The organism is Actinokineospora bangkokensis, from assembly GCF_001940455.1.
Classification (GTDB): domain Bacteria; phylum Actinomycetota; class Actinomycetes; order Mycobacteriales; family Pseudonocardiaceae; genus Actinokineospora; species Actinokineospora bangkokensis.
Map to the genome: position 1 here is coordinate 330,344 of NZ_MKQR01000028.1, position 57,671 is coordinate 388,014.

Consider the following 57,671-nt stretch of genomic DNA (forward strand, 5'->3'; position numbering starts at 1 on the left):
CTCGCGGAGGCGATGCGACCGGTGCCTGCGGCGGTGACGACCGCACCCTGGGCCAGTGACGGAGTGTAGTTTTCATGGTACATACCGTTGCGGAGGAACGTGTGCGCCACGCCGGAGGCGCGCAGGGCCTCCTCGGTGGCCTTGTGGTCGGCGGCCAGGTTCACCGGGGACGAGTCGGCGTCGGTGACGCTGGTGTAGGCGATGTGCCGCACGCCCGCCCGCACCGCCGCGTCGATGGCGGCGCGGTGGTCGGCCACCCGGTTCGGGCCGTCGGAGGACACCAGCAGCAGCTTGTCGACGCCGGAGAAGTCCAGCGAGGCGGGGTCGGTGAAGTCGCCCCGGCGGACCTCGACGCCCTGCGCGGCGAGGTCGGCGGCCTTGCGCGGGTCGCGGACCGAGACGACGACGTCGGCCGCGGGCACCCGGGTCAGCAGGTGGCGGACGGCGAGGGCGCCGAAGTGGCCGGTGGCGCCGGTGACCAGGTACTTCATGGTGGAGGACTCCCTTTCGACTGGTGTTCCCTCACCGTAGGAGTGTTACTCTCCTTGAGTAAGTACCTACCTCAAGCTCCCATACTTACCCGGAGGGAAGAAATGAGGTCAGCGCCCGCCGCTGTGGCCGAGGTCACCCCCGAGCGGTTCAACCTGTTCGACCCCAACTGCCCCGGGCGGGCGGTGATGGAGCACATCGTGAGCCGGTGGGGCGTGCTCGTCCTCGGGGTGCTGCTGCGCGGCACGCACCGGTTCGGGGAGATCCGGGCGGCCGTGGGCGGGGTGAGCGAGAAGATGCTCGCCCAGACCCTGCAAGCCCTCGAACGCGACGGGATGGTGCTGCGCGAGGTGCGCCCGGTGATCCCGCCGCACGTCGACTACTCGCTCACCGACCTGGGCAGGCCGTTCGCGGAGACGATCACCACCCTGTACACGATGATCGAGCGCGCGGCGCCGGACGTGCAGGCCGCCCAGCAGGCCTACGACGAGCGCAAGGCCGCCCGCTAGGCGCGTCCTCCGGTCGTCGTGGCGGGTCGGGCACGAGGGGGCTGGCCGTGGAACAGGCGCGAGCGGTGCCGTGGGACTTCCGGGACGCGGAGTTCCCCGCGGTCCCGTACCCGGGCGCGCGCCCGCCCTACTCCTACGCCCACGTCGACGGCGCGGGCGTGCGCGTCACGACCTCCCCGTCCGGGTGGCTGGCGGGCGGCGCGGACCTCGACGCGTGGCTCACCGCGCACGGCGGCGCCCCGATGGCGGGCCGCCTGCCGGTGCTGTCCTACGGCTCGAACCCCTGCCCCGCCAAGCTGACCTGGCTGCGCGAGGCCCTGGGCCTGCCCGGTCCCGTCGTCGTCCTGCGGGTGCGCTGCACCGGGCTCGCCGCGGTGTGGGCGGCCGGGTTCCGGGTGGTCGACGACCAGCGCCCGGCGGTGCTGGCCGCCGCGGGCGGCAGCGAGGACCACGCCGTGCTGATGCTGACCCCCGAGCAGATCGCGGTCCTGGACGTGTGCGAGGGCCGGGGCCACCGCTACGCCCTCGCCCGCGTGCACACCGGCACCACCACCCAGCTCGACGACGGCACCCGGCTCGACGACGTGCTGGCCTACGTCGGCGCCGCCGAGATCCGCCGCCCGCTGCTGGTGCGCGGCGCGCCCGTGCGCTGCGCCGAGGTCCCCCAGGCCGAGGCGGTCGGGCTCGTCGGCGTCCCCGCCGCGGGCGACGGGCTGCGCACCACGGTCGTCGAGGGCGCCCCGGACCCGGACTCCTTCCCCCGCAGCCTGTTCGTCTACGGCACCCTGCAACCCGGTGGCCGCGCCTGGCCGCTGCTGCGCCCCTGGTCGGCGGGCGAGCCGACCCGCGCGCACCTGCCCGGCACCCTCTACGACACCGGCCACGGCTACCCGGCGATCCGCCTCGACGACGGCCCCGGCATCGACGGCTGGCGCGTCCCGCTGGCGTCCCGGGTGGACTTCGCCGCGCTCGACGACTACGAGGGCCCCGAGTACACCCGTGTGCGCGTGGTGGTGGACGGGGCCCTCGCCTGGACGTACCTGTGGACCGACCCGGTGGACGGCATGCGCGTGCTCGCCGGGCCCTGGCCCGTGGGGGAGCTGGGCTCGGGCCCGGCCAGCACGCCGCCGGGCCTCAGCGGGTGATGATGTAGGCCACACCGCCCGAGCCGGACGCGGTGCCGCCGGAACTGGTGTGCCGCTTGGTGCGCAGCCAGATCGTCTCGAACTGCGCCCGCTTGTACACGTGGCGCACGGCGGCGTTGCCGGGCGAGGCCGGGTCGTTGGCGATGACGTCGCCCGCCGGGGTGAAGCCGATGACCACCATCAGGTGCCCGGCCGTGCCGTACCCGGCGCCGTCGAGCTCCTGCTTCTCGAACGACTGCGAGGTGACCACCGGGATGCCCCGGGCGATGTAGGACTCCAGCTCGTTCAGCGACCGCAACCGGGTCACGTGCGCCTTGAGCCCGTAGGTGGCGGCGTAGGCGGTGTTGAACGGCCAGTTGCCCGTGCCGTCGTAGTCCGCGTCGTAGGTGCCCCGCGCCGCGTGGTCCACCGACGGGTCGGCGTAGGTGGGGTCCACCCAGGACAGCGCCTCGGGCGAGGGCCGCTCGCCCCAGTACTCGATGACCATCTGCGTCGAGGTGGGGCTGCACCACGCCTCACCGCCACCGCCGTACTGCGGGTACTCGCCGACGTGGACGTTCTGGGAGTAGGCGGGCACCGGCAGCTCCACCCCGCGCGGCAGCGACGGCCGCGACGCCGGGACCTCGAAGCGCGCCGGGACCGCCGAGGTCATCGCCCCGAGGGTGCGCACGACCGGGGTGGCCCGGGTGCCCGCGAGCCGGTACAGCGTCACCTTGAGCTGGTAGGCGCGCAGCGGGTGCCCGGACGCCGCGACGAACGTGTCCACGTCGACGTAGCCGGTGTCGTCGGACTGGTCGGGCACGCTGGTCCGGGTGATGTCCTGGTCGCCCGACGCCCAGCGGCCCAGGGTGAACCAGGTGGCCCCCTCGCCCTTGACCTGCACCTGCAACCACGTGCCCGCCGGGGTGTCGGCGTTCCACGACGCCACCAGCTGCGTGGCGTCGAAGCCCGGCCGGTACACCGGGGAGGTCCAGCTGCCGAACTCGTAGCGGCGGGTGGTCCCCAGACCGGGCTCGGTGTGCTCCACGGCACCGGCCGGTCGCCCGATCCGCAGCCCGCGCTGGCCCGGCAGCAGGCCCTCCGCGCGCCCCGCGCCCGCGTCGCGGGGCAGGGTCCACTGGTGGTAGTCCACCGGAGCGGGGTCGGCCGCACCCCCGGTCGCGGTCGCGGGCAGGGCGGCGGACGTGGTGGCGGCCAGCGCGACCACCCCCGCGGTGAGCAGGCGCATGGGTCTCATGCGGGAGATTTTCGCGGCACCGCGGCGGTGTGTAAATGGGTGTCACCCGCGGGTCAGGCCCGGCCGTCTGCCTCCAGCTCGGCGAGGAAGTCCGACCAGAACTCCTCCACGCAGCGCTCGAACCGGATGCCCAGCTCCAGCGACTTGAGCTGCCAGGGCGTCGCCACCCCGGAGACCTGCGCGTACTGCGCCACGTAGGCGTCGGCGCGGGCCTTGTGCGAGGAGTGCCGGTCGCGGGCCAGACCGGCCAGCACCGCCGGGTCGCCCTCCCCGGCGAAGAACAGCTTGAGCAGCCCCAGGTCGCGCACCTCGGTCTGGTCGTGGGTCGGCGCCGAGAGCCAGTCGCCCAGCGCCGCGCGGCCCGCCTCGGTGATCGAGTAGGTGCGCCTGCGCCTGCCGCCCTCCTCGGTGCTCGCCTCGACCAGCCCGTCCTCGACCAGCCTGCTCGGCTCGTCGTAGAGCTGCGAGTGCGCGAAGGCCCAGAAGTTGCCGATGGTGTAGCCGACCCGCTGCTTGAGGTCGTAGCTGGTGGCCGGGCCCGCGCTGAGCATGCCCAGGACCACGTACGAGGTGGCGTTGAGCTTGCGCGCGCGCCCACCGGACCGGTTCGCCAGCTCGGCCACCTCCCCAGGTTGCTCGTCCCGCCCGCCGGCGACTCTACCCAGCCCAGGCTAGCCGCGGTGGCGCAGGACGCGCCCGCGTCCGGCCCAGCGCCCGCCGCCGGACGGCCGACCGCGCGGGCGCCCGGCGGGCACCCGCGCGGTCGGGCCGGGCCTCAGCCCAGCCGGGTCACGTCCAACCGGCCGTCGGCGTGCTGGGCGCGCAGGACCTTCTTGTCGAACTTGCCGACGCTGGTCTTGGGCACCTCCGGCACGAACGCCCAGTTCTCCGGCAGCTGCCACTTGGCGACCTTGTCGGTCAGGAACTCGCGCAGCTCCTCCGGCCCGGCCGCGGCGCCCTCCTTGAGCACCACGGCCACCAGCGGCCGCTCGTCCCACTTCGGGTCCGGCACGCCGATCACCGCCGCCTCGGCCACCGCCGGGTGGCCCATCACCGCGTTCTCCAGGTCCACCGAGGAGATCCACTCGCCGCCGGACTTGATGATGTCCTTGGACCGGTCGGTCAGGGTGAGGAAGCCGTCGTGGGTCAGCGTGCCCACGTCACCGGTGCGCAGCCAGCCGTCGTGGAACTTCTCGCTGCCCTCGCCGTCCTCGTCGAGCCGGTAGTAGGACGCGGCGATCCACGGCCCGCGCACCTCCAGCTCGCCCACCGAGGCGCCGTCCCACGGCAGCTCCTGGCCCTGGTCGCCGACCAGCCGGGCGCTCACCGAGGCGGGCAGGCGGCCCTGGGTGTAGCGGTAGCGCCACTCCTCGTCCTCGGCCAGGCCCGCGGGCGGGCGGCACACCGTGCCCAGCGGCGAGGTCTCGGTCATGCCCCACGCGTGCACGATGTGGATGCCGAACTTCTCCTGGAAGGCGTGCATCATCGCGGGCGGGCACGCCGAGCCGCCCACCACGACCTCGCGCAGCGAGCTGAGGTCGGAGTCCGGGTGCGCGTCGAGGTACTGGAGCACGCCCTGCCAGATCGTCGGCACCGCGGCGGAGTGGGTGGGGCGCAGCTGCTCGATCATCGCCACCAGCGGCTCGGGCTGCAGGAACCGGTCCGGCATCACCAGCGACGCGCCGGACATGAACGCCGCGTACGGCATGCCCCAGGACATCGCGTGGAACTGCGGCACGATCACCAGCGAGCGGTCGGTGGGGGACAGGCCCATGCCGTCGGCCATGCAGACCTGCATCGAGTGCAACCAGATCGACCGGTGCGAGTAGACGACGCCCTTGGGGTTGCCCGTGGTGCCGGAGGTGTAGCACATGGCCGCCGCGCTGCGCTCGTCCACGTCCGGCCACTCGAACTCGGCGGGCTGGGCGGCCAGCAGCTCGTCCCAGGAGTGCACCTGCACGCCCTCCGGGGCGGTCAGCGCCTCGGCCGGGCCGTTGGCCACGACCACGTGCTCGACGGTGGTGAACGTGGGCAGCTGCTTGGCCAGCAGCGGGGCCACCGTGGCGTCGACGATGACCACGCGGTCCTCGGCGTGGTTGGCGATGTAGGTCAGCTGCTCGGGGAACAGGCGCAGGTTCAGGGTGTGCAGCACCGCGCCCATCGCGGGCACCGCCAGGTAGGCGGTCTGGTGCTCGGCGTTGTTCCACATGAAGGTCGCGACCCGCTCGTCGCCGGTGACCCCGAGGGAGCGCAGCGCGTTGGCCAGCCGCGCGGCCTGCTCGCCGATCTCGGCGAAGGTGGTCACCCGGCTGCCCGCGCCGGTCCAGGTGTGGACCTGCGTGCCACCGTGCACGGTCGCCCCGTGCCGCAGCAGCGCGCCGATGGACAGGTTCCCGTCCTGCATGGTGCTCAACATCGTTGATCAAGCTCCCTGGGGATCACGGCCGCGGCCGTCGGTGGTCAGCGGGCCCCGACAAAACCTACTCGCGGTAAGAACGATAGTCCGGAAGTGGCGTGCGCAACACTCCCGGACGCACGGGCGCTTGTCCACGATGTCGCTTTCCGGAACCCGGACGGTCGCCAAACGATCATGCTGTCACTCAGCGTGCGCCCCGCGTGCCGCCCGCCCTCCCCAGGAGGTTTGCGCGTGTCGGGGGTATGTTCGCCCCCGAGGTGTCGTTTACTGGTGAAAGGCGTCGGGCGGCCGGGTCGCGCGGTGTGTCCGGGGTGGGCAGTGCTCCCCGCCCCGGTGACTGTCGGTAGTCGCGACGCCTCGTGATCGCAGGCCCGCCGCCAGCCGCGGCGGGTGAAGAAGGAAAGGACAACCACGTTGGCTCTGCCCACGTTGACTCCCGAGCAGCGCGCCGAGGCGCTGGCCAAGGCCGCCGAGGCGCGCAAGGCGCGTTCGGAGCTGCTGGCGTCGATCAAGTCCGGCGAGCAGACCGTCGCGTCGGTGCTCGGCAAGGCCAAGGACGACAAGACCATCGGCAAGACCAAGGTCTCCGCCCTGCTCAAGGCCGTCCCCGGCCTGGGCGCGGTGAAGGTCGCCGCCCTGCTGGAGCAGGCCGGGATCGACCCCGACCGCCGCGCGGCGGGCCTGGGTGACCGCCAGCGCGCCGCGCTCATCGAGGCGCTCGGCTGACCGCTCGCGAGGACTTCCGCCGGGGGCGGGCGGCCGACCGGCCGCCCGCCCCCGGCGCGTCGTGGCCCACCCCACCCCGGGTGGCCCGGCCGCGGTGCCCGCACCGGGCGCATGATGGGTGTCGTGGTCGACGACGGGGTGCTCAACTACCGGCCGGGGGCGTTCGCGCTGGCCGGTCCGACATCGCTGCTGGTCGCTGAGGGTGAGCGCGCCCGGGTGGCCGAGACGGGCCGAACCGACCCCGCCGACGCCGTGGCCAAGGCCCTCGCCGACACCGGCGCGCCGCTCGCGGTCGGCGCCCTGCCCTTCGACGTGGGCGCCCCGTCCCACCTGGTGGTCCCAGAATCGGTCAAAACGGGCGGCGCGGCGCAGCTCACACCAGGTTCGCCCCCCCGGCTGACCCCCACAAGGGTGTCACCCGACCCGGCGGCCCCCGACTACGCGGCGGCGGTCGCCGCCGCGGTGGCCGAACTGCGCGCGGGCGGCCCGCTGCGCAAGGTGGTGCTGGCCAGGGCGCTGCGCGTGGCCTTCGACACCGCCCCCGACCTCGCCGCCCTGCTGCCGGGCCTGGCCGCGGCCACCCCCCACGCGCACACCTTCGCCACCCCGCTGCCCGGCGGCGCCACCCTCTTCGGCGCCTCACCCGAGCTGCTGGTCTCCCGCCGCGGCCCGCGGGTGGTGTCCAACCCGCTCGCCGGGTCCGCCCCGCGCGGCAGCACCCCCGCCGAGGACCGCGAGCGCGCCGCCGCCCTCGCCGCCTCCGCCAAGGACCTGGCCGAGCACCGCGTGGTCGTCGAGGCGGTGGCCGACACCCTCGCCCCCTTCTGCTCCGACCTGCGGGTCCCCGCGGGCCCCTCGCTCGTCGCCACCCCGACCGTGTGGCACCTGTCCACCCGCATCACCGGCGAACTGGCCGACCCCTCGGTCTCCGCCCTGCGCCTGGCCTCCGCCCTGCACCCCACCCCCGCCGTCTGCGGCACCCCCACCACCGACGCCCGCCGCGCCATCGCCCGGCTGGAGCCCTTCGACCGCGGCTTCTACGGCGGCGCCGTCGGCTGGACCGACCACTCCGGCGACGGCACCTGGGTCGTGGCCATCCGCTGCGCCCGCCTCGCGGGCACCGAGATGACCCTCTACGCCGGAGCGGGCATCATGCCCGACTCCGACCCGGACGCGGAGCTGGCCGAGACCTCGGCCAAGTTCGCCACCCTCCTGCGCGGCCTGGGCCTCCCCCCGCTCGGCTGAACCGCCCGCGGGCACCGGCCACGGCTCGGCCGGTTGCGGGGGTGCGCCGGGGTGCTGGACCCCCGGCCCGGACCCCTCACCCCGCGACAAGCACCGCGCGGACCCTGGGACGCGGCGCCCGCAGGGGATACGCTCCGGCGGTGGTCGACCTCGCCCCGGGCCCAGAGATGGCCGACGTGACCGTGTACCAGGAGTTCGGTGGCGTGCCCTCGGACGAGAAGGTGCGCCGCGAGCTGGTCGACCGGTTGCTGGAGGGTCGGTTCAGCCGCCGCTCGGAGCTCGACGACGCCGCCAGGGTGCTGGAGCTGCCCGAGGACGGGCTGTTCGTGGTCCTCTACGGCGACGGCGCCACCGACGAGGCCCGGCCCGAGGTCAGCGTCACCGCCGTCGACCCCGCCCGCGGCCGGGTGATCGTCTGGCGCAGCCTGCCCGAGGCCGAGATCGGCATCGTGGCCGTGGAGCAGGTCTCCGACTTCGAGGGCCTGCGCGCCGCCCTGGCGGGCACCGGCCAGGTCATCGGCATGAGCCGCCCCGTCGTCGGCCTCACCCGGGTGCCCGCCGCCCTGCGCCGCGCGCGCATCGCCCGCCGGTGCCTGGCCCCCGGCGACACCGGCGTCGCGGTCTTCGGCGAACACCCGATCAGCACCCTCGTCGCAGGCGCCCCCAAGCTGGCCAAGGAGGTCGCCGCCGAGGTCCTGTCCGCCCTCACCGAGCTGGACGACGGCGAGCGCGACGACCTGCTCGGCACCCTGCGCCTCTGGTACGACCACGGCGGCCAGGCCAAGGACGTCGCGGACGTGCTCGGCGTGCACCCCAACACCGTCCGCTACCGCCTGCGCCGCGTCCAGGAGCTCACCGAACGCGACCTCGACGACCCGCGCGCGGTGGCCGAGCTGTACCTCGCCCTGGAGTCCGCCCGCCTCGACCCCTGATCAGGCCGAGGCGAACGACGCCCGCACCGGCGCCGCCGCGGGTGAACAGCGCCGCGCCCCGAGCCATCGGCGCCGGCGTCCACCCCGACGACGCGCCGCAGCCGGGGCGCACGGCCACCGGCACCGTCCGGGTCCCCGGGCATCGCCGCGCGCCAGGACGGCAGCAGAGGGCCGAAGGCCGCGGGGCCCGCTGACGGCGGGACGACGGCTCAGGCCGCCGCAGCGGAGGGGCGGGGCTGCGGAGGGGCGGGGCTGCGGCGGCCTGCTGATGGCGGGACGGCGGCTGGGGCCGCCACAGCGGAGGGCCAGGGTTTGTGGGGGCGGGGTGATGGCCGGGGACGACGGCCAGGGCCGCCGCAGCGGAGGGCCAGGGGCTGCGGGGGCCTGCTGACGGCCGGGGACGGCGGCCGGGCCGCCGCATTCGGGCACCTCCCCGGGCCCCGTCCCCGCGGCTGCGCGGGGCGCCCCGGGGCAAGTCCACCACCCCGTGTCGCCAGCGGAGGTGGTCACCCGCGTTGCCTCGCCCTGCGCGCCTGCCCGTGCGTTGTGCTGCGGGCGCGGGTCGGGCAACTGCGGCGGTGTCGTTCTGGGCCTGTTGGGGTGGCCGGCTTCGGTGGGGCCTGGTGTTCGGTGTGCGGCCGCCGCCCCCGCGCTCTTCCTCTGCTCAAGCGTAATCGGGAGGTACGACAGAAATCAGAGCCTCAAGGCAGCTATCCACAACCCGGACGAGTGAATCGCGTGCGATCCCGACGAGCGGGCCTGGGCCTACCAGCGCTTCGTCCCGACACGGCACACTACCACCGGATCACTCCCCGGGCGGGTGCTGAACCGCCCGTGCGGGTCAGCGGAATCGCAGCAGGGCCTTGGACAGTTCGGCGTTCGAGGCGGCGGTGGACTGGTGGCCGGATCCCTCCAGCACGACCAGTTCCGCGTCCGGCCAGGCCTTCGCCAGTTCCCAGGCCGTCTCCAGCGGGCCCGCGAGGTCCATCCGGCCGTGGACCAGCACGCCGGGGATGCCCGCCAGCCGCCCGGCTTCGCGGATCAGGACTCCCTCGGGCAGCCACGCCCCGTGCGAGAAGTAGTGCGAGCAGATGCGGACCAGCGCCACCTCCTGCTCGCCCACCTCGCCGCTGAACGGCGACGGCGGCCCGGCTTCGTGTGCCAGCACGGCGTCTTCCCAGGCGCACCAGGCCCGGGTCGCGGCCAGGCGGACCTGCGGGTCCACATCGGACACGCGGCGCGCGTAGGCGGCCAGCACCTCGTCATCCCGGGTGGCTTCGGGGACCGCCGCTCGGAAGCGCTCGGCCGCCTCGGGGAAGATGCGGGCCAGTCCGGAGTAGAGCCAGTCGATCTCGCGGCGGCGGGTGGTGGTCACCGCCAGCAGGACCATCGCCCGCACCCGGTCGGGGTGCGCCTGCGCGTAGGCCAGCGCGAGGGTCGAGCCCCAGGAGCCGCCGACCACGACCCACTGCTGGATGCCCAGGAAGGCGCGCAGCTCCTCCATGTCCGCGATGAGGTGGGCGGTGGTGTTCACCGACATGTCCGTCGCCGGGTCGGCCGCGGACGGGGTGGAGTGGCCGCAGCCGCGCTGGTGGAAGATGACGACGCGGTGGCCGTGGGCGGAGAGCTTGCGGCGCCAGCGCATGCCCGTGGCCATGCCCGGACCACCGTGCACCCACACGAGCGGGGGGCCGTCCGGGTCGCCGGAGGTCTCCCAGTAGACGAGGTTGCCGTCGCCCACGTCGAGCATGCCGGTCTCGTCGGGCAGCACGGGTTCGCGGCGCGGCCCGGTCACGGCGTGCACCCCGCGGGCGGGCACATCACGGCGGCGAGGGCGGCGTAGAAGATGTCCGCGATCTTCGTCGGGTCGGGGGTGGTGTAGGCCTTCCCGCCGGTGGCCTCGGCGATCGACCTCAGCTCGGCCTCGTCGACGTCCGGCCCGATGCCCACGCCCACCAGCGGCAGCGGGCGCCTGGGGTCCTGGAGCTCCGCCAACTCCGCCAGGAGCCCTTCCCGGCTGATGCCGTTCGCGTCCTCGTTGCGACCGTCGGTCATCACGATGACCACGTTGATCCGCCCCGCTTCCCAGTTCTCGCGCGACAGCCGGTAGGCGGCGAGCACGCTGTCGTAGAGGCCGGTGGCCCCGCCCGCCACGGCCTTGACGCCCTTGACGCTCTCCGCCGCGCCTGCCGCCAGGTGGTCGCGCACCGGGCCCATCGGCAGCAGCTCGCGGTAGTCCTTGTCCCCGTCGAGGTTGGTGGAGAACAACCACATCCCGTACTCCGAGGTCGGCTGGAACAGGGTCATGCCCAGCGACGCGGCTTCGGTCGTGATCGCCATGCGGTCCTTGCCGGTGCCGGGCACGGCCTGCGCCATCGACCCGGACACGTCCAGCAGCACCTGCGTGCGCGAGGACCGGTTCGCCCCCGCCCACTGCTCCAGCAGGGCGGCCACGGCGTCGTCGTCGGGGGTGGTGGTGCGCGCGACCCGGGCGCTGGAGGTCCGCTGGTCCTGCGAGCGGTCGCGCAGCACCGAGCCGTCGGCGGCCCGGTACCCGGCGTCGCCGAGGAACCGCACCGACGACTCGTCGAGCAGCCTGCCCGCGAACGCCAGCGCCACGTCCCGCCTGTCCTGCGGGGTGCTGGGCAGGACGGTGTACGGGTAGTCCATCGACGGCACCGGGGGGTCGGCGTACCCGGCGACCAGCTTCGTCGACCCCTCGCGGGCGTTGTGCCTGAGCACGTCGTGCTCGGTGGCGGCGATGACCCCCAGCGGCTGGTCGGCCGACCCGCCCGGCAGCCGGTCGAACAGGTCCGCGGCCCGGGGTGCGGTGCCCGCGGCGACCCGGCGCAGGGTGCTGGTGAGCGCGGCGCTGGGGTCCGGGGCCCGCTCCGCCACCGCCCGCACGCCGAACAGCGCGGACGTGCCCACCGGGTCGCGGGCCGGGTCGGGCACGCCCAGGGCGGTGCCCGCCGGGACGGCGAGCAGGTCGGCCCACGTCGGGGTGCGCTGCGGCCAGCCCAGCGCCCCGGCCACGTCGTCGGTGGTGGCGAGCACGACCGGGGACGAGGCGAGGGAGGTGCCGTTGACCCGGCCGGTGAACCCGCCGTTGGCCCGCGCCCGGTCCAGCGACAGGGTCGACTCGGGGATCCACACGTCGGGCAGGGTGCCGCTGGCCGACACCGCCAGCGACTCCGCGACGGCCACCGAGTCCTGGGCCGTCACCACCACGCGGTAGCAGGCCTGCGGGTCGGCGGCCGCCCGCTTGCCGAGCTCGTCCACCAGCGGGGCGATGTCCGGCGCGGCGGTCACCGCCAGCTCGGTGGTGCGGTCGCAGGTGGGGCCGAACCAGCCGGGGACGACGGCGACGCCGAGCCAGGCCAGCAGCCCCACCACGACCGCCCCCACCACCGCGAGCACGGCGGGGCGTGCGCCGCCGCGGCCGGACGAGTGACGCCCCATCGCGCTGAACCTCCCTGGATCCGCCGGTCCGCCCCGCAGGTTAGGGCAGGCGACGGGCTGCCAGGGAGGTCCAGGCGTCGTGCGTCACCCGCGGCCGGGTCAGGAGTACAGCGCGTCGACCTCGGCGCCGAAGTCCTTCATGATCACGTTGCGCTTGAGCTTGAGCGACGGGGTCAGGTGCCCGGTCTCCGGGGAGAACTCGGTGGCCAGGATGCGGAACCGGCGCACCGACTCGGCCTTCGACACCGCCAGGTTGCCCTCGTCGACGGCCTGCTGCACCTCGGCGATGAGGTCCGGGTCGTCCACCAGGTCGGCCACGCTCGCGCCCGCGTCCTTGCCCGCGCCCTTCTTCCAGTGCGCGAAGAACTCCGGGTCGATGGTGATGAGCGCGGCGATGTACTTCTGCCCGTCGCCGACCACCATGGCCTGCGCCACCAGCGGGTGCGAGGCGATCCGGTCCTCGATGACCGCCGGGGCGACGTTCTTGCCGCCGGAGGTCACCAGGATCTCCTTCTTCCGCCCGGTGATCTTGAGGAAGCCGTCGGCGTCGAGCGAGCCGAGGTCGCCGGTGGCGAACCAGCCGTCGGCGTCGAGCGCGTCGGCGGTGGCCTGCTCGTTGCGCCAGTAGCCGTGGAAGACCTGGCCGCCCTTGAGCAGCACCTCGCCGTCCTCGGAGATGCGCACCGCGGTGCCGGGCAGCGGCTGGCCCACCGTGCCGGGCTTGATGCGGTCGGGGTGGTTCACCGTGGCGGCGGCGGTGGTCTCGGTCAGGCCGTAGCCCTCCAGCACCTTGACCCCGACGCCGCGGAAGAAGTGCGTGAGCCGCATGCCCAGCGCGGCGCCGCCGGAGATCGCGTACTGGGCCTTGCCGCCCAGCGCCGCGCGCAGCTTGCCGTAGACGAGCTTGTCGAACAGCGCGTGCTTGACCTTGAGCCCCAGGCCCGCCTTGCCGTCGGCCTCGCTGAAGGCGATCGCGGTGGCCACCGCGGCGTCGAAGATCTTGCCCTTGCCCTCGGCGTGCGCCTTCTGCCGCGCGCCGTTGTAGACCTTCTCCAGCACGTAGGGCACCGAGAGGATGAACGTGGGCTGGAACGCGGCCAGGTCGGGCAGCAGGTTCTTCACGTCCGGGGCGTGGCCCATGGTGGCCTGCGAGTACACGCAGCCCACCTGCACCATCCGGCCGAAGACGTGCGCGATGGGCAGGAACAGCAGCGTCGAGGCGTCCTCGGGGATGTCGGTGCCCTTGAACAGCTTGCCCAGCACGTCGGTGCCGTAGCCGACCTCGGCGAAGAAGTTGTCGTGGGTCAGCGCCACGCCCTTGGGCTGGCCGGTGGTGCCGGAGGTGTAGATGATCGTGGCGACGTCGCCGCCCTTGACCGCGGTGCGCCGGGCGTCGACCTCGGCGGCGTCCACCGCCTCGCCCGCCCGGACCAGCTCGGCCACCGCGTCCGCGTCCAGCCGCCACACGCTGCTGAGGTCGGGCAGGTCGTTCTGCACGGCGGCGACGCGCTTCTCGTGCTCCTCGGTCTCCACCACCACGGCGACCGCGCCGGAGTCCGACAGGATCCAGCGGATCTGCTCGGCGGAGGAGGTCACGTAGATCGGCACCGGCACCGCGCCCGCGGCCCAGATGGCGAAGTCGAGCAGCGTCCACTCGTAGCGGGTGGCGGCCAGGATGCCCACCCGGTCGCCCGCGCCCACCCCGGCGGCGATCAGGCCGCGGGCGACGCCGGTGACCTCGTCGGCGAAGCGGGCGGCGGTGACGTCCTCCCAGCGCTCCCCGACCTTGCGCCGGAACTGCACGTTGGCCGGGTCGGTCCCGGCGTTGGTGAACACCAGGTCGGCGAGGCCGCCAGCCTCTTCTCGCTTCGCGACGGCGGGCACGGCGAACTCGCGCATGGGCCTTCTCCTCCGGACGTGCTACGCGTGGGTAACTTCGTCCGTATCTTGCCTGTTACTACTCCGTTCAGCCAGAGTACGCGGCCCTTCCGTTCTCATGGCGTGACAACTGCGCGCCGCGGGGCCCCGACCGGTGGGCTCCACCACCGGGCCGGGGCCCCGCGCTGCGCTGGTCTGAACTGATTCGGAGCGGACCGTCCTAGAAGGTCAGCTTCGCGCTCGCGATGTAACCGGTGTCACCGCTGTAGACGTCCTGGGCGCGCAGCTTCCAGGTGCCGTTGGCCGCCACCGCCGAGGCGTTGACGGTGTAGGTGGCGATCACGTTGTCGGCCGAGTCGCTGGAGCTGGAGTTCTTCAGCCGGAACGCGGTGCCGTTCGGCGCCACCAGGTCCACGACCAGGTCGCCGCGGTAGGTGTGGCGGATGTCGACCGAGACCGACAGGGCGCTGGGGGCGTTGCCGGAGATGCCGGAGACGACCACGTTCGCGCTGGCGGTGCCCAGGTCGGGGATGGTCACCGTGCCGGAGCTGGAGAAGACCGTCCCGGTGGGCGGGGTGGTGCCGCCGCCGAGCTGCGCCGCCTGCGTGGCGATGGCCGAGGACAGGGCGCTGACCTGGGCGTACACGCCCGGGTAGTTCGGCCGGGCGCAGCCCTGGCCGTAGGAGACGATGCCGACCTGGATCCAGTTGCCCGCCCCGTCGCGGCGCACCATCGGGCCGCCGGAGTCGCCCTGGCAGGTGTCGGTGCCGCCCTGCGGGTAGCCCGCGCAGATCTCCACGGCGGTCTTCATCGACGGGTAGCTGCTCTTGCAGGTGGTGTCGTCGACGAAGGGCACCTGGGCCTTGAGCAGGTAGCGCTGCTGGGCGCCGCCCTCGGTCGCCGCGCCCCAGCCGATGACGGTGAAGGTGCCGCTGTCGTAGGCGGTGGAGGTGGCCAGCGGCAGGGTCGCCGCGCCGCTGATCGGGCTGGCCAGCTTGATCAGCGCCCAGTCACCGCCCGCGGAGGTCGAGTAGCCCGGGTTGCGGTAGACGTAGGTCGACTGCCGGGTCACCTTGCTGGAGCTCTGCAGGTCGACCACGCCGTAGGTGGCGGTGATCGAGGTGTTGTTGCCGGTGCCGTTGACGCAGTGCGCCGCGGTCAGCACGAGCTGGTCGGTGTACATCGCGCCGCCGCAGCCCATGGACAGCCGGACCATCCAGGGGAACTCGCCCTGGGCGGCCTGGGTGCCGCCGACGACCTGCGGGGTGTAGGTCCCGCCGTCGGCGGGCGGTGCCGCCGACGCGTGCGCCGCGGTGCCCGCGGCCAGGGTCGCGGCCCCGGCCACGACCAGCGCCGCGCGCCGGATCCGGCTGGACCACGAACCGCTTCTGGTGCCCTCGCTCACAGTCTCTTCCTTTCCCGGGACCCGGTTGGCAGGGGTGGGCCCGGAAGTCGCAGGGGGTGCGTGTGGGAACGCCCCGGGACCGCGGCAGGGTTCAGCGGCCCCGGGGCGCAGGTTCTGGTGGCCGGCACCGACCACTGTGGACTGGGCGGTGCGCTCGCCGGTCTCCTCGTGCGGACCCCGACTATCCGGACGAATGGTGACTGGTCGGTCACCGCTGCCACAAGGCGGCGGTCGGAGGCCGTCGTTCCCGTTTCATTCCCACTTGGAGCCCCGGTGTGGAGCACCATCGTGGCACGTCACACGGGGTGCGCGGGACTTGTTCACCCGAAGGGAGCCCACCGGGTCGGCCGCCGGTCACGCAGGGATGATGGTCCGGTGCCCGCACTGCCCACCAGCGACGCCGTCCGGGGTCGGATGAGCCGCCAGCGCGCCCGCGACACCGGGGTGGAGGTCGCGCTGCGCAAGGCGCTGCACGCCCTCGGCCTGCGCTACCGGGTGCACCGCAAGCCCCTGCCGGGGGTGCGCCGCGAGGTCGACGTGGTGTTCGGCCGGGCGCGCGTCGCGGTGTTCGTGGACGGTTGCTTCTGGCACGGGTGCCCCGAGCACGCGACCTGGCCGCGCAACAACGCGGAGTTCTGGCGCGCCAAGATCGAGGCGAACCGCACCCGCGACCGCGACACCGACCGCCGCTTCGCCGAGTCGGGCTGGGCGGTGGTGCGGGTGTGGGAGCACGAGGACCCCGCGGTGGCCGCCGAGCGCGTCCGGGAGGTCGTCGCACGGCGCAGGTGAGCACCGTCACACCCCGGGGGTTCAACATCCGGGGCGGTGGCGGGCTTCCCAGGGGCGCACTCGACAGACCGCCAGGAGGGCCACGGTGCGCCAGAGCTTCGACCACTTCATCGCCGAGCGGTTGGACCGCTTGCTCCGCTACGCCACCGCGCTGACCTGCGACCGGGACCTGGCGCAGGACGTCGTGCAGGAGGTGCTGCTGCGCGCCCAGCGCAAGTGGTCCCGCATCGGGGAGGTCGACGCCCCCTACCTGTACGTGAAGAAGATGGTGACCAACGAGTACCTGTCCTGGCGCAGGCGCCGCGCCGCCCGGGACGTCCCGGCGTCCTCGGCGGCCCTGGACGCGGTGGCCCCGCCCGTCGCGGACTTCACCACCGCGCACGCCGAGCGCGACGCCATGCGCGCCCGCATCGCCGCCCTCCCGCGCCGCCAGCGCGCCGCGGTGGTGCTGCGCTACTACGAGGACTGCACGACGGCGCAGGTCGCCCACGTCCTCGGCTGCTCGGAGGGCACCGCCCGCAGCCACCTCTCCCGCGCGCTCGCCACCCTGCGCGCCACCACCCCCGCGCCCGCCCCGGAGGCACTGCGATGACCGACCACGAGCACCTGATCCGCGAGGCCGTGGCCGCCGAGGCCGCCCGCTCCGCCGACCCCGAGTCCGTCCGGGCCTTCCTGCGCGCGGCCGCCCGCCCCAAGCCCACCTGGCCCCGCTTGGTGGTCATCACCGCCGCGGCCGCCGCCGTCGTGCTCGCCGCCGTCCTGCTGCCCCTGGCCTTCCGCGACACCGCGACCGCCCCCGTCAACCAGATCGCCACCCAGCCCGCCCCCACCCCCGCACCCCAGACGGTGCTCCTGGCGGGCCTCGACGACAACGGCACCGCGGACACCATCGTCCTGGGCCGCGTCCACACCGACGGCACCGTCCGCGCCGTCTCCATCCCCCGCGACACCACCGCCGACGTCCCAGCCCTCACCGGGGACGTCCGCATCAGCACCACCTACCTGAGCGCCCGCGACGCCGCAAAGCAGTCCGGCGCCGATGACGTCACCGCCCAGTCCGCGGGCAGGCAGGCCCTCGCCACCGCCGTCGAACAGCTCACCGGCGTCCGCCCCGACCACACGGCCACCCTGACCACCGCATCCCTCCCACCCCTGGTCGAGGCCCTCGGCGGCGTGGACGTCTGCGTGGCCAAGGCGACCCGCGACCCCGTCACCGGCGCCACCTTCCGCCAGGGCCCCCAAACCCTCGACGGCACCGCCGCCCTGGCCTACCTCCGCCAGCGCCACGGCCTCCCGGCAGCCGACCTCTCCCGCATCGACCGCGCGCAGCTGTTCCTGCGCAACCTCGCGCAGGAACTCATCCTGCAGGGCTTCACCACCGACCCCCAGAAGCGCGCCCAGCTCGTCTCGCTGGCCCAGCGCGCCATCACCACCGACCCCGGCTGGGACCTGCTCACCCTGGCGGCCACCCTCACCTCCCAGTCCCCAGTGGACACCAGGACCCTCCCCTGGGTCACCTACGCCCGGTCCCTCGTGGTGGACCCCGCGCAGGCCAAGGCCTTCACCGCCCAACAGCTCACCCCCCAACCCTCCCCCACCACCCCCAGCGCCCCCCTGCCCGCCAGTGGCGACCCCCTCTGCGTGGACTGACAGGACAACCACTTCCGTGTGAAGCCCATCCACAACCCTTGCAGCGGAAGCGGTTATTGACACCCCCCGGTGCTCTACTGGAACCAACCGAACTGGGGAGCCCGTCATGCCGAACGACAACCCGCTGAACACCGCCCTGCAAGACTTCCTGACCCAGGAGGGCTGCCTGCCCCCCGGCCGCATCCTCACCCACGCGGTGGTCCTCTACCGCACCTACGCGGTGGAGAACGGCAAGACCACCATCCGCCGAGGCCGCTGCTACCCCCTGGGCGAACTCGACGCCACCCTGGAACGAGGAATGCTCGCCGACGCCCTCCACGACGCCCGCCACCACTCCACCGCCTGACCCCGGGGGCCGCCCACCCCGGCGGCCCCCACCCACACCGCGCCACTCCCGCTTCCCAAGGAGCTTCCCGAAGAACAGCACCACAACGACACCGGCGGCCCGGCTACGGGGATGCCCGGGTGGGTGGTTGTGCTTGACAGGGGAAGGCGATCACGTGCTACCCACGGCCGGGGGTGGGGCCGAAGGCCTCACCTTTTCCCCACCCCGAGCACATGATCGCCGCAGGGGCCCCTGTCAAGCGCAACCACCCACCCGGGCAAGCCCCAAAATCCCGGATCTTTGCTCTGCCTGTCCCGGTTCTTTCACGGTCTGCGCAGCAGACCCGTGCCCCCGAACAGTCCCGGCACCGCGCAGCGGCTCACTCCGAGCGCTCGGCCGCCTCCGCGACCCCCGACCGCGCCTGCTCCGCCACTTCCCCGTCCTCCGGCTCCACGAACGACCGCATCAGCTCCGCCACCGCCGCCCGCTGCCGCGCGGTCAACCGCCCCGCCAACCGCTCGATGTCCTTCGGCGACGCGGGTCCCACCCGCCGCCCCCGTCCCCGCGGCCGCCCGGGGACCACGCCCGCCAACCGCAGCAGCCGCGCGGGGTCCAGCTCCAGAGCCTCGGCCACCGCCACGACCAGGTCCTCGGTCGGCTTGAACGGCTTGCCGTCCAACCGCCGCCCGCGCTCGAGGTTCTGCCACGCGGACTTGGACACGTCCGCCTCCTGGGCGGCGCCGACGACCGACCAGCCCCGGTCCTCCCGCGCCGCGGCGATCACCCGGGACAGCTCGTCGAGCTGCGGTTCGGGGACGCGGGCGGCGGGCACCCGGCGATGATGCCGTGGCCCCCTCGGTGCCCCGACCGCGAAACACGCCCTGGTCCAGGAAGCTTTTTGTAGCTGTCCTGTGGCCGGATCGGCCGCCCGGAACCCGCCCGCCGCTCACCCGTCCACGCGGGCCTGCGCGCGGGCGATGTGCCCGCGCAGCAGTTCCCAGGCCTCCGGCAGCCGCCCGGCCAGCACGCGCTCGGCGATCTCCACGTGCTCGCGCGCCGCCGCCTCGACCCTGGCCCGCCCCGCCGACGCGCGCACCCGCGCCGAGCGCAGCCGCCGCGCCACCGGTTCCAGCGCCGAGACCAGTTCCGCGTTGCCCGCGCTGGAGAGCAGCACCAGGTGGAACCGCTCGTCGGCGGCGACGAACTCCGGCCCGGACGGCACCGACCGGGCGTCCCGCCAGCGCGCCAGCTCCGCCTCCAGCGGCTCGGGGTCGTGCCGGGCGCAGGGGTCGTCGACCGCCCGGGAGATGCCGCGCAGCTCCAGCGCCGCCCGCACCTCGTACAGCTCGCGCGCGGTGGCCGGGTCGGGCACCACCACCGAGTAGCCGTAGTCGTGGCGGCGCACCAGGCCGTCGGCCAGCAGCCGGGTCAGCGCCTCCCGGACCGGGGTCCGGGAGACGCCGAGCGAGCGGGCCAGCTTGGGCTCGGTCAACCGGTCGACCACCGACCAGCGGGTGCCCAGCACCTCCGCGCGCAGCCGCAGGTAGACCTGGTCCCCCAGGGAGTCCGGCACGCTAGATGGCCATCGCCGCGCGGACCCGGTCGACCGCGGCGGGGCCGCCGTCGCCGCTGGCGGTGACCCGCCCGGCCTCCAGCACGTAGTACCGGGAGGCGGCCGAGAGCGCGAAGCCGATGTGCTGCTCGACGAGCAGCACCGCCAGCCCCGCGCCCGAGGCCAGCGACCGGATCGTCGCCTCGATCTCGGCCACCACCGACGGCTGGATGCCCTCGGTGGGCTCGTCGAGCACCAGCAGCCGCGGCCGGGTGATCAGCGCCCGGGCGATCGCGAGCTGCTGGCGCTGGCCGCCGGAGAGCAGCCCGGCCCGGCGCCCGAGCACCGCGGTCAGCGCCGGGAACAGCTCCAGCGCCTCGGCCGTGGCCGCCCGCCCGTCCTTGCGGGTGTCGGCCACCAGCCGCAGGTTGTCCTCGGCGGTCAGCTGCGGGAAGCACTGCTGGCCCTGCGGGACGTAGGCCAGGCCGCGCTTGACCCGCTCGTGCGGGCGCAGCTTGGTGACGTCCTCCCCGTCGAGCAGCACCCGCCCCGACGACGGGCGCAGCAGCCCGGCGGCCGCCCGCAGCAGGGTCGTCTTGCCCGCCCCGTTGTGCCCGGTCACGGCGACGACGGAGTCCGCGGGCACCGACACGGTGGCGCCGTGCACCACCGTCGTGCGGCCGTACCCGACGTGCACGTCCTCCAGCTCCAGCATCACCGCGCCCCTTCCGACGCCCGACCCAGGTAGACCTCCTGCACCCGCGGGTCGGCCTGCACCTGCGCGACCGTCCCCTCGCTGAGCACCTTCCCGGCGTGCAGCACGGTGACCGAGGTGGCGAAGGAGCGCATGAAGTCCATGTCGTGCTCCACCACCACGACCGTGCGGTCGGCGCCGATGCGCCGCAGCAGCTGCCCGGTCTCCTCCCGCTCGTGCGCGCTCATGCCCGCCACCGGCTCGTCGAGCAGCAGCACCCTGGCGTCCTGCACCAGCAGCATGCCGATCTCCAGCCACTGCTTCTGCCCGTGCGCGAGCACGCCCGCCTGCCGGTCGCGCAGGTCGGCCAGGCCGACGACCTCCAGCGCCTCGGCCACCGCCGCGGGCACCGCCGAGCGGCGGCGCAGCATCGTCAGCGGCCCGCGCCCGGCGCCCGCGGCGATGTCGAGGTTCTGCAGGACGCTCAGCTCCTCGAACACGCTCGCGGTCTGGAAGGTGCGCCCCACGCCGAGCCGGGCGATCCGGTGCACCTTCCTGCCCACCAGCTCGTGCCCGCCGAAGGTGACCGACCCGGTGGCGGGCACCAGCCCGGTGATGGCGTCCACCAGCGTCGTCTTGCCCGCGCCGTTGGGCCCGATGAGGAACCGCAGCTCCCCGGGGCGCACCGACATCGTCACCCCGTCCACCGCGACGAACCCGTCGAAGGAGACCCCGACGCCCGCCAGCTCCAGCGACCCGCTCACGCCTTCCTCCTCAGCAGCGACCCGACCGTGGACAGCCCGCGCGGCAGGAACGCCACCACGAGCACGAACAGCGCGCCCTGGAAGTAGCTCCAGAACGACGGGAACGCCTCCGACAGCGACGTCTGCGCCCAGGCCACCGCGATGGCCCCGACGACCGGGCCGAACAGCGTCGACCGGCCGCCGATGGCCACCCCGATGAGGAAGGCGATGGAGGGCACCACGCCGACGCTCGCCGGGGAGATGATCCCGACGATCGGCACGAACAACGCGCCCGCGACGCCCGCCACCACCGCGGCGAAGACGTAGGCGACGATCTTCACCGTGGCCGGGTCGTAGCCCAGGAAGCGCACCCGCTCCTCCTGGTCGCGCACGGCGACGAGCAGCTCCCCGAACCGCGACCGGTAGAGCTGCCAGGTGATCAGCAGCACCACGAGCAGCACCGCCGCGGCGATGTAGAACAGCATCCGCTTGTTGACCGGGTCGAACAGGTTGTAGCCGAAGAACGACTTGAACCCGTTGAGCCCGTTGGTGCCGCCGATCGCCGCCTGCTGCCCGATGAGCAGGATCGCGAACGCCGCGGCCAGCGCCTGGGACAGGATGGCGAAGTACGCCCCGCGCACCCGCCGCCGGAACACCGCGGCGCCGAGGCCCAGCGCCACCAGGCCGGGGATGACCACGACGCCGACGAGGGTGACCACCGGCGAGCGGAACGGCTCCCACCAGCCCGGCACCCGCCCGTCGCCGTAGAGCTTCATGAAGTCCGGCACGCCGCCCGCGCCCGCGTCGGCCAGCTTGAGGTGCATGGCCATGACGTAGGCGCCGAGGCCGAAGAACACCCCCTGCCCGAGGGTGAGCATCCCGCCGCGCCCCCACGCCAACCCGATGCCGACCGCCACGATGGCGTAGCAGACGAACCGGCCCAGCAGCGCCAGCCGGAAGTCCGAGAGCACCGCGGGCGCGAGCACCAGCAGCGCCAGCCCCACGGCGATGAACCCCAGCGCGGTGGGCCACTCGCGGCGCCGCGCGGGCCCGGCGGGCTCGGCGGGCGCGGGGGCCTGCCGGGCCAGGTCGTCCTCGGTGGCCGTCATGCCAGGCTCCTCGTCCGGATGCTGAAGATCCCCTGCGGGCGCACCTGCAGGAAGACCACGACCACCACGAACACGGCCACCTTGGCGATGGAGGCCGTCGTGGAGTACTCGAACGCCGCTTGCAGCACCCCGAGCCCGAACGCGGCGATCACCGTGCCCTTGACCTGCCCGATGCCGCCCGCGACGACCACCAGGAACGCGTCGACGATGTAGTTGGTGCCCAGCGTCGGCCCGGTGGAGCCGAGCAGGGTCAGCGCGACCCCGGCGACGCCCGCCAGCCCGGACCCGATGAAGAAGGTCAGCCGGTCGGTGCCCCGGGTGGAGATCCCGACCGTCTCGGCGAGGTCGCGGTTCTGCACCACGCCGCGGATCCGCCTGCCCAGCGCGGTCCTGGCGAGCACCAGCGCGAGCCCGCCCACCGCGGCCAGCGACAGCGCCAGGATGAACACCCGCGACGCGGCCACCTCCGTCACGCCCAGGTCGACGCTGCCGGAGAGCCAGCTCGGCGCGCGCACGTCCACGTTCGGCGCGCCGAAGACGTCCCGCGCGACCTGCTGGAGCACCAGGGCCACGCCCCAGGTCACCAGCAGCGTGTCCAGCGGCCGGTGGTACATCCGGTGGATGAGGGTCATCTCCAGCACCAGCCCGAGGACCCCGCCCACCAGGAACCCGAGCGGGATCGACACGACCAGCGCCACCCCCGCGTCGCCGATCGCCCCCTGCACCACGAACGCCGTGTAGGCGCCCGCCATCATGAACTCGCCGTGGGCCATGTTGATCACGCCCATCTGCCCGAAGGTGAGCGACAGGCCGAGCGCGGCCAGCAGCAGCACCGACCCCAGCGACGCCCCGGCGAACAACTGCCCGAACAGTGCCTCCATCGACAACCTCCATGCTCGGCCCGGGGGCGGGCCCGGCGCGCCGGACCCGCCCCCGGGCGCCGGGTCAGCTGCTCAGCCCGCCCGCCCAGGCGTAGCCCTTGAGGAACGGGTCCGGCTCGATCGGCTTGCCGCTGCTCCACTCCGTGTAGATGAGCCCGTCGGTGCCGACCTTGCCGATCAACGCGGTCTTGGCGATGTGGTGGTTCTCGCCGTTGACGGTCACGGTGCCCTCGGGGGAGTCGTAGCTGGTGCCGCCCGCGGCCTTCTTGATGTCGTCCGGGGCGAACGACTTGGCCTTCTCCGCCATCGCCTTCCACAGCCACAGCGAGGTGTAGGCGGCCTCCATCGGGTCGGAGGTCACCCGGCCCGCGCCGTACTTGGCCTTGAACGCCTGCACGAACGCCTTGTTCGCCGGGGAGTCGACGGTCTGGTAGTAGTTCCACGCGGTCAGCTGGCCCGCCAGGTTGTCGACGCCGACGCCGCCGACCTCCTCCTCGGCGATGGACACCGACACCACCGGCATGGCGGCGGCGGTCAGGCCCGCGTTCTTGTACTCCTTGAAGAAGGCGACGTTGGAGTCGCCGTTGAGGGTGTTGAACACCGCGCCCGCGCCGGAGGCCTTGACCTTGTTGACGATGGTGGCGAAGTCGGTGTGGCCGAGCGGGGCGTACTCCTCGCCCTTGACCTCGATGCCGTTGGCCTTGGCGTAAGCCTGGATGATCTTGTTCGCGGTGCGCGGGAAGACGTAGTCCGAGCCCACCAGGAACAGCGACTTGACGCCCTTCTCCTTGAGGTAGTCCAGGGCCGGGACGATCTGCTGGTTGGTGGTGGCGCCGGTGTAGAAGATGTTCGGCGAGGACTCCAGCCCCTCGTACTGCACGGGGTAGAACAGCAGCGCGTTGGCGCCCTCGAACACCGGCAGCATCGCCTTGCGCGACGACGAGGTCCACCCGCCGAACACCGCGGCCACGCAGTCGGAGCTGATCAGCTTGCCCGCCTTCTCGGCGAACACCGTGGGCTCTGAGGCCCCGTCCTCGGTCACCACCTGCAGCTTCTTGCCGTTGACCCCGCCCGCGGCGTTGATCTGCTCGACGGCGAGGTTCAGCGAGTCGTTCACGGTCTTCTCGCTGATGGCCATGGTGCCCGACAGCGAGTTGAGGAACCCGACCTTGACGGAGTCGCCGGAGGTGTCCACGCAGGACGCACCACCCGACGCGGTGTCGCCGGTCTTGCTCCCGCACGCCGTGGCGACCAGGACGGCGGTGGACAACAGGGCGGTGACGCGCAGGGCGCGCCGGGGCACAACGCTCACAGGGGTGCCTTTCGGTGGTCGGTGTCGGAGAGCAGGCCCCGGGGTGGGGGTCGCACGTGCGGTGGCCTGCTGTGTCCAGGTGTGTCGACCGGGCTGTGTTCAGGCGGTGCTGGCGGGAAAGTTAGGGACGCGATGTTTCCCGGTACCGCTCCCGGCGGTTTCCGGGACGTGTCCCGCCGTTACGGGGACGGGGGTGCGGCGTAACACGAGAACGTTTCAGCTAGGCGCCAGGGTCTTGTGGCCCCCGGCCGCCGGTCGTCGGTCCCGTGCCTGCGGGACAAGGCATCCGACGCGCGGGCGCGTGCCGTCCGCGCGGCGCACCGCGGGGGCCGCGGTGTCCACTGTGAACACGCAGGAGCCCGCGCCGGGTGGCGCGGGCTCCTGCGGGGTGCGTGCTCAGAGGGTGGCGGCCAGCCGCGTCCCCTGGTCGATCGCGCGCTTGGCGTCCAGCTCGGCGGCCACGTCGGCGCCGCCGATCAGGTGCACCGGCACGGAGAGCGCGTCGGCGAGGTCGCGCACCGGCTCCTGGCCCGCGCACAGCACGACGGTGTCCACCCGCAGCGTGCGCGGGTCCGTGCGCTCCTTGCCGAAGGTGATGTGCAGGCCCTCGTCGTCGATGCGCTCGTAGTTGACCCCGCGCAGCTGCTCGACGCCCTTGGCCTTGAGCGCCGCCCGGTGCACCCACCCGGTCGTCTTGCCCAGGTTCTTGCCGATCGGCCCCGGCTTGCGCTGGAGCAGGTACACCGTGCGCGCGGGCGGGGCGGGCTTGGGCTCGGTCAGCTCGCCGCGCTCGGTCACGCCCCACTCCGCGGCCCAGTCGGCGCCGGAGTGGGTCAGGAACTCGGTGACGTCCACGCCGATGCCGCCCGCGCCGATGACGGCCACGGTGTCCCCGACCGGCTTGCCGTGCCGCACCACGTCGGCGTAGGTCAGCACCGACGGGTGGTCGACGCCCTCGATGGCGGGCACCCGCGGCGCGACGCCGGTGGCGAGCACCACCTCGTCGAAGGCGTTGAGCACCTCCGGGGTCGCCGTGGTCGACAGGTGCACGGTGACCCCGGTCACCGCCAGCCTGCGGGTGAAGTAGCGGATCGTCTCGGCGAACTCCTCCTTGCCCGGGATGCGCTGGGCGATGGCGAACTGCCCGCCCAGGTCCGGCTGCGCCTCGAACAGCTCCACCGAGTGCCCCCGCTGCCCCAGCTCCACCGCCGCGGCCAACCCGGCGGGCCCGGCGCCCACCACCGCGATCCGCTTGGCGCGCCGCGCGGGCAGCAGCACCAGCTCGGTCTCCCTGGCCGCCCGCGGGTTGACCATGCAGGAGGCCCTGCGGTTGGCGAAGATGTGGTCGAGGCAGGCCTGGTTGCAGGCGATGCACGTGTTGATCTCGTCGGTGCGCCCCGACCCGGCCTTGCGCACCCAGTCCGGGTCGGCCAGCAGCGGCCGCGCCATCGACACCAGGTCGGCGTCGCCGCGGTGCAGCACCTCCTCGGCGACCTCGGGCATGTTGATCCGGTTCGAGGTGATCACCGGGATGGACACGTGCGGCTTGAACGCCGCCGTGATCCCGGTGAACTGCGCCCGGGGCACCGAGGTCACGATGGTCGGCACGCGCGCCTCGTGCCAGCCGATGCCGGTGTTGATGATGGTCGCGCCCGCGGCCTCGACCTCCTGGCCCAGCGCGACGACCTCCGCCCAGCTCTGCCCGCCCGGCACCAGCTCGGCCATCGACAGCCGGTAGACGATGATGAAGTCCGGCCCCACCGCCGCCCGCACCCGGCGCACCACCTCCACCGGGAACCGCCGCCGGTTCTCCGGCGACCCGCCCCACCGGTCGGTGCGCTTGTTCGTGCGCTCCGCGAGGAACTGGTTGATCAGGTAGCCCTCGGACCCCATGATCTCCACGCCGTCGTACCCCGCCTCGCGGGCCAGCTCGGCGGCCCTGGCGAAGTCGTCCACCGTGCGCCCCACGCCGCGGTCGGACAGCGCCCGCGGCTTGAACGGGTTGATCGGCGCCTTGATCGCCGACGCCGAGGCGCTGAACGGGTGGTAGGCGTAGCGGCCCGCGTGCAGCAGCTGCATCGCGATCTTGCCGCCCGCCTCGTGCACGGCCCCGGTCACCTCCCGGTGCCGCGCCGCCTCACGCCGGGTCGTCATCTTCGACGCGAACGGCTTCAACCACCCGGTGCGGTTCGGCGCGAACCCCCCGGTGATCATCAGCCCCACCCCGCCCCTGGCCCGCTCCGCGAAGTAGGCGGCCAGCTTCGGCACGTCCCGCGCGCTGTCCTCCAGCCCGGTGTGCATGGACCCCATGACCACCCGGTTCCGCAACGCCGTGAACCCCAGGTCCAGGGGGGACAGCAGGGTGGGGTACTCGCTCATCGGCCCTCCAGGGCGTCCAGCACCTCGGTGCACCACGTGACGAAACCGCTCTCCGCGCTGATCCCCCCGCGCAGCACCAGGTACTGGTGCAGCGCGGTCCCGCTCAGCGCCCCGGGCTCGGGGAAGTCCTTGTCCGCCAACCGCCGGTACAGCGCCAACCGCTCGGCGTGCGCGTCCCGGTGCCGCGCCACCTCCGCCCGCAGCGCCGCCAGGTCCCCGTGGGCGGCCCCCCGGATCTTCACCGCCAACTCGTCCCGCACCTCCACGGGCTCCCCGGGCTCGGCGATCCACCGCTCCAGCTCCACCCGCCCCGCGGCCGAGACCGAGTACACCTTCTTGTCCGGCTTGCCCTCCTGCGGCACGTGCACGGAGCTGACCCACCCGGCCTCGTCCATCCGCTTGAGCACCCGGTAGATCTGCTGGTGCGTCGCCCGCCAGAAGAACCCGATCGACCTGTCGAACCGCCGGGTCAGCTCGTAGCCCGAACCCTCCCGCTCGGCCAGCGAGACCAGGATCGCGTGCTCCAGCGCCATGGGAGCACCGTAGCTATGCAACGAGGTGCAGTGCAACGAGCTGCCTATGTGACCTGGACCGCCCCCGGAACCCCAGCCCGCCGAGCCGTCCACAGCCCGCCGAGTTGTCCACACCCTGTCGGTGGGGGTCGAGTTCCGTCGCCCCCCGCCGGTAGCGTTGAAAACAGGGTTCCCCTTGCCCGGGGTACACCCGCGCCAGCCTGCGACGAAGCACGAGCGACGGCGAAGCCGCCCCTCGATTCGGTTCTTCCGAGTTTTCCGAAGAACGCGACCACCCCAGGAAGCCGGGCCCGCAACGCAATCCCCTGACCCACCCCCGCCGGCCCCGAGCCGCGTCAGCCGAGGTGGTCGGCCACCCGGGCCGCGACCGCCCCGGCCAGCAGCGGCGGCACGGCGTTGCCGATCTGGCGGGCGATCTCGATCTTGGAGCCGCGCCAGCGGAAGGTGTCGGGGAAGCTCTGCAGGCGGGCCGCCTCCAGGTGGGTGATGGGGCGGTGGTGCTCGGGGTGCAGGTAGCGGCCCTTCTCCGGTTTGAAGAACTCGGTGCGGATGGTCAGCGACGGCTGGTCCCAGCGCATCCGGCCCATGACGTCGGTGGTGCCCGTGCGCTTCTCGCGCCAGCAGCGGGGGAGCAGGTCGTCCGGGAGGTCGAACCGGCCGCCGCCCGGGGGGATCGCGCGGTAGCGGGCCAGCGACAGCGGGGTCGGGTTGCGGCCGACGTGCAGGTCCAGGCCGCGGAAGTCGCCGGGCAGGGTGCGGCCGAAGGCGCGCACGCTGCGGCTGGGCAGGGTGGTGGAGGCGGGGGCGGCGGGCAGGCCGGTGATGGCGGTGCGGACGCCGACCCAGTCCGCGCGGGTGTGGGTGGGGGTCGGCAGGGGGAGCGCGCCCACCCGGGAGCCGAGGACGAAGGCGCGCTTGCGGCGCTGCGGGACGCCGAAGTCGGCGGCGAGGAGCAGGCCCCAGCTCAGCTCGTAGCCCGCGGCGGCGGCCTCGGTGCGCAGCAGGGCGAACTCGGCTGAGCCCAGGAAGCGGTCGACGTTCTCGATGACGAACGCGCGGGGGCGCGCGGCCCGCACGACGCGGAAGTACTCCCGCCACAGGGCGTTGCGGGGGTCGTCGACGTCGCGGCTGCCGAGGGCGGAGAAGCCCTGGCACGGCGGTCCGCCCACGACCAGGTCGACCTCGGGGACGTCGGTGACGGTGGCGATGTCGCCCTGGTGGACGTGCTCGGGGCCGAAGTTGGCGGCGTAGGTGGCCGCGGCGGCGTGGTCGTGCTCGACCGCCAGGACGGGGTCGAAGGCGGCGCGGAAGCCCTGGCTGAGGCCGCCGCAGCCCGCGAACAGGTCGATCATCGTCATCGCCACGCCGCCAGGCTAGCCGGCCGGGGCCCGCGGGCGGGCAGGGCTCGTCCGCCGCCGTGCCGGGTGCGGGGAGCACGGCCTACGGGTGCACGGTGCCCGCGCGCTTCACGGTGCGGATGATCGGGCTCATCTCCACCTCCCGCACGTGCGCCAGCGCGCCGATGCGCCGGGTCAGGTAGCGGTAGAGGTCGCCGGTGTCGCGGCAGACGACGGAGGCCACCAGGTTGCGCGGGCCGGTGGTGGCCGCGCAGAACACGACCTCCGGGTGCGCCGCGAGCTCGCGGCCGGTCTCCTCCAGCAGCGACGGCGGCACGGCCGCCCACAGCTGGCAGTTGGCGTGGTAGCCCAGCCCCGCGGCGTCCACGTCCACGTCGAAGAACACCAGCCCGCCCGCGCGCAGCGCCTCCACCCGGCGCGCCGCGGTGGACTCCGACCAGCCCGCCGCCCTGGCCAGCACCGGGTAGGGGGCGCGGCCGTCGCGGGACAGCTCGCGCAGCAGGGGGCGGTCGGCGTCGGCGAAGTCGGTGGCGGGCGCCGCGGCCAGCCGCGGGCGCAGGGCGGCCACCTGGGCCTCGTCGAGCACCCGGAACCCGCCGAAGACGTCCGGCCCGCCGCCGTAGACCTGGAGCACGTTGTGCGCGGTCACCGACACCACCGGGGCGGTGTTCTGCAACCGCTGGAGCAGCAGGTCGTCGCGCTCCTGCGGTGACCAGGACTGCAAGCTCGCGCTGATCTCGGTGCCCGCCGACAGCAGGTGCACCCACCGGGTGTCCTCGCGCCGCGCCAGCGCCGCGGCCACCTCCAGCGCGCTCCCCGGCTGGCAGTGCAGGCGGATCAACCAGCGCGCGCCGCCGAGCCGGGCGGCGTCGACGGCCCCGACCACCCGCAGCACCCCGCCCTCGCGCAGCCGGGCGTAGCGGCGGGCCACCGTGCGGTCGGAGACGCCCAGCACCTCCCCGACCCGGGCGAACGGCGCCCGGCCGTCGATGCTCAGGGCGTGCACGATGCGCACGTCAAGCGCGTCGATATCCACCACTGCGGCCCCCGTTCGCGTCGGATGCTCCCATCATGGCCCTGTGAGGCGCGGTTTCACCCACCGGGACCCCACCCTGTGACCATGCCCTCCACGCGTTCCCGGTGGTGGCCGCTCGTGGCCATCTGCCTCGGTTCCTTCATGCTCCTGCTGGACGTGACGATCGTGACCGTCGCGCTGCCGCAGATCGCCGCCGACCTGCACGCCTCGTTCAGCGCCCTGCAGTGGGTGCTCGACGTCTACGCCCTGGCCCTGGCCGCCCTGCTGCTCGCGGCGGGCTCGGTGGGCGACATCATCGGCCGCCGCCGCGCCTACGCCGCGGGCCTGGTGCTGTTCGCGCTCGGCTCGCTGGCCTGCGGCCTGGCCCCCTCGGCGGCCGTGCTCATCACCGCCCGCGGCCTGCAGGGCATCGGCGGCGCGCTCATGTTCGCCACCACCACCGCCATGCTCAACGCCACCTACACCGGCCGCGACCGGGGCGTGGCCTTCGGCATCTGGGGCGCCACCAACGGCGCCGCGTCCGCGCTGGGCCCGCTGGTCGGCGGGCTGCTCACCGAGCACGCGGGCTGGGAGTGGATCTTCCTGGTGAACCTGCCGGTCTCGGTGGTCACCCTCGCCCTCGCGCTGGCCGTCACCCAGGAGACCCGCAGGCCCGGCGTGCGCGTCGACGTGCCGGGGGTGGTCTCCTTCGGCGTGTTCGCCGGGGCGCTCACCTACGCGCTGATCCGCGCGGGCGACAGCGGCTGGACCGCGCCCGCCACGCTGGGGTTCCTCGCCACCGCCGCGGTGGCGTTCGCTGTGTTCCTCGCCGTCGAGCGCCGGGCCGAGCACCCGCTGCTGGACCTGGGCCTGTTCCGCTCGGCGTCGTTCAGCGCCACCATCACCGCGGGCCTGCTGCTCATGGCCGCCGCGTTCGCCGTGCTGGCCTACACGTCGGTGTGGTTGCAGGGCGTCCTCGGGCTGACCCCGGTGGCGGCGGGCGTGGCGATGCTGCCCCTGGCCATCTGCTCGTTCCTGGTGTCCGCGCTGGCGGGCAGGGCGCTGCAGGACGTCTCGCCGCGGTGGGTGGTCGGGGCGGGCATGGTGCTCGTCGGGGTCGGCGCGGCCCTGCAGGCGCTGGTCGACCGCGACTCGACCGCGTGGGTGCTGGTGCCGGGGCTGGCCGTCACCGGGGTCGGCGTCGGGTTGGCGATCCCGACCCTCACCTCGGCCGCGATGTCCGCCGCGCCGCCGCAGCTGGGCGGGATGGTGGCGGGCGCGCTCAACACCGCCCGCCAGCTCGGGTACGCGCTGGGCGTGGCCGTGCTGGGGCTGGTGTTCAAGCAGACCGTGCAGGGCCGCGTCGACGACGACGGCCTGGCGGGTGCCATCGCCGCCGGGCAGGCGCCCCGCACCGACGTGGTGCGCGAGGCCGTCGCCGCGGGCCTGCGCGACGGCTACCTGGTGGCCGCCGCCGCGGGCGTGGTCGGCGGGCTGCTCGTGCTGTGGCTGGTCCGCCCCGCCACCCGCGCCCACGGCCCCGCCGCGCCCGCCCCCGCCCGGCCGTGACGGCGCAGCGCCCTCGCCCGGGTCGGCGGCGTCCGGGGACTGGTCCACCGCGTCGCTGACCGCCAGCCCGGTGTGAACGGCGCCTCAGTCGCGCACAACGGGCCCGCCCGCGGCAGGAGCGCTCCGTAACGCGCCTTCGGGACCGCGGACACGCCGCCGTAACGCGCGCTCCCTAGCTTCGCCGTCAGCGGCCGGTGACCGAGGAGGGCGTGTGTCGACGACCGTGCGCACGGTGTGCTCCTACTGCGGTGTCGGGTGCGGCGTCCTGCTGGACGTCGGCATCGGGCCCGACGGGCGGCGCACCGCACTCAAGGCCAGCGGGGACAAGGCCCACCCCACCAACGGCGGTCGCCTGTGCACCAAGGGCGCCACCAGCGCGGACCTGCTCGCCGCGGGCGACCGGCTGGGCACCGCCCTGGTCCGCCCCGACCGGGGCGCCGAACCCGTGCCCACCCCCGTCGACCAGGCCATCCGCGACGTCGCCGCCCGGCTGCGGGCGATCCTCGACGAGCACGGGCCGGACGCGGTGGCGCTCTACGTCTCCGGGCAGATGACGCTGGAGGCGCAGTACCTGGCGAACAAGCTGGCCAAGGGCTTCCTCGGCACCAACCAGATCGAGTCGAACTCCCGGCTGTGCATGGCCAGCGCGGGCACCGGCTACAAGCTCTCCCTGGGCGCCGACGGCCCACCCGGGTCCTATGAGGACTTCGACCGCGCGGACGTCTTCCTCGTCACCGGCGCCAACATGGCCGACTGCCACCCCATCCTGTTCCTGCGCATGATGGACCGGGTCAAGGCGGGCGCCAAGCTCATCGTCGTCGACCCCCGGCGCACCGCCACCGCGGAGAAGGCCGACCTGTTCCTCCAGCTGCGCCCCGGCACCGACCTCGCCCTGCTCAACGGCCTGCTGCACCTGCTCGTGGCGGGCGGGCACGTCGACCGGGCCTTCGTCGACGAGTGGACCGAGGGCTGGGACGCGATGCCGGGGTTCCTCGCCGACTACACCCCCGAGGCCGTCGCGGAGATCACCGGTGTGCCCGCCGCGGACCTGCGCGCGGCCGCCGAGCTGATCGGCGCCGCGGGGGAGTGGATGAGCTGCTGGACCATGGGCCTCAACCAGTCCACGCACGGCACCTGGAACACCAACGCCCTGGTCAACCTGCACCTGGCCACCGGGGCCATCTGCCGACCGGGCAGCGGCCCGTTCTCCCTCACCGGCCAGCCCAACGCCATGGGCGGCCGGGAGATGGGCTACATGGGACCGGGGCTGCCGGGGCAGCGCAGCGTGCTCGCCCCCGCCGACCGGGCGTTCACCGAACGGGTGTGGGGGCTGCCCGAGGGCACCCTGCGCACCGACGCCGGGGCCGGGACGGTCGACCTGTTCGAGCGGATGGCCGCGGGCGAGGTCAAGGCCTGCTGGGTCATCTGCACCAACCCGGTGGGCTCGGTGGCCAACCGCAAGACCGTGCTGGCGGGCCTGGAGCGCGCCGAGCTGGTCATCACCCAGGACGTGTTCGCCGCGACCGAGACCAACGCCTACGCCGACGTGGTGCTGCCCGCGGCGATGTGGGCGGAGGGCGAGGGCGTGATGATCAACTCCGAGCGCACGCTGACCCTGGTGCCCGCCGCCGTCGAGCCGCCCGGCGAGGCCCTGCCGGACTGGCGGCTCATCGCCGGGGTGGCCTGCGAGCTGGGCTTCGCCGACGCGTTCACCTACGGCAGCGCCGAGGAGGTGTTCGACGAGATCAAGCAGTTCCACAACCCGGTCACCGGCTACGACCTGCGCGGGGTGACCTACGAGCGGCTGCGCGAGACCCCGGTGCAGTGGCCCGCCCCGCCCGGCAGCGGCCCGCGCAACCCCATCCGCTACCGCGAGGGCGACGGCCTGCGCTTCCCCACCCCCAGCGGCAAGGCGCAGTTCTTCGCCCGCCCGCACATGCCGCCCGCGGAGATGCCCGACGAGGACTACCCGTTCGCGCTCAACACCGGCAGGCTCCAGCACCAGTGGCACACCCTGACCAAGACGGGCAAGATCGCCAAGCTCACCAAGCTCAACCCGGGCCCGTTCGTCGAGGTGAACCCCGCCGACGCCCGCGCGCTGTCCATCGTGGACGGCGACACCGTGGAGGTCGCCTCCCGCCGCGGCCGGGCCGTGCTGCCCGCGGTGGTGACCGACCGGGTCCGGCCGGGGTGCGTGTTCGCGCCGTTCCACTGGAACGACCTGTTCGGGGAGTACCTGAGCGTCAACGCCGTCACCAACGACGCGGTGGACCCGCTGTCGTTCCAGCCGGAGCTGAAGGTGTGCGCGGTGGCGCTGACCAAGATCGCCACAGCCGCCACAGCCGCCACAGCCGCCACAGCCACCACCGCCCCCGCCGAGCCGTCCGACGCGCTGGCGGCGCGGTTCGGCGTGGGCGGGGTCGAACCGCCGGTGCTGGGCGAGGCGGAGAGGACCTACCTCGCGGCGTTCCTGCAGGGCGTGCAGACCGCGGGGAGCGCGCCGGGCGTGCCCGTGCTGCCCGCGGGCTCGCCGCTGTCCCCCGCGCAGAGCCAGTGGGTCAACGGCCTGCTGGCGGGGCTGTTCTCCCGCGCGGCGGCGGGGGCCGGGACGCGTGAAGTGCTCGTGCTGTGGGCCTCGCAAACCGGCAACGCCGAGGAGTTCGCGGGCTCGGTCGCGGCGGCGCTGGCGGGCGCGGGCCACTCGACCAAGCTCGTGTGCATGGCCGACATCAGCCCGTCGGCCCTGCCGAGCGAGGTCGACCTGCTCTTCGTCAGCAGCACCTTCGGCGACGGCGACGCCCCGGACAACGGCACCGGCTTCTGGAGCGAGCTGTCCACCGTGGACTCCCTGGAGGGCGTCCGCTACGCCGTGCTCGCCCTCGGCGACTCCAACTACGACGACTTCTGCGGCCACGGCAAGCGCCTCGACGCCCGCCTCGACGAGCTGGGCGCCCGCCGCCTGGCCCCGCGCGTCGACTGCGAACCGGACTACGAGGGCCCGGCCCGCCAGTGGCTCGACCAGGTGGTCGCGGCGCTCGCGGGCCCGTCCGCACCGGCCAGGACCACCGAGCGCGCCCCGGAACCCGCGGGCCGCGCCAAGCCCGGCGTGCGGCTCGCCCCGCTCGTCGGCAACCGCCTGCTGAGCCTGCCCGGCGCCGCCAAGGAGGTCCGCCAGTTCACCTTCGACCTCTCCGGCACCGACCTGGCCTACGACGTGGGCGACGCCCTGGGCGTGTGGCCGGACAACCACCCCGCCCTGGTCGAGGAGTGGCTGGCGGTCACCGGCCTCACCGGCGCGGAGACCGTGGAGGTGGCCTCCGTGGGCGAGGTCGCGTTCGCCGAGGCCCTGGCCAGGCACCTGGAGATCGCCAAGGTCACCCCCGGCCTCGTGCGCTTCCTCGCCGAGCGCACCCACGACCGCGACCTGGCCATCCTGCTGCGCCAGGACGACCGCGACGCGCTGGCCAAGTGGTCCTGGGGCCGCCAAGCCGTCGACGTCGCCGCGGCCTACCCGCTGCGCGCCACGGCCCAGGAGTGGGTGTCGGCCTTCAAGCGCCTGCAACCCCGCCAGTACTCCATCTCGTCGAGCCCCCTGACCGACCCCACCCGCGTCAGCCTCACCGTCTCGGTCATCCGCTACGGCGCCACCCGCCCCCGCACCGGCGTCTGCTCGGCCTACCTGGCCGACGCCGAGCCGGGCCTGGAGGTCCCCCTCTTCATCCAGCGCACCCCCCACTTCAAGCCCCCCGCCGACCCCGCCACCCCCGCCATCATGGTCGGCCCCGGCACCGGCATCGCCCCCTTCAAGGCCTTCCTCGACCACCGCAGGGCCCGCGGCGACCACGCCCCCAACTGGCTCTTCTTCGGCGAGCAGCAGCGGGCCACCGACTTCTACTACGAGGACGAGCTCACCGCCCACCGCACCACCGGCACCCTCACCCGCCTCGACACCGCCTTCTCCCGCGACCAGCGCACCAAGGTCTACGTCCAGGACCGCATGCGAGAACAGGCCCCCACCCTCTACTCCTGGCTGGAGAGCGGAGCCCACCTCTACATCTGCGGCGACGCCACCAGAATGGCCAAGGACGTCGACCGCACCCTCAAGGAGATCATCACCCACCAAGCCCACCTCGACCCCCAGGAAGCCGAAGCCTACGTAAAGCGCCTCACCACCGAAAAGCGCTACCTCCGCGACGTCTACTGACCCGCTACCGCCACCACCCTGTGCTATGACTGGGGGCTATGACTGGGGCGGTGCGGCCAGACGTCCAACAGCGGCTCCGTCACGTCAAGTGGATCGGCGGCGGCAGCGGGGCGGGGAAGTCGACCATCGCCCGCCACCTCGCCGCCCGCCACGGCCTGCGGATCTACGCAACCGACGACGCCATGCTCGACCACGCACGGCGGAGCACCCCGGAAAGCGCGCCACAGCTGACCCGGTTCCTGGAGATGTCCATGGACGAGCGGTGGTTGGGGCAGACGCCGGAGGCCATGGTGGACTCCTTCCACTGGTTCCGCGGCGAATGCTTCGACCTGGTGGTCGAGGACCTGCTGACCACGGCGGCCAAGCCGGGTGGCGTCATCGCGGAGGGCTTCCGCCTGCTCCCACACCTCGTTCGGCCGCTTCTCATCGACCCGGGGCAAGCGGTGTGGCTGCTTCCCACCCCAGAATTCCGGTCCGCCGCCTTCGACAACCGCGGGACGATGTGGGACATCCCCAACGCGACGAGCGACCCCCGCACCGCACAATGCAATCTCCTCAAACGTGACCACTTGTTCACCGAACGCCTGCGTCGTGAAGTGGAGGGCCTCGGCCTGCCGTTCGTCGACGTGCACGGATCACTCGGCGAAGATGAGCTGGTGAACCACGTTGCTGCAACGCTGGGGCTATGACCGCAAGGTTCCCCGGCAGGATAAGGCTTATTCATGAATTAATCTTCTTCGTGACAGCGCGACATGACCCAGGCCGCCGCCGACCTGGTCGCCCAGGACTTGTGTGTGAATCGCCGCGCCTCCAGTGTCCCGTCGATGGGGTTCAACTCGACGAGTCCGGGGCTTTACGTTGCCGCTGGGTGGTTTTGTTGCCTGGGATTGGTTGTCGCGTTCGTGCTGCTATGCCTGCATAATTGTGACCGCCTGCTGAACTGAGATCGGCGACATCGGCGAGTTCGGATCGCACAATGGCGCGTCGCCGCTCGCTTTTGCAGGCTTTATGCCCGTGTCGGAACGCGGCCCAGTGGAGCTGCCCGTACGTCTTCCGCGCCCGCGCGTCGGCGACGTCGAGCGCTTCGAGGAAGCCCTCACGGATCACGGAGTCCAGGTCGTTGCGTTTGTTGGGGAACCGGGAACCAGGCTTGCCGCCGATGTGTGTCAGGCCTGGTACCATCGTGATGGCGGCCACCGTCGTCCACGGCTCCGGCTCCCGTTTACGCCCAGCGGACCGGCTCCTGCTACACGGCGTCTTTAATCACCCAGCTCTTTTAGCGCTTCAGCAATAGCACGTGCACCTCGTCCGGCGGAAGCACCCTCGGCGGCAGTCCACATTCCGGTGCCGCGCAGTCAGGGTGAGCGGGTGCGGTCCGGCGGTCATCGCCAGGAACCGCCGTTCGAGCACGTCCAAGTGCGAAGGGGAGCGCGGGGTCATCGTTCAAGAGCTTTCCGGGGTGGGGGACATCTCGCCGCCTAACCCGTCCAGACCATCGTTCGATGGGACGGATTCACCAGAACGGGTGATGTGTCGCTGTTGTCCCCGGCTTGGCACCCTGCCTTCGTACCCTGGGGCCGTGATCGATCACGACGAGATGCCGGAGACGGAGGAGCCCGCTGATGCGTGGTCGGCTCTCCTTCCCGGGCAGGAATTCGTTCCGGCCTATCTGACCTCGCGGTTTGCGGCGCAGTACCGGGTGATCGTCGACGTCCTGCTGGCCGAGCAGGACACGAGTCTCACCGGGTTGTCCTTTGACGAGGTGGCCGCCGGTGTTCGCGTTCGCCTCGCCGAGCAGGTACCGGCCGAGGTGGTCGACCGCCTGCTCGCTCCTGGGGTTCTGCACCTTGACGCGCGGCTGGAGCGGTTAGTGCAGTGGCGGGTCTTGACCCGTTGGCAGGAACCCGCTCGCTCGGGGGAGGACTTCCTGCGGCGGCGCGACCGGTACCAGCTCACCCCGAGAGCAGCCGGTCTGCACGTCTTCTGGTCGTCGGTCGACGACACCGAGGAGGCCGCGGGTGATCTCACACTGGCGCCGCGTGCCATCCATGAACGGCTGCTCGCCTTCGCGGAGTCGATTCGCCAGGCGGTGTACACCGATGCGGCGACGGAGTTCCAGCAGGTCGGAGCCATGCACCAAGCGATGGCCACGGCGGCTCGCGGGTGGCAGCGCACGCTGGCGCACGCCCTGTCAGGTGGGCCGGACCAAGCCAAGCAGGACCTGCTGTGGCAGACGTTGCGCTCTTACATCGGCATGTGGGGTGAGCAGGTCGATGTCCACACACCGCGGATCGCGGAGCTGGTGGTCGAGCTGGACCCGTTGTTGACACCTGACGTGTGGCGGGCGTGCGTTCGCGCCGCGTTGGACACCGATGCGGACGACGAGGTGGTTACCTCCCAGGCACGCCGCTGGGAGCACATCTGGGAGGCCCTTGGTTCGTGGTTCGGTGGTGCTGATAGCCAGGCCCGTAGGCTGCGGCGCCAGCTGCGTGACCTGGTCGCTCCGTGGGCGCGCAACATGAACCTCCTGCTGGACACCGGTGGCGCGGTCACCCGCCGCGCTGAACTCCTGGCCTTGGCCGTCGCGGTCGAACGCGCTCCCGACGAAGAGAGCGCCTGGCGGATCTGGGACACCGCAGTCGGTGCGTTCTCCGCACGCCACCTGCTGATGGCGCCGAACTCCGCCGATGACAGTGACTTGAGCTGGACCACCGCACCGCCCGCGCCGGTCACGGCCCGCTTCCGCGAACAGGGCGCTCGCGCTGCAGTCGGCAGGCGGACCAAGATCCCGGATTACTCGACGGGCAAGAGCGCCGCCCGTCGGGCCAGGCTCGCGGCCCAAGCCGCCCGCAGCGGCGCAGAGGCGACGCTGCGTCAACGTTCCGGAACACACCTGGCCGACTGGGGCGAGATCACCGACGCCGAACTGAACCTGCTGTTGGAGTTTGTCGGCGTCGTGCGGCGGGCGCGGTCGGAGAGCGCGGTGACCGGAGACGGCCGGTGGCGAATCACGCTGCGCCGACCACCGCAGGTGCACGACACCATGAGCTTGCACGCTGGCAGTGGCAGCATGACGACCTTGAACTGGTACTTCGAGATGGAGCCTGCGTGAACCGCGAGGCTGCCAACCGGCAACGGGCGTTCACCGCTCTGCTCCGCTCGCCGGTGCTCGGCCGTCGTACCCACCCCGAGATATGGCCGCTGGTGCGGGCAAACCGCGTGACGTTGGGCGAGTGGTTCGCCCAGCGGCTCGGTTACCGACTGGTGGTGACTGACTCCGCGGCCCGGTTGTTCCGGCTCCCTGTTGACGGTGCCGTCGTGGCGCCCCGACGGTTCAGGCCGCCGACCCGGCGGGTGCTCGTGCTGGCCATCCTGGCCGCGGCCGGGGCTGAGGACGCCGAGGACATCACCACCACCCAGGATCTGTCCGACCGGGTCCGGGTGCTCTCCGCGCACGAGGACGTTGAGCTCGCCCACTACGACCCCGACCGGTTCGCCGAGCGCACCCTGTTCGTCAAGGCTGTCCACCTGCTGGTGTCCGTGGGGGCGTTGCGGCCGACTGCTCGTGACGACGAGGATCAACGTGAGGGGTGGGCGCACCGCCGGGATGCGATCGGCGGCGCTTACGAAGTCCGCCGCGAGTTGCTGTTGCGACTGGTCGACCCTGCTTCATTGCGCGCCGCACTCACCGGAGGGCACGATGCGGGGGCGCCCCACGAGGCAGCGGCGCGGATCGGCTTGATGCGCAAGCTGCTCGAATTGCCCGTGGTCCTGTACGAGGACCTCACCGACGCGGAGCGGTTCTACCTGACCGGTCAGCGGCACCGTGTCCTAGCTTGGTGCGCTGAGATGACCGGCTGGGTGGTTGAGCAACGGGCGGAAGGGATGGCGCTTATCGCCGCCGATGAGGCAGACACGGACCTGCCGTTTCCGCGGTTGCGTGCCGCCGACTTCGCTGCCTTGATGGTTCTTGACGAGCTGGTGCGGACGTATGGTGCGGGTTCGGTCGTCACAGCCGACGAGCTGGGTTCAGCGGCCGCCGCTGTCCGGGAGCGGCACTCCCAGGCGATGACCAATGACTTGCGCGTGGGCAACGCCGTGGAATCCACGGCGCTGGACCTGCTGGGTGCGCTGGACCTGTTGCGTCCGACCGGAGTACCGGACAGATGGCGTTTGACCGCCGCTGCGGCCCGCTACCGTGACCCGCGCGTGGTCGCCGTGAACGCGAGGCTCGACGAGGAGGGTGAAGGGTGACCCGACCGGCACCTGACCGCGAGCGGTGGCTGGCGGCAGCCATGACGGGTGGCCTCCCGGAGCCGGGTCTCCGCCGTTGGCAGCCCTTGCGCGTGGGCATCGTCAACCTGTGGGAGTACGACCATGCGGAGTTCTGGTTCGCCGACGGCCGTCTGGTGCTGCGCGGCGGCAATGGAGCGGGCAAGACGAAAGTGCTCGAACTGACGACCTTGATGCTCCTGCGCGGGGAGATCGGCGCCTCCGTGCTCGACCCGTTCGGGTCTCACCACCGCACCATGCGTTTCAACCTGTTGCCCACGGGTGAGGATGATGACCCCCGTCCGCCATCGGATGCCGGTCTGGGTTACGCCTGGGCTGAGTTTGGCAGGCTCGACGACGACGGCACGGCGCGGTTCTTCGTCTGCGGGCTCGGTGTCAGCGCCCGTCGCGGCAGCGGCACCTCTGCGGTGACCACGTGGCACCTGATCACTCACCTGCGGCCGGGACGCGACCTGAAGCTGTCCACGGCCAACCGGCCGCTCGACCAGAAAGAGCTCAAGAAGGTCCCCGGCGTCACGGTGCCCGACAGCGCCGCGCGATACCGCGCCAGGGTGGCATCGGAGCTGTTCGGACTGGGCTCCGACGCCTACGACAATCTGACCGAGCTGCTCAAGCAACTGCGCAAGCCCAAGCTGGGGGAACGGCTCAACCCCACCAGCCTCGCCGAGACGCTGCGTGCAGCCCTGCCACCGCTCGCGACCGCGGAGATCACCCAGCTCGCCGACGGGTGGGACAACCTGGAGAAGCTGCGAACGGCCGTGGAGCAAACCCGCAGTGCGGCCGTGCGACTGGTGGACTTCGTGCGCACCGGTTGGAGCCCATGGGCGCGCACCGTCGTGCGTCACCGCGCCGATGCGCTGGCTGCGGCGACCACTGAGCTGGACCGCACCACCAAAGATCGTCGGGCTGCGGAAACCGCGTTGACCACGGCCCGGGGTGAAGCCGACGAGCTGGACAAGGACATCAGCGGGACGCGATTGCAACGAGGTGACCTCGGCACGGAGCTGCGCGAGTTGCTGGACAGCCAGGCATTTCAGGACGCCGTGAGCGCGGCTGGCCGCGTCGAGGGGCTTCGTGACCAGCTCGGTGCCCTGGCAGAGCAACTGGTGGGAGTCGACGAGCGCCACGCAAGGGCGGCTGAGGATGTGGCGGAGGTCGCCGAGTCGGAGGCAACCGCCGCTTCCGCCGCTGAGCAGGCTGAGTCGGATGTGGTTCATGCGTCCCGCCGCGTCCAGGCAGCCGGGCGTCCCGCCGGACTGCACCAGTCGGCTGCTCGACACCTGCCAGCTCGTGACGTGCCCGCGTTGCGCGCCGACCTTTCGGTACGCCGTGAGCGCTTCACCCGGTTGCAGCGCTTGCGTGCGGAGTTCGACCGGGCCGAGTCGAACGCGACGCGTTCGGCCGACTTGCTGGCCGACCGGGAGTCGGACCTGAACGAGGCCGCCGAACAGCGGGAACTGGCGCGTGATGGGGTCGAGACCGCAGTGGACACCCTGCGCAGGCAGCTCCGGGAGTGGAACGCGAACGTCGTCCTCGCCAAGGCTGACGAGCGAACCGTCGAGTCGTGGTGTGATCTGGTGGCCGAGTTGACCGCCGTGGACCCGTCGGGCGCTTCGACCGAACAGCGAGGCGTCTCCCCTGCGGCGGAGGTCGCCCGGCACGTCGAGGGGGTCCGCGACACGCTGAAGTCGCGACGCGCGGCACTGGTCCACGAGCACCGGGCGCTCGTGGCGGAACACGAGCAGGTCACAGCGGAATTGGCCGGGGTGCTCGACCGGACGGAGCGCCCGCCGACCCCTCCGGACTCGTGGCGCCGTCGCGATCGGCCGGAGCCCGACAGCGGGCTGGGCGCGCCGTTCTGGCGGTGCGTGCAGCCCGTCGACGAGTTGTCGATGGATGAGGTCGACCTGCTGGAGGCGACCTTGGCCGCCGCGGGCGTGCTCGACGCCTGGCTGAGCGCCGACGGCGAGCTGATCACTCTGGAAGGCGGGGAACAAGCGGACACGGTGGTGCGCGCGAGTGGTATCCCAGTTGACGCGAACCTGACGCAGGTGTTGGAACCCACCCCGGCTGGCGGTGTTACGGAGACCGCCATCCACGCCGTGCTCGCCTCGATCGGCTGGCACGACTCCCGCCCCCGCGGCAATGGGGCTGGAACCTGGTTGGCGGCGGACGGTACGTGGCGGTGTGCCACCGTGTCCGGACGCGCCGAGGTCGCCCGACCCGCCTCCTACCTGGGGGCCACCGCCCGTGAGTCCGCCAGGCAGCGGGAGATCGACCGGCTGCGGACCCGACTGGCGGCACTCGAGGAATCGACCAGCGCGTTCGCGGCCAGGATCGGGAAACTCGACGACGACCTGCGCCGCCTCGCCGATGAGTCAGGGAGGCTTCCGGGAGAGCGCGTGGTCACCGACGCCGTCTCCACCATGCGAGAGAGGGAACGGCAAGCAGCCGACAGCGAACGTAAGGTGGCCTCGGCCAGGGATGCCCACCGTACGATCGAAGCTGCCAGGGATACCGCTTGGGCGGACTTCTCCGCGTATGCGGGCGAGCACGCCTTCCCACTGGGCGACCTGGCGCTCCACGACGCGGCTTTGCGGAAATATCATGAGGCCCTGGATGAACTGGCCCACCGAAAGGAACTGCTCGGCCTACGCACAGTGACCCTCGTACGCGTGCAAAACGATTTGGCCGCCGCTCATCGCAGGCTTGCCGGCGTTGATGCGGAACTGCACGACCTGCGAGGGCGAAAGCGCAAGGCTGAGGTCCGCCTGCGCACCGCGGAAGAGGCAATCACCAGCGATGTCCACGCGCAGTTGAACCGCCGCGCCGAGCTTGACCGTCTGGTGGAGCAGGTCGACCGCAAACTCGACGAACTGGGGAATAGGCTCACGGCCGCGCTCGTCACGGTCACCCGAGCCGAGGAAACCCTCGATCGGCACGAGGAACGGAGGCAAAGCGCGGAACGCAGGCGGGATGCCGCGCTGTCGGTGTGGTGGGAGGTGTACGACGCGGGCATCGCGCAGCCCCTCGGGCTGGAGGAACCGGAACGCCGAAGCGTGGAGTCCGCGCGCGAGTCGACCCGCGCCGCACGCCGGGAACTACCTGACCCAGGCGAGGAGGACCGCGCCTGGAGGCTCTGCTACAGCAAGCTCGAAGCACTGCGACAGGACCTGCTGCCCGACCGCGACGCCCGCGTGCAGGAGCCGGAACACGACCGCGCGATCCCGCGCGTGGTCGTCCTGGCCGACAGCTCGGCTGGCTGGCAGGCCCCTCCAGCCGCTGCTGACCTGCTCGCCCACCAGGTGCACGAGCAGGAGAACGCTTTTGACTCCGAACAGCAACAAGTGCTGACCACCCTGCTCGGATCCACGTTCATCGAACACCTCAAGGACCGGCTGGACTACACCGCCCGGACCTTCACCGACATCAACAAGCAATTGACCAGCCACCCGACCCGGCACGGCAACGCCGTGCAGCTCAAGTGGGAACCCGACCCCACTGACCCGGACGCGGGCGCCGTCGTGGACGCTTTGACCCAGGGCTACCAGCAGCTGTCACCCGGACGTCAGGATACGGTGCGCTCCTTCCTCGCCCGCAAGATCGACGCTGCCAGGGCGGATGCGGCTTCCGAGGGCTCCGCCGACTGGCGGGAGCACCTGTCCACCGCGCTGGACTACCGCGGCTGGCTGAAGATCTCGCTGCAGTACCGTCCGGGTTCGACCAGCCGTTGGGTGCCGTTCGACGCAGCCAAACACGGTGCCAAGTCCGGCGGTGAGAAGGTCGTGCTGCTGTCCCAGCCGTTGTTCGCAGCCGCGGTGGTTGCCTACAACGCCGCAGGTGGGCACGCTCCGCGTTGCGTTTGGCTGGACGAGGCCATGACCGGCGTGGACGACGAGATCAAGGCGTCGTTCATGGGCCTGACGGTGGGCTTCGACTTGGACGTGATGCTGACCGCCCACGACGAGTGGTGCAAGTACCCGACCGTCCCGGCGGTGGCTGTATATGACCTGGCCAGGCACAAGGGACTACCCGGAGTCGACGCCGTTCCATACCTGTGGTGTGGCGGAGACTGGACCGCGGTCGCACTGCCGATCTCCGACGAACGCCCGGATGAGGCGCTGATGGCAGCGGATGGCCTGTTCGCCGAGATGGACGCTGAGTGACGAACACGATCCCACCCGGCATCGAGGGCTGGGCACGCCTCCCAGGACCCGCAGCGGTACTCGACGCCGTGCACACCCGGGCCAGACGCGGGCACCGCACCGAAACGGGAACGCTCACCGGCCTCGCGCTGACCGCGCAGCAGCGTCGGGAAGTCGCGCTGCTGCTCGGCACCCGGTGGGAACTGTCCGGTAGGCCCGTCCGTCTCCAGGACATGGCGGTGAAGCTGGCCGAACACCACCTGACCGTCCGCGGACTCGTCGAAGTACTGCACGGCGAACAGATCGAACCCGATAAGGAATACCGCAGCCGTGCCCAAGCCGTGGCGACCGCTGAGCGCGACCGCGCGGCCACACACCTGATCGAGTCGGGTGTGGCCGTAGATGTGGCGGAGCGATGGCTGGCCGACACCGGCTTGCCTCGGCCGGGCTCAGGTCAGCTCCAGACCTTGGCCGAACAGGTGGCGACCGTGCTCACCAGACTGCGCACCACGAGCAGCGGGACAAGGCTCGCCCAACTTGCCGCGGACACCGTGCATGACGCCCACGCGCTCGATGCAGATCGGCAACTGGGACGCGGGGTGGCGCGTCTCCTGGCGATCGAGCACGACCTGCCCCGACCACAACGAGCAGGTCGAGCCTGGCGCGCGGCGTGGACCGCTGCGGGGGTGGCGTGCGACGGCGTGTCGTCCCGCGTGCTGGCGCTGAACCTCCCGCTGACCGGTGAATCCCCGGCCGCGAGGCTGTGCGTCGCCGCTCCCGGCGAGCCCGTCTGGTTGACGCTTCGTTCACTCACGGGCTCCTGGACTGCTTCCGCGAGTGACGTCTTCGTGTGTGAGAACCCCACGATCGCGGAAGCTGCCGCCGATGCGCTCGGCTTGACCTGTCCACCACTGGTGTGCACCGATGGGATCGCCTCAGGCGCTGCCCTCGACCTCCTTGCCGGACTCGCCATCGCCGGTTGCACGATCCACGCGCGGGCAGACTTCGACCCGGCGGGGTTCACCATCGCAGACCAAGTGCTTTCTGTGGCGCCCGACGCGCTGTCGTGGCGGTTCAACGCACGAACTTATGCCGAGGAGCGCGGCCTGAGCGGCCACCACGACGCCCCCGAGGATCTCGCGGCGGCTGTCGCCGGATTGCGCGTCGCCTACGACCTCGCACGCCTCCCGGTGCATGAGGAGCGGGTGCTTACCCTGCTGCTGTCAGACCTCGCGGTCGGAGCAGGCTCCGCGGGTCGGTAGAACGGAGAGGATTTGCGTGGGCTCGGCGGTCAAGGCGCGACCTCGTAAAGGGTGTCCTCGACATCACGCAGTTGCCGCTCCACGGCCTCGGTGAGGTTGCGGTCGTCGAGCAGGACCCCGAACTCGACGTTGCCGTGCTCCGCGCTCCAGGAGAAGTTCGCGCTGGACACCAGCAGGAACCGGTGGTCGACAGCGACGAACTTGGCGTGGTTGCGCACTACCGCACCACCGAACTCGACGGTTCGCAGGATCACGGCGGGTGCGAGGTGGTCCGCCACCTCGGCGGCGGTAGGAGCTCCCCGGCCGGAGGCCGACGCGTCGAGGTACACCCGAACCGCGACACCGGGACGCTGCGCCGCCCGGCGAAGTGCCGTCCACAGACCGGAGGTCCGCTGGAAGTTGAACGTCGAGCACGTCACGGAGTGACGGGCGGCGTCCACCAGGTGTGGGGAGGACGCGGTGAGCGGTCCGCCTCGGGCGAGGTGGCCTGGCATCGTCCACAGGGGCGTCGCCGTGGTCGGTGCTGACCGTGCGCCCTCGACAGCGCGAAGCACCGCGATCTGGGCAGGTGTTGACCCTTCCCGCAGCAGTTCCCGAACACGGCCGCGCTGCCTCTGAGCGACGGCGCGCACAGCGCTGGTGAGCGTGTCGCCCCGGGACAGGCGGTCGGCGAGCAGGCCAGCCTCCGTGCCAGTGAGCCGTTCCCCAAGCTCGCGGGCTGACGCCGGATCAATCCACTCGGCCGAAAAAGCCAATGCCGCTCCCGGGGAGGTCGACGAGGAAACGCCGGTCGAGGAACCGGTTCGCCCGTTCGCACGACGTTTCCGACGCCATCGCGCAGCAGTGGCAGGCGGCTCCGTGCAGGAAGTCCTCCGCGTCCTGGGGAGTGCGCATGGCGCAAATCGGGTCGGAGGAGCAGCGTTGAGCACGGTAGAGCGCTCCCGACACCACACGTTCCAGCCGCTCCGGCTCACTGAGCTGCACCAGGCCGCCGAGGGTCCCGTCGCTGTCAGAGGCTGTCGTGCAGATCAGCAAACCGGCGGCTGCCGGACGGCTGTCGGTCTCGGGCCAGGCGTAGAGACGTTCGGACAGGCTCGCGGCGGAGTATCCGCACTTCATCGCCATCTCTCTGATCAAGACGTGGGCGAAGGTGTGCACGAGCCAGTAGCGCGGCGGTCGCAGGCGGGTGCTGTGGTCTACCGGTTTCGCGGTCTCGGAGGAGCGCCGCTCGAAGTTGCGCCGGTGAGCCTCGCGGTGGGCGATCCAGACCGGGTCGTGCTCGACCATCGCCTCCCACTCGGCCACCGCGGACTCGTCGAGCTGGAGGAACACACCTTCCCCTCGGTCCTCGGTGGCGACCGTCCACGCGGGCCGCTCCGCCCTGGCGAGCGGGACCAGCCGCGAGAGATCGCCGACGCGGTCCATGTCGTCGATACGGGTGAAGCCGACGAGGGCGTTGACCTTGCGCAGACGCTCGACCGCCAGCACGCGCGTTACCTGCGGACGCAGCGACGGGTCCCGTTCGCGACGGGACAGTGTCAACCCGCTCGTTTCATCCTCGTGCCGCAACCCGAGAGGGTCCTTGAGCAGGTACTGCCACTCCGGGACGAGGAGGTCGACCGGGTCCCAGTCCTCGCGCCACCGATCCAGTTCCTCGTCGGACTCGCCAGGCGCCAGCGCGGCGGCGACCGCCTGGGCGAGCTTGTCGTCGGGAATCGTCGCGAGGTCCGGCGGACTGCCCGGTTTGCCTTCGAGCACGTCGCGCAAGGTGTCCAGGTCGTCGGCGTACTTGGCCAGCCTATCGCCGAGCACGGTGCGGATGCGGACCGCGAGGTCCCCAGTGGTCTCCTGCTGGGACTCCGGCATGACGATGATCGACTGCGTCGCCGGGAACCACAGGTTCGACGCGCCCACCAGCATCAGCCGCGTCTCTTTGCGGCAACCGCTCGGCTCGAACGCGTCCAAGTGCGGGTGACGACCTCGACATCCAGGCAACTTGCCGCGACCCGCCTCGCCCTGGGCCTCGTTCATCGGTCGCCGCGCGCCGCACGACTCGCAGCCGATGACGGCAGACGCGCCCTTGCCCGCAGTGCGATCGACCATCTTCAACGCGGGGAACTCGGCGTTCGGGCAGGGCGACCAGTGGTGGACCCACTCGTCGTAAGGGAACTCGTCGAGGTGGCCGTCTACGCAGGCGAGCAGGTACCGGGCAGGCACGGCGATGCGCCGTACGGGCTTGCGGCCGCGATTGCCCGCGCGTCCCGTGCACTTGGCGTGCTCGAAGCACGCGAGATCGGTTCGGAACGGGTGAGTGTTGGTGTAAGCGAACTGCGACAGGCTGCCGAGCATGTCGCAGCCGGTGCACCGCATCCACTGCGGGAAGATCCGCGCGGGCACGCCGAGGTCGTTGCCCTCGGTCGAGAAACTGATCTTCTTGGGCTGGTTGGGGTGTGGGCGCAGCCGCACGTCCCTCGATCGGAGCAGCTTCGCCACCACGTCGCGCAGGCGCGGCGCGCGAATTTCCTGGGGATTGTCGCGCCGCCGCCAGATGCGGTCCCAGTCGTCCAGGCCGGTGGGCATGATCGTGAACTGCGGCAGATCCATGATCGCGCCGGGCCCGTAGGTGTAGAGCAACGACGACGGGCGGCCGGAGCCGACCTTCGCACGATTGTGCTTGATCGCCTTCTCAGCCTCCCTCTCGGCGTCCCCCAGCGGGTCAACAGCCGTCGCGGGGTCGTAGATGAAGCGGGTGTCGGTGGTCATCAGGGCTCCGAGGGCGGTTGCCAGCGCGGCGCTCCGGGCGGCGCGATGTAGACGAGGTTCTCCTTCACGGGGCTCACCAAGAGGTTGATCTCCGGCTGCACCTCCCGCATCGAGTTGGCCACCACGAACGGCGGCGCGTCCCGCGAACCAGTTCGGGACTTGGAGTTCTCGGCGCTCATCATCAACGCGTCGTGCCTGGTGTCGTCGGTGACCCGCTCGTAGACCATGGACTTGCGGTGGTCGGCCAGGAACCGGCGGCGTTTCTCCCAGTTGTCCAGCCGGTTGCGCAGCAGGTGGGACGTCCTGAGCGCGGTGTCCTCGTCCGCAGCCCGCAGCACCCGGTCCACCAAGGCGTCGATGATCTCGACGACGACGTCCCGTCGTCCGTCGATGGCTCCGGCGTTGTGCTCGGGGGACAGCCCTTGCGCCTCGGCGGCCTGAAGGACACGCGCGGCGCTGACGAGGACACCGTCCAGACCTCGGTCCAGCGAGGTCGCGGAGAACGGCGTGACCGACAAAGCCTCGACCTGGGCGTAAAACGTTTCATGGTAGTACCGGAACTGCTCGAAGTGGGCGAGGTCGCGCGGCCTGGCCCAGTTGCCCAGGGATACGACCAAGCCGGGGCGAGCGGCGTCGCGCCCGACGCGAGAGGAGGCCTGGATGTACTCGGCGGTGTTCTTGGGTTGCCCGACCACCAGCATCAGCCCAAGTCTGGTCACGTCCACACCCACCTGCAGCATGGACGTCGCGAGCACCGCGTCGAACGGGCTCACCTCGCGGGTCGGCACGGGCTTCTTCGCTGCGCGCTGCGCCATGATCTCCCGCTTGCCCGCGGTGGTGTCGAACTCGGGGGAGAAACCCACAGCCATCTGGTCCAGGGTGGCGGTGATGTCCGCGCTCGCCACCCGTGAGGTCAGTTCGGCGACGTGCAGGGACCCGAAGTTGGTCCCGGTCCGCCTCGGCAGCGCAGACCACGGGCGGCCCTTCGACAGCGCCGTCTGGATGTCGTCGCCCATATACCGGGCCATGCCTGCCAATTCGCGGGTCGCGCTGAAGTAGCCCACCAGCGACATGTACGGATCGGCGGCCTCGCGGGACCGGTCGAACAGCAACTGGCCCGCCGCCAGCAGCACCTCGGCGACGCGGATCTCGGCGGTGGTGAGACGCACACCCGTGGTGGACAGCCCGATGTAGCGGCGCCCTGGGAACCTATCCGAGATCTCCTCCTCCTTGGAGAAGAACGTCCGGCCGGCGTCGAGAACCTGTGGGGGAAAGATAGTCACATCTCGCCCGTAGAGCGCTTTGACCTGATCAGCGGCATTGCGGGCGGTGGCGGTCGAGGCGACGAGCAGCGGGCGGACTGGCTGCCCATTGGCGGTGCGCCACATGCTCATGACGTCGATCGCGACCTCGAAGAGCCCTACTGTGGTGCCGAGCGCGCCGGTGATCAGGTGCAGCTCGTCCTGGATGATCAGATCCGGCGGCCGCAGACGAATCCCGGGACGTACAGGTGCCACAGGCAGACCAGCCTTGACGGGATGTTTGTTCCCGACCTTGATCTCGCAGTGCTTGTAGTCGGGGTGCACCACTCCGTGCCGCTCGCACCGACGCGAGACGTACCCAAAAAGCGAAGCAGCCTCACCTTCACGTGCGAGCCGTGCGAACTTGTCGACGGTCGCAATGACGAAGGACGGTGTCAGGCGGTAGATCTCCTCATCGACCGTCAGCACCGGCAGACCGTCGGGCGAGTCGCCGCCTTCAGCAAACGGGCACTCGGCGAGGTCGTCGCCGCAGTACACGTGCACCCGCCGCGTCTCAGCCCTGGCTACGACGTCCTTGGACGTGATCTTGGTTCCGCACCACGGGCAGCGTTGGATCTGCAACACCGTGAGCCGGTATCCGACACCGGTGTTGTTGGCGCGGGTGAGCTGAGCCTCGGCTTCGTCGAACCGCTTCGGGCTGACGTCCGTTCCGACCCACAACCCTATCCGGAACGGTTCGGCACCCCACGTGTCGACATCGGCGAGGCGGGCGACCTCCGCCGCGCAGACCAGGGCCGTGGCGCGCTGGAACTGCTGCGCGGTGAGCAGTCGCAGTGTGTAACGCATCAGCACTGCCACGCCGGAGTTGCCGTCCAGCGGTCCATCCGGTGTAAACACCTCGCGCTGCTGACGGCGGATCGCGAACGTGTACGCGGCCAGGCCCAGGTACGCCTCGGTCTTGCCACCACCAGTCGGGAAGAACAGCAACTGCGCCTTCGGATCACCGCCGGAGCGGCGCTCGGCTGCGGGGTCTGTGAGCATCGGCAACTGCATCAGCACGAACGCGAGCTGGAACGTTCGCCAGGAATGTGCCTTCGGGCCCTGCGCGAGCACTGCGGTCCGCGCCTGCTCGATCGTTTCCCGCGGGTTCTTCGCCCGCCGTTGCGCCACCTGCGACTGGATTCGCTGATCGGCCATGACCTGGTTCATGAACCGGAAGCAGCGCAGAGCTTCCTCGTCGGAGAGCAGGTGCTCTAGCCCGGCGGCCAGCTGTGCCTGAACCTGCCGGGCCTCCTCGACCAGTTCGATCCCGTCCTCGCGCAGGTGCTCCGGCAGCGCTTTTGCGCGGGTGAGTTCACCATCGAGCCAAGTCCCATAGCCACGGACGATGGGTTCCAACCCGGCGCGCAACTCCTCCTCGGTCGCGGTGCTCAATGCGCGCATATCCAGCAGCGCCGACCCGATCTCCTCGGCGGTGGTCTGCGGCGTCTCGGCGGTCGGCAGCCAGGTCGTCCACACGGCGCTCGCCCGCCTGCTTCCAGCGGACGACTCCCAGTCCACGGAACAGGTTCGGCCGATAGCGAACTCCAACCGGTCGCGGTACTGGAGGTTGAGCCTGCGGAGTTCGTCGTCGCGTTCCTCGCGGGCGTCAGTGAGCCGGTCCGTCACCGGCATGAACACTTCCGCACCGCCCGCGTCGACCTTGACCCTTGTTTGATATAGCCACGCGTTGACCGGGATCTTGCGCGGCGCGACCCGGTCGTTGCACAGCGCCACCTCGATGAGCCGCTTGCCGTCCGTGACGTCGTCATACCGGTCGATGCGCAGCACCACGGTGTCGCGGAGGTGGATCGTCGTCGTCCGCGCGGGGCTGAGGTCGGCGACGACGACCTTCTTGACGAACTCGATCGGCGTGCGCTTGTACCGCCGGACCTTGCTCTCCTTGTCCTTCATCGGCTCGTACTGCCCCCACGAGGCGGTGACGGTGAACTCGGCGAGGTCGTCGGGAATCTGGCAGCGCAGGCCCATCGACGCCGGGATCATCAAACCGCGCTGCTGCGGCTGGTCCTCGACCTCGTCCTCGTCGGCGCCCGCGCCGCTCTCGTCCACAGCGGTGACTGGCACGCCCTGCACCTGCTCGGCGTCGAAGGCGTCGCCGACATCGGTGGCGGCCTCGTCCTCCTCGGCGTCAGACGGATCGTCACGACCCGCCTTGAGCTTGAACGGCGCGATCCGCCCGACCAGGTACACCACGTCCGGCGGGCCGTCGAGCACCTCCTCCGGACCGTTGGCGGGCCCAAGGAGTTCCCGTTCGAGGATGTCGACCAGGTTCTCCCGTACCGTCAGCGACGTTCCGTCCGGCTCGTGCGCGAGGCGGTACTGCTGTTCACGCTCGTGCGGCGCGGTCACTCGCCACCCTCCTCTTCTTGTATGGGCGGCGGTGCCTCGCCCTGAGCGGCGGCGCGCTTATGGTTTTCTTCGAGCAGCAGGTCCAGAATTTCCACGCGGGCGGCCGGACTGACCGTCCAGCGGGTCATCTGTCGGTACGTGTGGAAACCGTGGTCGAGCGGCACGTCGTCCCAGCCGTAGGCGGCCATCACGGCGCGATCGAGTTCGACGTGAATCTCCCGCATCCGCGCCACGTCGGCATCGTCGGAATCGGCGGTGCCGGGGTCGTTGACCAGGTTGTACAGCTTGGTCAACCCAAGCTGGCGCCGCAACATGATCTCCCGCCGCTCGCCGTCCAACACCCGCCCAACCTCCGCCAGTCGCTCGGTCGGCTCAGGGCGAGGGAACGTCTCGAACACATCGGACGGAGTGTAACGGGGGTCGTTCCGCATCCCCGATCCATACTTGATCGCCCAGGTCTGGTGCATACTCGACGACAACACCGCTTGATCAGCGAACGACTCCGTCGCGAAAATGACCGTAGCTTCACTGGCAACAAGTTTCCCGCTTACTCGCACAGGCATTACGGTCTTGCTGACTCGCGCGATGACCAACACGTCGGTCAAGCCCGCGACAGCCTTTCGCATACCAAGCGCCAGCTCCGCAAACTGCCACCATCGATCTCGTCGCGCACTTCTTTTATTTTTCAATCGTTCTGGGCGGACCCTTCCATAAACACGCTGAAAGGGGGCAGCGTATTGCTTTGCGGCAGACTCGGTAAGATTATTGAAGTCGATCACCCGGCGGGATGGGGACGTGTCCGGGCGGGAGTTGAGGTCTTCACCATTGAGGTAGGGAAAGAGCACCTCGGCGTTCTTCGCGTCGGCTTCGATCCAGTCGGCGGCTTCCTCGGGTTCCAGCACGAACCCCATGCCCAGCACATAGCAACCGATAAAGGCCATGCCGGTGTTCTCGGCCAGCCGGACCGGTGCGCCGTCCACCCGCCCGGCGGGCTCCAAGAGGGTCGAGATGCCCGCCACCGCCACGCCATCGGCCACCCGGGGAACCTCGCCCGCGACCGCCTCCCGCGTGCCCCACACCGCCGCGTACTCCAGGTTGGCGCTGGCTACCGGCCACGACCTGCTTTGGATCGCCCGCGTGATGGTGAAGCCACCGGCGACCATCCGGTCCAGCCCCACCTCACGGGTGTCGCCCTGCGCCACAGTGTTGGTGGCGATGAGCCCGAGATTGCCATGAGCGTTGAGCAGTGCACTCGCCCGCAGGAAGAAGTACCCGACAAGGTCGGCGCTGCCCTTGGTGCCGCCCGCCACCGCGTTCACGAACCAGTCCCGGACATTGGTGCCCATCGTGCCGGTCAGCTTCTGACCACCCAGGAAGGGCGGGTTGCCGATGACCGCGTCGAAACCGCCGCGAGTCATCACGTCCGGCACCATCACCGGCCAGTGCAGCGGTTTCCAGCGTTCGTAGTCGGTGCGCACGGTCGGAGTCAGTCCGGCGGTCAGAATCCCGTCGAGCATGGCGCGGTCGCCATCGGGCGCGTAGGCGTCGCTGAGTGCGATGCGCAGGTTCTCGTACTCGGCGTTGAGCTTTTTGCTCGGTTTGCCTCCGGGTCTCAGACCGGCCGCGGTCACGGCGTCGCCGATCTCGTTCAGGCGCGCGACCAGTTCCCGGTACTCACCCCACTGGCGGCGCTTGGTGGTCGCGGACCGCTGCGGATCGGCGTTGTCGACCTCGCTGGCTAGCTTCTCCCGCAAGCGCACCGCCCGGCTCAGGATGCCGTCCAAGTCAGGCTGGAACAGCGGCATCTGGCGCACGGAGTCGGGGTCGATGTGCTGGAACTTCAACTGCCGCACGTCGGTGATCCCCAGCAGCGAGTTGCCGTGCAGGATCTTGTCGTCCACGAACGAGAACGGCAACCTGGCGTCCAGCGACACCAGCCACAGCGAGAGCTTGCACATCTCCACAGCCATGCCGTTGATGTCCGCCCCGTACAAGCAGTTGGCCACCACGGTCCGGACAGCGTGGGTCTGCTGGTCGTGCGGCGTGCCGATGGCGACGCCCTCCCGCCGCCACGCCTCCACCAGCCGCGCCGCGAGGTACCGCGCCGCCGCCACGAGGAAGGCGCCCGAGCCGCACGCGATGTCGGCGATCTTCAGGTCGAGGATGCGGTCCGACGACACCGGCGCCCAGGCGTCCCGGTTCGCCGTCTGGTGCGGCCCCGGGTCGTAGACCAACGGCTCCAGAGCGTGCAGCACCACCTCCTCGGCCAATGACTTGGGTGTGTAGTGCGCACCCGCCGAAGCGCGCGACGGCGTCTCCACCACCAGCACACCACCCGGCACGGCAACCAGAGGCCGGTTCCGCAGGTCCCGGCGGATGATCCCGACGAACGGACGCAGACGGTGGCGCAGCTCCTCGTCCGTCGTGACCGCGCGCAGCGCCCGCTCCGCGTCCTCGACCTGCGAGCTCTCCCGGATCGCCTTGGTCAGCGCGGCCTTGGACGGCGGGGTGGCGGCGGGCTGGTTCTCCTTGGCCCAGGCGAGCAGGGCTTCGGCCAGTGCCGTGTCGGTGCGCTTGGACTCGGCGAAGGATTCCAGCACGGCCAGCGGAACCTCGGGCTCCTCGCCCTCCTTCCCGATGAGGCCGACCATCACTTCATCGACCTCGGCGCAGGAGTAGCCCAGCAGGCCCTCGTAGATGTAGCCGATCTGCTCCACGTCGATGTCGCGGAACGAGATGCGCCGGGCGGGTTGCCCCTTGATCTTGGCGACCTGCACGGCCCGCAGCACTTCCAGCATCACCCGGTCGGACACGGTGATCGCGAGCCCACCGGACCGGCCCCACGCGGTCAGGAAAGGAAAGCGGCCCGAGTCGAACAGCGAGCCGCCGTAGGACGGTAGGCGGATGTCCTCGAAGGACGCACCCTGGTACAGCGCCAGAGAGGTGGCGAGCAGGCGGTGCCAGGTCAGGTAGGTGTTGTCGAGGGCCTCGGCACTCTCCTCGCGGACGCGGGTGTCGAGTGCGTCCAACTCCTCGCTGATGCCGTAGCCCAAGTTGAACAGCCGCCCCTGCGGCAGCAGGCCGCGTTCCTCGGCGAACAGCAGGAACACCACCCGCATCATCACCGTCACGGCCGCCTCGTAGACCTCGCCCCGGTCCTCGGGCAGCGGGTCGTCCTCGGCGCCCAGCGCCGCCTCGGACAGGGCTTGCACGAGCAGTTCGACCGCGCGGCGCACCTGGGTGCCCAGGGCCTCGGTGATCTCTTCGGCGGCGGCGACCGATTCGCCGAACAGCTCGGTCAGTCGGTCCTCGGGCTTGCCGCCGATCAGCCTGCGGCGCTGGAGCAGCGCGATCACCGCGTCGCGTGTCTGGGCTTCCTCGATCCACGTCTGTGCGTCCACGATGCCCGAGGCGGCCATCGTCTCCCTGCGAGCGCTGACGATCGCCCACCAGCGGCCGTCGGTGACCACACCAATGGGCACACCGGAGGAGCGCAGCAGCTCCTCCACGCGATCAATCGGAGAAGCGGCCCACCCGTCGTCCAGCGGATCGCGCAGCGACTCGACCGGGTCGACCACGAGCACCAGCGCGCCGACAGCCTCCCTGTGGACCACCTCGCCGCTGGCGCGCATGGTCACGCTGTGGTCCGGAGAGCGTACCTCAGCAGTGGAGTCCGCGCGGTAGGACTCGCCCCAGCCGAACACGTCACGGAGGACGGTCTCCACCCAGATGTCCCGCTCCTTGCGGTACAGCTCCAATGAGCCCGGGTCGTCCCGCCGGAAGTCCCAGTCCTCCCACGCCTTCTCGAACGCTGGCTTGGCGTCCTTGAGGGCCGCTACCGCATCCGCGTCCGGTCGCGGCATCCCCTGCGGCCAGACGCGTTTCAACGCTGGCACCGCCAGGAAAGGCCCGTCGGTGTCGACCAGTTCCAGCCACCGGCGGTGCAGCTCGGCTTCGTTCGGCGGGGACTTGCGGCCGGGGCGCGTCATGCGCGCACCATCCCGGCCTCGGCGTCCGCCGGGGTCAGCGCGAACACGACCGCCGCGGCGGAGACGTGCGGCCTGATGTCCCGGTAACGCTCCTCGATCGAGGCGACCTCACGCCGTTCCTCTTCGTCCAAGCCCGCAAGCCGGTCCTCCATCGCGCGCAGGTCACGGCGGCGCTGGGCCTGCTGGTCGTCGGTGAACAGCTTCTCCTCCTCGGCGCGGATCTCGCCCGCCAACCGGTCGCGGGACTCCCGCAGGTTCTCCCGGAAGGCGCCGAAGATCTCGTGCACGCGGGCGATGTCGGAGTTCCGACGGCGTTCCAGGTCCTCGGTCACTCGGGTCTGCCGCGTCTCCGCCTTACGCCTCATCGCGGCCTCCAACCGCGTGCGCAGCCGGGAACCCTCCGCGTTCCACATCTCGCTCAGCGTCGCGCGCACGCTCTCGCTGGCCAGCGAGAGGTCTTCGGCGTCCAAGGTGGCGTCGAGCACGTCTTCGACCTTCTGTTCGGCCATCGCGTTGCCGTGCACCCGGATGCCGGTCAGGAAGACCTCCTCGTGCAGCCTCAGTCCACCCCTGCCGACCAGGACCAGTCGGGACACCGCGGCCACGCACGACTCCGGCAGGTCCTCGGCGACGACCGCGGTCACGCGGTTCACCGGCGAGTCCACGCCGAACAGCGCGCTGCGCAGCACCCTCGTGGCGCGCTGCATGAGCCCATGACCGAGGTGGACGTGCACCAGGTCGGGCCTTCCTCGCGCGGCCGTGTCGTCGAACGTGATCGGCCGGGGCTTGCCAGGTTCCAACCGGGTGTCCAGACCGCGCAGGGCAACCTGCCACGCCGCACCCAGGTTCGGCACCGAGAAGACCGGGGCGTCGGTGTCCTCGGCGAAGGAGAAGTCCTCCACCAGGGGAGGCTGGGCGGTGAGGGTGAGGGCGGTGTCCACAACGCGGCGGGCGTTGGCGGGAGTCAGATGCATCTCCGTCTTCCGAGCATCGTAGGTACTGGACAGCTCGGTAAGCCTGCGGTTGAGCTCCTGCCCGCCGGCAAGTGTGGAGTTGATGACGGCGTTGCCGTCGTCGGGGGCCGTGCGCCGTGCCTTGCGCCCACCGGGTGCAGGGGCGAAGTGGTCTTGCACGACCTGGTTGACCGAGTCGAGGTCGGCGGCCACTGTCCCGATCTTGTTCGCCACCCGCTCCACCAGGAACCTGGCGTCCCGCGCGTACGTGCCGTCGGAGATGTCGGGGACGAACTGAAAGATCTGTGGCGTCTCGCGCTGCCCGTATCGGTCGATCCGACCGATCCGCTGTTCGAGTCGGGACGGGTTGAACGGGATGTCGAAGTTGACCAGCCGGTGGCAGTGGTCCTGGAGATCGATGCCCTCGCCTGCGGAGTCGGTCGCCACCAGAACGCGCACCAGGTGCTTCGACGGGTGGGCGGTGAACTGGGCGCGGATCAGCTCCCGCTCTTCGGTGGGCGTGGAGCCTTGGATCGTCGCCAGCACGTCGCGGTAGCCGCGTTGAGTCAGCACGTCCGCGATCCACTCGAGGGTGACCGCGTACTCGGTGAACACCACCACGCGGTCGTTGGTCCATGTGCGGCCATCCGGGCGGCACACCCCGTCGAGGAAACGGATCAGCGCCTCCAGCTTCGAGTCCGGTCGTTTTTCGTACCGGCTCCCCCAGGCGATCAGGGTCTCGATCTCCCGGCCGGTGGCGGCGACCAACGGGTCGGAGCGCTTGCTCTGCCGCAGAGCGGTGAACTCGGGGTGCTCGGCGTCACCCTCCTCCTCGTCGGACTGGCCACTGCCCAACACCTCGGTGTAGTACTGGTCCTCGTCGTCGAAGTCGAGTTGGCGTCCCGTGCCCGCAGCCTGTTCATACAGTTCCAGCGTGCGGGCGAAGGCCCAAGGGCTGGACAGGAAGCGCTTCTTCAGCAGCATGGCCACGAGCCCGCCGGCGTGCCCTCGCCCGTTCGCACGGGCGCTGTCGGCGAG

Annotated in this window: 41 protein-coding genes and 1 pseudogene (2 of these 42 running past the window's edge); 16 read left to right on the forward strand and 26 right to left on the reverse strand. The window is 71.7% G+C overall.

What is annotated here, in order from left to right:
- Positions 1-491 carry the 5' portion of an SDR family oxidoreductase gene (locus BJP25_RS28600; protein WP_075978110.1) on the reverse strand. The gene continues 325 nt to the left of window position 1, outside the view, so the window shows 491 of its 816 coding nt (coding positions 1-491); it begins with the start codon at positions 489-491; its stop codon lies off the left edge, out of view.
- A gap of 102 nt (positions 492-593) precedes the next feature.
- On the opposite strand from BJP25_RS28600, the gene BJP25_RS28605 reads away from it, so the two are divergent.
- Positions 594-998 (forward strand): winged helix-turn-helix transcriptional regulator, encoded by a 405-nt coding sequence (locus BJP25_RS28605; protein WP_075978111.1) that lies wholly within the window; start codon positions 594-596, stop codon positions 996-998.
- A 47-nt stretch (positions 999-1,045) separates the two neighbouring features.
- A complete protein-coding gene (locus tag BJP25_RS36490) occupies positions 1,046-2,143 on the forward strand; it encodes a gamma-glutamylcyclotransferase family protein (protein ID WP_332888647.1) in 1,098 nt (365 codons plus the stop codon).
- On the opposite strand, the gene BJP25_RS28615 is transcribed toward BJP25_RS36490, so the two are convergent.
- From BJP25_RS28615 to BJP25_RS28625, 3 genes are all read right to left on the reverse strand, one after another.
- Positions 2,133-3,380: a C39 family peptidase gene (locus BJP25_RS28615; protein ID WP_075978113.1), complete on the reverse strand. Its 1,248-nt coding sequence runs from the start codon at positions 3,378-3,380 to the stop codon at positions 2,133-2,135. The two genes, BJP25_RS36490 and BJP25_RS28615, sit on opposite strands and share 11 nt — an antisense overlap.
- A 53-nt stretch (positions 3,381-3,433) precedes the next feature.
- The gene (locus tag BJP25_RS28620) at positions 3,434-4,003 is read right to left on the reverse strand and encodes a PadR family transcriptional regulator (RefSeq protein WP_075978114.1); all 570 of its coding nucleotides are present in this window, start codon (positions 4,001-4,003) and stop codon (positions 3,434-3,436) included.
- Positions 4,004-4,155: 152 nt separating this feature from the next.
- Positions 4,156-5,796: a long-chain fatty acid--CoA ligase gene (locus BJP25_RS28625; protein WP_075978115.1), complete on the reverse strand. Its 1,641-nt coding sequence runs from the start codon at positions 5,794-5,796 to the stop codon at positions 4,156-4,158.
- Positions 5,797-6,210: 414 nt separating this feature from the next.
- Between BJP25_RS28625 and mihF the strand changes: the two genes are divergently transcribed.
- The 3 genes from mihF to BJP25_RS28640 all read left to right on the forward strand — a co-directional run bounded on the left by mihF (position 6,211) and on the right by BJP25_RS28640 (position 8,699).
- A complete protein-coding gene (gene mihF, locus BJP25_RS28630) occupies positions 6,211-6,522 on the forward strand; it encodes an integration host factor, actinobacterial type (protein WP_084794655.1) in 312 nt (103 codons plus the stop codon).
- A 114-nt stretch (positions 6,523-6,636) separates the two neighbouring features.
- Positions 6,637-7,767 carry an isochorismate synthase gene (locus tag BJP25_RS28635; protein ID WP_075978502.1) on the forward strand — a complete coding sequence of 377 codons (1,131 nt, stop codon included), beginning with the start codon at positions 6,637-6,639 and terminating at the stop codon, positions 7,765-7,767.
- A gap of 140 nt (positions 7,768-7,907) precedes the next feature.
- The gene (locus BJP25_RS28640; RefSeq protein ID WP_075978117.1) at positions 7,908-8,699 is read left to right on the forward strand and encodes a PucR family transcriptional regulator; all 792 of its coding nucleotides are present in this window, start codon (positions 7,908-7,910) and stop codon (positions 8,697-8,699) included.
- An 841-nt stretch (positions 8,700-9,540) separates the two neighbouring features.
- Here BJP25_RS28640 and pip read toward each other — a convergent pair.
- From pip to BJP25_RS35960, 5 genes and pseudogenes are all read right to left on the reverse strand, one after another.
- Positions 9,541-10,494, reverse strand: coding sequence for a prolyl aminopeptidase (gene pip / locus BJP25_RS28645; RefSeq protein ID WP_233158317.1), 954 nt, complete (start codon positions 10,492-10,494; stop codon positions 9,541-9,543).
- The gene (locus BJP25_RS28650) at positions 10,491-12,161 is read right to left on the reverse strand and encodes a substrate-binding and VWA domain-containing protein (RefSeq protein ID WP_075978118.1); all 1,671 of its coding nucleotides are present in this window, start codon (positions 12,159-12,161) and stop codon (positions 10,491-10,493) included. The genes pip and BJP25_RS28650 overlap by 4 nt, the downstream gene beginning before the upstream one ends.
- A 99-nt stretch (positions 12,162-12,260) precedes the next feature.
- Positions 12,261-14,060, reverse strand: coding sequence for an AMP-dependent synthetase/ligase (locus tag BJP25_RS28655; RefSeq protein ID WP_075978119.1), 1,800 nt, complete (start codon positions 14,058-14,060; stop codon positions 12,261-12,263).
- 199 nt (positions 14,061-14,259) lie between these two features.
- Positions 14,260-14,577 carry a proprotein convertase P-domain-containing protein gene (locus BJP25_RS35955; RefSeq protein ID WP_233158351.1) on the reverse strand — a complete coding sequence of 106 codons (318 nt, stop codon included), beginning with the start codon at positions 14,575-14,577 and terminating at the stop codon, positions 14,260-14,262.
- A 51-nt stretch (positions 14,578-14,628) separates the two neighbouring features.
- Positions 14,629-15,444, reverse strand: a pseudogene (locus tag BJP25_RS35960) (S1 family peptidase); the annotation flags it as partial.
- A 414-nt stretch (positions 15,445-15,858) separates the two neighbouring features.
- Between BJP25_RS35960 and BJP25_RS28665 the strand changes: the two are divergent.
- The 4 genes from BJP25_RS28665 (at position 15,859) to BJP25_RS28680 (ending at position 18,229) form a co-directional block, all read left to right on the forward strand.
- Positions 15,859-16,233 (forward strand): very short patch repair endonuclease, encoded by a 375-nt coding sequence (locus BJP25_RS28665; RefSeq protein ID WP_075978505.1) that lies wholly within the window; start codon positions 15,859-15,861, stop codon positions 16,231-16,233.
- A gap of 85 nt (positions 16,234-16,318) precedes the next feature.
- Positions 16,319-16,825 carry an RNA polymerase sigma factor gene (locus BJP25_RS28670; protein WP_075978120.1) on the forward strand — a complete coding sequence of 169 codons (507 nt, stop codon included), beginning with the start codon at positions 16,319-16,321 and terminating at the stop codon, positions 16,823-16,825.
- Positions 16,822-17,883, forward strand: coding sequence for an LCP family protein (locus BJP25_RS28675; RefSeq protein ID WP_075978121.1), 1,062 nt, complete (start codon positions 16,822-16,824; stop codon positions 17,881-17,883). Before BJP25_RS28670 ends, BJP25_RS28675 begins: the two co-directional genes overlap by 4 nt.
- Positions 17,884-17,989: 106 nt before the next feature.
- Entirely contained in the window at positions 17,990-18,229 is a 240-nt protein-coding gene (locus BJP25_RS28680; protein WP_075978122.1) for a hypothetical protein, read from the forward strand.
- Between the two features lie 358 nt (positions 18,230-18,587).
- On the opposite strand, the gene BJP25_RS28685 is transcribed toward BJP25_RS28680, so the two are convergent.
- The 11 genes from BJP25_RS28685 to BJP25_RS28735 all read right to left on the reverse strand — a co-directional run bounded on the left by BJP25_RS28685 (position 18,588) and on the right by BJP25_RS28735 (position 29,808).
- Positions 18,588-19,040 (reverse strand): helix-turn-helix domain-containing protein, encoded by a 453-nt coding sequence (locus BJP25_RS28685; protein ID WP_075978123.1) that lies wholly within the window; start codon positions 19,038-19,040, stop codon positions 18,588-18,590.
- Positions 19,041-19,154: 114 nt separating this feature from the next.
- Positions 19,155-19,781 carry a GntR family transcriptional regulator gene (locus BJP25_RS28690; protein ID WP_084794659.1) on the reverse strand — a complete coding sequence of 209 codons (627 nt, stop codon included), beginning with the start codon at positions 19,779-19,781 and terminating at the stop codon, positions 19,155-19,157.
- 1 nt (position 19,782) lies between these two features.
- Complete coding sequence (gene urtE, locus BJP25_RS28695) at positions 19,783-20,475, reverse strand: urea ABC transporter ATP-binding subunit UrtE (RefSeq protein WP_075978507.1); 693 nt, start codon at positions 20,473-20,475, stop codon at positions 19,783-19,785.
- Complete coding sequence (gene urtD, locus BJP25_RS28700; protein WP_075978124.1) at positions 20,475-21,218, reverse strand: urea ABC transporter ATP-binding protein UrtD; 744 nt, start codon at positions 21,216-21,218, stop codon at positions 20,475-20,477. The genes urtE and urtD overlap by 1 nt, the downstream gene beginning before the upstream one ends.
- The gene (gene urtC / locus BJP25_RS28705) at positions 21,215-22,306 is read right to left on the reverse strand and encodes an urea ABC transporter permease subunit UrtC (RefSeq protein ID WP_084794660.1); all 1,092 of its coding nucleotides are present in this window, start codon (positions 22,304-22,306) and stop codon (positions 21,215-21,217) included. The genes urtD and urtC overlap by 4 nt, the downstream gene beginning before the upstream one ends.
- Positions 22,303-23,187: an urea ABC transporter permease subunit UrtB gene (gene urtB / locus BJP25_RS28710; protein ID WP_075978125.1), complete on the reverse strand. Its 885-nt coding sequence runs from the start codon at positions 23,185-23,187 to the stop codon at positions 22,303-22,305. Before urtB ends, urtC begins: the two co-directional genes overlap by 4 nt.
- Positions 23,188-23,251: 64 nt before the next feature.
- Positions 23,252-24,499, reverse strand: a complete 1,248-nt coding sequence (urtA, locus tag BJP25_RS28715; protein WP_075978126.1) for an urea ABC transporter substrate-binding protein — start codon at positions 24,497-24,499, stop codon at positions 23,252-23,254.
- A 396-nt stretch (positions 24,500-24,895) separates the two neighbouring features.
- On the reverse strand, positions 24,896-26,878 hold the full coding sequence (locus BJP25_RS28720) for an NADPH-dependent 2,4-dienoyl-CoA reductase (protein WP_075978127.1): 1,983 nt from the start codon (positions 26,876-26,878) through the stop codon (positions 24,896-24,898).
- The gene (locus tag BJP25_RS28725) at positions 26,875-27,411 is read right to left on the reverse strand and encodes a PadR family transcriptional regulator (protein WP_075978128.1); all 537 of its coding nucleotides are present in this window, start codon (positions 27,409-27,411) and stop codon (positions 26,875-26,877) included. The genes BJP25_RS28720 and BJP25_RS28725 overlap by 4 nt, the downstream gene beginning before the upstream one ends.
- A 335-nt stretch (positions 27,412-27,746) precedes the next feature.
- Positions 27,747-28,769, reverse strand: a complete 1,023-nt coding sequence (locus BJP25_RS28730; RefSeq protein ID WP_233158352.1) for a DNA cytosine methyltransferase — start codon at positions 28,767-28,769, stop codon at positions 27,747-27,749.
- Positions 28,770-28,851: 82 nt separating this feature from the next.
- Positions 28,852-29,808 (reverse strand): Lrp/AsnC family transcriptional regulator, encoded by a 957-nt coding sequence (locus BJP25_RS28735; protein ID WP_075978130.1) that lies wholly within the window; start codon positions 29,806-29,808, stop codon positions 28,852-28,854.
- A gap of 81 nt (positions 29,809-29,889) precedes the next feature.
- On the opposite strand from BJP25_RS28735, the gene BJP25_RS28740 reads away from it, so the two are divergent.
- From BJP25_RS28740 to BJP25_RS28750, 3 genes are all read left to right on the forward strand, one after another.
- Positions 29,890-31,353, forward strand: a complete 1,464-nt coding sequence (locus tag BJP25_RS28740) for an MFS transporter (protein ID WP_075978509.1) — start codon at positions 29,890-29,892, stop codon at positions 31,351-31,353.
- Positions 31,354-31,564: 211 nt separating this feature from the next.
- On the forward strand, positions 31,565-35,557 hold the full coding sequence (locus BJP25_RS28745) for a bifunctional nitrate reductase/sulfite reductase flavoprotein subunit alpha (RefSeq protein ID WP_198943624.1): 3,993 nt from the start codon (positions 31,565-31,567) through the stop codon (positions 35,555-35,557).
- A gap of 50 nt (positions 35,558-35,607) precedes the next feature.
- Positions 35,608-36,246 (forward strand): hypothetical protein, encoded by a 639-nt coding sequence (locus BJP25_RS28750; protein WP_233158318.1) that lies wholly within the window; start codon positions 35,608-35,610, stop codon positions 36,244-36,246.
- A 142-nt stretch (positions 36,247-36,388) separates the two neighbouring features.
- Here the strand turns inward: BJP25_RS28750 and BJP25_RS33820 are convergent, their stop codons facing one another.
- Positions 36,389-36,754, reverse strand: a complete 366-nt coding sequence (locus BJP25_RS33820) for a hypothetical protein (protein ID WP_143219362.1) — start codon at positions 36,752-36,754, stop codon at positions 36,389-36,391.
- 382 nt (positions 36,755-37,136) lie between these two features.
- Here BJP25_RS33820 and BJP25_RS28755 point away from each other — a divergent pair, with 382 nt between their 5' ends.
- The 4 genes from BJP25_RS28755 to BJP25_RS28770 are packed head-to-tail and all read left to right on the forward strand — an operon-like array spanning position 37,137 to position 45,257.
- Positions 37,137-38,669, forward strand: coding sequence for a DUF2397 domain-containing protein (locus tag BJP25_RS28755; RefSeq protein WP_198943625.1), 1,533 nt, complete (start codon positions 37,137-37,139; stop codon positions 38,667-38,669).
- A complete protein-coding gene (locus BJP25_RS28760) occupies positions 38,666-39,811 on the forward strand; it encodes a DUF2398 family protein (protein ID WP_075978132.1) in 1,146 nt (381 codons plus the stop codon). Before BJP25_RS28755 ends, BJP25_RS28760 begins: the two co-directional genes overlap by 4 nt.
- 41 nt (positions 39,812-39,852) lie before the next feature.
- A complete protein-coding gene (locus tag BJP25_RS28765) occupies positions 39,853-44,016 on the forward strand; it encodes a TIGR02680 family protein (RefSeq protein ID WP_269844592.1) in 4,164 nt (1,387 codons plus the stop codon).
- Entirely contained in the window at positions 44,013-45,257 is a 1,245-nt protein-coding gene (locus tag BJP25_RS28770; RefSeq protein ID WP_198943626.1) for a DUF2399 domain-containing protein, read from the forward strand. The genes BJP25_RS28765 and BJP25_RS28770 overlap by 4 nt, the downstream gene beginning before the upstream one ends.
- A 29-nt stretch (positions 45,258-45,286) precedes the next feature.
- Here BJP25_RS28770 and drmC read toward each other — a convergent pair whose 3' ends face one another.
- The 5 genes in view from drmC to drmD are tightly spaced (each overlapping or abutting the next) and all read right to left on the reverse strand, a layout consistent with a single transcriptional unit that may run on beyond the window.
- Positions 45,287-46,012, reverse strand: coding sequence for a DISARM system phospholipase D-like protein DrmC (gene drmC / locus BJP25_RS28775; RefSeq protein ID WP_084794662.1), 726 nt, complete (start codon positions 46,010-46,012; stop codon positions 45,287-45,289).
- Positions 45,987-48,020 carry a DUF1998 domain-containing protein gene (drmB, locus tag BJP25_RS28780; protein ID WP_075978134.1) on the reverse strand — a complete coding sequence of 678 codons (2,034 nt, stop codon included), beginning with the start codon at positions 48,018-48,020 and terminating at the stop codon, positions 45,987-45,989. The genes drmC and drmB overlap by 26 nt, the downstream gene beginning before the upstream one ends.
- Entirely contained in the window at positions 48,020-51,691 is a 3,672-nt protein-coding gene (gene drmA, locus BJP25_RS28785) for a DISARM system helicase DrmA (protein ID WP_075978135.1), read from the reverse strand. Before drmA ends, drmB begins: the two co-directional genes overlap by 1 nt.
- On the reverse strand, positions 51,688-55,680 hold the full coding sequence (locus tag BJP25_RS28790; RefSeq protein WP_075978136.1) for an Eco57I restriction-modification methylase domain-containing protein: 3,993 nt from the start codon (positions 55,678-55,680) through the stop codon (positions 51,688-51,690). The genes drmA and BJP25_RS28790 overlap by 4 nt, the downstream gene beginning before the upstream one ends.
- On the reverse strand, positions 55,677-57,671 hold the 3' portion of the coding sequence (drmD, locus tag BJP25_RS28795; RefSeq protein ID WP_075978137.1) for a DISARM system SNF2-like helicase DrmD. 1,185 nt of this gene lie beyond the right edge of the window; 1,995 of the gene's 3,180 nt are visible here — the last part of the coding sequence; the start codon falls outside the window, past its right edge; it ends in the stop codon at positions 55,677-55,679. The genes BJP25_RS28790 and drmD overlap by 4 nt, the downstream gene beginning before the upstream one ends.

What these genes read in the sequence shown, in the direction of transcription:
- BJP25_RS28605 (WP_075978111.1), top strand. Translation starts at nt 594, where the DNA reads ATGAGGTCAGCGCCCGCCGCTGTGGCCGAGGTCACCCCCGAGCGGTTC.
- BJP25_RS28615 (WP_075978113.1), bottom strand. Translation starts at nt 3,380, where the DNA reads ATGAGACCCATGCGCCTGCTCACCGCGGGGGTGGTCGCGCTGGCCGCC.
- BJP25_RS28625 (WP_075978115.1), bottom strand. Translation starts at nt 5,796, where the DNA reads ATGTTGAGCACCATGCAGGACGGGAACCTGTCCATCGGCGCGCTGCTG.
- BJP25_RS28635 (WP_075978502.1), top strand. Translation starts at nt 6,637, where the DNA reads ATGGGTGTCGTGGTCGACGACGGGGTGCTCAACTACCGGCCGGGGGCG.
- BJP25_RS28650 (WP_075978118.1), bottom strand. Translation starts at nt 12,161, where the DNA reads ATGGGGCGTCACTCGTCCGGCCGCGGCGGCGCACGCCCCGCCGTGCTC.
- BJP25_RS28655 (WP_075978119.1), bottom strand. Translation starts at nt 14,060, where the DNA reads ATGCGCGAGTTCGCCGTGCCCGCCGTCGCGAAGCGAGAAGAGGCTGGC.
- BJP25_RS28665 (WP_075978505.1), top strand. Translation starts at nt 15,859, where the DNA reads ATGAGCCGCCAGCGCGCCCGCGACACCGGGGTGGAGGTCGCGCTGCGC.
- BJP25_RS28675 (WP_075978121.1), top strand. Translation starts at nt 16,822, where the DNA reads ATGACCGACCACGAGCACCTGATCCGCGAGGCCGTGGCCGCCGAGGCC.
- BJP25_RS28680 (WP_075978122.1), top strand. Translation starts at nt 17,990, where the DNA reads ATGCCGAACGACAACCCGCTGAACACCGCCCTGCAAGACTTCCTGACC.
- urtE (WP_075978507.1), bottom strand. Translation starts at nt 20,475, where the DNA reads ATGCTGGAGCTGGAGGACGTGCACGTCGGGTACGGCCGCACGACGGTG.
- urtC (WP_084794660.1), bottom strand. Translation starts at nt 22,306, where the DNA reads ATGACGGCCACCGAGGACGACCTGGCCCGGCAGGCCCCCGCGCCCGCC.
- urtB (WP_075978125.1), bottom strand. Translation starts at nt 23,187, where the DNA reads ATGGAGGCACTGTTCGGGCAGTTGTTCGCCGGGGCGTCGCTGGGGTCG.
- BJP25_RS28720 (WP_075978127.1), bottom strand. Translation starts at nt 26,878, where the DNA reads ATGAGCGAGTACCCCACCCTGCTGTCCCCCCTGGACCTGGGGTTCACG.
- BJP25_RS28725 (WP_075978128.1), bottom strand. Translation starts at nt 27,411, where the DNA reads ATGGCGCTGGAGCACGCGATCCTGGTCTCGCTGGCCGAGCGGGAGGGT.
- BJP25_RS28730 (WP_233158352.1), bottom strand. Translation starts at nt 28,769, where the DNA reads ATGACGATGATCGACCTGTTCGCGGGCTGCGGCGGCCTCAGCCAGGGC.
- BJP25_RS28740 (WP_075978509.1), top strand. Translation starts at nt 29,890, where the DNA reads ATGCCCTCCACGCGTTCCCGGTGGTGGCCGCTCGTGGCCATCTGCCTC.
- BJP25_RS28765 (WP_269844592.1), top strand. Translation starts at nt 39,853, where the DNA reads ATGACGGGTGGCCTCCCGGAGCCGGGTCTCCGCCGTTGGCAGCCCTTG.
- drmB (WP_075978134.1), bottom strand. Translation starts at nt 48,020, where the DNA reads ATGACCACCGACACCCGCTTCATCTACGACCCCGCGACGGCTGTTGAC.
- BJP25_RS28790 (WP_075978136.1), bottom strand. Translation starts at nt 55,680, where the DNA reads ATGACGCGCCCCGGCCGCAAGTCCCCGCCGAACGAAGCCGAGCTGCAC.